This window comes from Salipaludibacillus keqinensis (genome assembly GCF_003226325.1).
In the GTDB taxonomy this organism is placed as follows: Bacteria; Bacillota; Bacilli; order Bacillales; family Salisediminibacteriaceae; genus Salipaludibacillus; species Salipaludibacillus keqinensis.
This window is the reverse complement of sequence record NZ_PDOD01000001.1, coordinates 634,387-692,057: the sequence shown is the minus strand read 5'-3', so window position 1 is coordinate 692,057 and position 57,671 is coordinate 634,387. Positions and strand designations below refer to the sequence as shown.

The following is a 57,671-nucleotide window of genomic DNA, read 5'->3' as shown; positions in this document are numbered from 1 at the left end:
CTTGCTGGACAGCCCAATCTTCAGCTTCGTCCATTAATTCAGTCCCAATCCCTCTACCTTTAAACCGTTTCAACACGCCTAAAACAAGGTAAGCTCTATGCCTCGTTTTGTTGGTTTTGTTTCCTAAAGCGATTAAATACCCGACCAATTGGTTATCTTCTTCCGCCACAAAAAAGGCAGAATGTCCTGATAAAGATTCGATCATCGTCTCTGCTTGATTTGTGGAAATCATTCTCTCACCTGCTTCATAAAGCATGAATTGAGATTCTTTATCAATCGTTTCTAAAAGAGACTTCAGTTGTTCAAGATCTGATTTGCTCACTTTTCTTATATTCATCTATGTAACTCCTTTTTTCGATCTTAAAAGATGGAGCCCATGATCAAGGCGATCAGCGGCCCTAAGATTACAAACCCTAAAAATAACGCCACGAATTTCATTGGTTCTGACAAACCACTCTTTTGTTCATTTAAAGCGTCTAGTTTATCATTCATCTTTTTTAGTTCCTCTAAAATTTGTTTATCGTCTCTTCAGACATAGAAACCTCCTTCATTCAATATGGATCCCCTTACTATTTTAGCATATTAAGGAAATGATACTTCACACAAACACGAGAAGTTCTTTGCCATTTCGCATAAATTGATCCTCTCTTCTCATATATTGAAAAGATAAATACTTTAGAGGAGCGATTTCATGGCCATCCAACGAGGAACTCATATCATTCATACTGTTATACCTGGAGAAACCATTTATAGTCTTGCCATTAGATATGAAAGCGATGTAGATACGATTGTTCGTGTAAACGGAATCTACCCTCCATTTACCGATCCATTTATCATTTTTCCAGGGCAAGTTCTTGTCATTCCAAGATTAACTGTTGATCCAACAGAAACGTTTTATGTCGTTCAACCGGGTGATAGTTTAGGCATGATTGGACAACGTTTTTCTTCCGCACTATCTGTCATTGCCGGAACGAACCCTACCGTCCAAAATCCTAACTTCATTTTCCCTCAGCAGCAATTACGCCTCCCTGTCTTCACTTATGACGTTGAATCAGGGGATTCCTTATTCGCTATTTCTCAAAAAACAGGGGTCCCTTTAGAAAATATCTTGTTAGCGAACAGCTTTAGACCAAGTATTTCGCCTGATCTTATTTACGAAGGGATCAAGCTGCTTATTCCTATCCCTGCATCTGAAAATATCGTCGTTTACCAACCACTTCCTGGCAGCACGATCCAAGATAATGCACAGTTAGAAGGTTATGCAAGAGCATTTGAAGCGAACGTCTTGTATCGTCTTGTGGACGCCAATGATACAGAGGTTGTTGCCGAGTCGTTTACAACGGCAGACTTCGCCGGCCCTAACTACGGTAGATTCCGAGACACTCTTTCATTCGAAAGAGAACCCACCGCCTCAACCGGTGAACTGCAAGTGTATACAAGAAGTGCCCAGGATGGATCCATCCAGGATTTAGTCCAACTTAACATAGTGTTTGGTTAATATACTCTTGAAAAGCATCTAGTGTAGACGCCAGATGCTTTTTTCATTCATTACTAAACTGAACTAACAGACATCAAAACTGCTAACATTTAGTCCCTGAGTTGAATTCGTATCATGATTCATTTAAGTTCATTCTATTTTAACATTTATTTGGATTAAATTTCCAAGTTCTTTCGATTAGTTTTGACTTGATTATCTGAAAATAGATGTATCTCGCTATAGAAGATTAGTTCAATCTAGCTACGACCAAATTTAACTCTTTATGTCCCGGTACTTTCTTTGACAAATCTACTAATTCGCAGTAATATATGATAGGTAATTCCGATATAAATGATAAGATTAGGAGGAGTAACACATGACTGTACAAACTCAATCAATCAATAGACAGGAAGATACCATTAAGTCTACTGCTCCAGAATTAAATAAACCTCAAATGAAATTAATTGTTGGTGGTTTAATCGTCTCTGGAGCGCTGATGGTTCATCTCATGATGACACAAGAAGCAATGCATTCATTATTATTAATCATCGGCTTATTGCTCGGGTACACATTGTTCCATTCAAGGTTCGGCTTTACTTCAGCCTTTCGTCGACTAATGTCAGTCGGTAACGGACAAGCTGTTCGCTCGCATATGTTTATGCTCGCTGTAGCGGTCACGTTGTTCGCACCAATTTTAGCTTTTGGTCTGTCTTTCTTCGGTACTGATGTCGCTGGATATGTGGCGCCTGTAGGAGTAAGTCTCGTTGTAGGGGCTTTTATTTTCGGGATTGGCATGCAACTCGGCGGAGGATGTGCATCGGGCACACTGTTTGCTGTCGGTGGAGGTCGCTCGGTTATGTTTATCACGTTAATTTTCTTTATTATAGGATCAACGATTGGTGCTTACCATCTCCCGTTTTGGACGGAAGATATGCCAGCTGCTGAACCGATTTCATTAGCCACATCAACAGGCTTTGGTTATGGTGGTGCTTGGGCTTTGTCTATTGCTTTATTTGGACTAATAGCTTGGATTACGCTTGTCGTAGAAAGAAAGAAAAATGCTCCAAAAATGGGGCCAGTCCCTAGTGAAAAAGGGTGGAAACGTATTTTCCGAGGATCATGGCCTTTACTAATAGCAGGAGTGGTTCTAGCAGTACTCAACGCTTTAACGTTGATGACTCGTGGCGAACCTTGGGGGGTTACGTCGGCATTTGCACTCTGGGGATCTAAAGTAGCTGAGGTTGTAGGATTTGACGTAGCAAGCTGGGGATATTGGCAAGGAGACGCAGCCACTGCACTCCAATCATCAATCTTTGCCGATACGACAACTGTCTTGAATTTAGGCGTCATCTTCGGTGCTTTCCTCGCCTCTGCAGCAGGTGGTTTGTTTAAGTTTTCGAAAATCACAGGAAAAAATGCCGCCGCATCAGTCATTGGCGGTCTCATGATGGGATACGGTGCGCGCCTTGCCTTCGGTTGTAATATCGGTGCTTACTTCGGAGGAATTGCATCCTTTAGTTTACATGGTTATATTTGGGGCATTCTGGCACTGGCCGGAACCTTCTTAGCCCTATTCTTACGACCGCTGTTCGGGCTTTCCGTACCAAAGCCTCGAGATACGTTTTGTTAATTTTATAGAATCAGAAAAAAACCACGACTATGGAGTCGTGGTTTTTATTACATTTAGCTAAGCTTAGAATATCATCCGAGCAGTCAAACCAGCTTTTTGCCTGAAATTGACCGTGCCACATGCACTCCTGAACTAGTTGCGCCAATGGAACCGGCACCAGGGAAGATATTGTCCCCACATAACCACAATCCGTCCACTTTTGTACGATGTTGAACAGCATTCCACAAAGCATTTTCTTTTGTTTGTGGGAATCCACCAACGCCACCACCTTGCCGTTTCACAAATCTTTCCCATGCTCGTGGTCCACCAGTAATTTCATACATAAAATGATCATCGTCTATTCCCGGCATTAATTGTTTAAGCTTCGACGTTACGCTGTTTAAGATGACCTTAGACTGCTGCTCATATTGTTCCTGTGTCTGCCACTCATTCAAATTAATATGTGTAGACACCGTCATCGTACGAAAGCCAGCGGATGCCCGTAAATGATCCCCTTTTTCTGATAAGGACATAAAAAAATGGTTCGCTCCAGATGGCTCGAGTTTAGGATTTACCATAACTTGATGAAACAAATTCATCTCCCTTGGAACGGCTTCATCTTTTATAGCTAAGTAGGTCGTAAATGTGCCCCACTGCTTCGTTGGATCCTCTTTTTTCTTGAGAGAAGGTTGAATTTCCCTATACGTTTTTTCATCCAAGAGTGTCTTTATATTCGATAAAGGCACGTTCATCACTACATGATCTGCTTTGTACTCGTTCCCGCGATGATCGCTAATCACCCAATGATCCTTCTTTTGAATAGACACGACTTCTCTAGGTTTCTTCGCTATTCCACCATTTTCTTTGATTGATGAAACAAGATCTTCTGCTACTCGAAATAAGCCACCTCTAACATAAAAGGCACCATGGTGATAAATATCAAGGGCGGTCGCTCCCATCATCAGTTCACACTTATCAGCTGTGGTCTGCATACTGTCCATGAGGACACCATTAATAAAATGAATAAACGAATGACATTCTTCCAGTCTGTGCTTCTTTACCAAAAATCCAAGCGTGCGCCCTAGATAAGGAATAAGCGTCACAGACATAGGCGAAAATCCTCTGAGTAAAGCTTGTAGTTCTTGTATGGACTTAGGTGGTAACACAGGATAATGGAGCATGTGCTTTCTTAACGATTGACCGATTCGCCACACTTCGTTGAAAAAATTCATTATTCTAAGAGCATCCACCGGCTCTTCTTTTTCCCACATTGATAAAAATCTCGATCGTTCCGTGAAATATGGAAACACTCTGTCTCCTATTCTTACATCCATAACAGTTTCTAAGGGAAGAACATCTGAATGGATCGACAAGGAATCGTTGATTTTTCTATGTAAGCCATTCTCCTCAAAGCCCATCCCAAGCGTGGCTCCAACGGGGAAAGTGAAGTTTTTCCGACGGAATTTCCCGGCACAGCCGCCCCATTCAGCCGCGGCTTCAAGTAAAGTGACTTCATATCCTTCTTTTTGCAACAATGCTCCTGCGGTTAAGCCTGCAAAACCTGAACCGACAACAACCACTTTCTCAGTCATCACGTCTCCTCCTCTATATACTTTTATTATGTAGAAACGCCGATGCTATTGCAATTATGTTGGGCTGATACTATTTTCGTTCATTCAATGACACCATCATTAAAAAGAAAAGGTACCCTTTATTTAAAAAGGGTACCTTGAAAAGATCATTTATTATCCTTCTAGTAACAATGATTCTGGATCTTCAATCAATTCTTTCACTTTCACAAGGAATCCGACAGCGTCTTTTCCGTCAATGATTCTGTGATCGTAAGATAGAGCAATGTACATCATTGGACGATTTTCAAAACGGTCTTTATCAATTGCAACAGGTCTATTTTGGATCGTATGCATACCAAGGATTCCAACCTGAGGAGCATTCAAGATCGGTGTTGACCATAATGAGCCGAACACACCACCGTTCGTAATTGTAAATGAACCACCTTGAAGATCACCAAGAGTCAATTTTTTAGCATGAGCTTTCTCTGCCAGTTGGCCTACTTCTTTTTCAATCCCTGCAAAATCAAGACGATCAGCGTCGCGAACTACAGGAACGACAAGTCCGTCTTCTGTAGATACGGCCATACCGATGTCATAGAATTGCTTTAGGACAACTTCATCGCCATCGATTTCAGCATTCACATATGGGTACTTCTTCAACGCGCCGATAACAGCTTTTGTAAAGAAAGACATGAATCCAAGTTTCACTCCATTTTCATCAAGGAATTTGTCTTTTCTTCGCTTACGTAGATCCATTAGGTTCGTCATATCTACTTCGTTAAATGTCGTTAACATCGCAGCTGTTTGCTGTGCTTCTACAAGTCTTTTAGCAATTGTCTTTCTACGACGGGACATTTTAATTCTTTCAACAGGTTTAGCAGGATTATCTTTCTTAGCTTCTTGTTTCCCGCTAGAAGCTGGTTTTTCCTGCTTAGGAGCTTGCTTCTTTGCATCGTGCTCGTCAATGTCTTCTTTACGAATTCTGCCGAGCGGATCACGAGGGCTCACATCACTTAAGCTGATTCCTTTTTCTCGGGCATATTTACGAGCAGATGGGGAAGCCAATGGACGATCGTTGTCATCGCTTGACTCCGATGCTGCTTGACTGTCTTGGTTTGGTACTTCTTTTTTCTCTGATGCAGGATCTTTCTTCTCAGGCTTGCTTTCTTTCTCCTCGGATCCATTGTCACTTTTCGCGCCTGCTTCACCGCTTGTATTCAGTTTGGCAATGACATCGCCAACCTTCACCGTATCCCCTGCTTCAAACAACGTTTCTTCCAGCGTGCCAGCCTCATCCGCTGAAATTTCTACGTTTACTTTATCTGTTTCCAGTTCAACAATGTCTTCCCCTTTTTCCACATAGTCGCCCGGTTGCTTTAACCATTCGGCTACAGTTCCTTCTGTTACTGATTCGGCTAATTCTGGTACTTTTACTTCTAACATTCGTTCTATCTCCCTTCTCAGTCTCGTGTTGTTGCTTCGGTTAGAATTCGGTTCTGCTCTTTTTTGTGTACTTTAGGGTCACCCTCTGCTGTACTGGAGCGACGTTTCCGTCCTATGAACTGAACTTGATTGTCATGGTTGCTTAATTCTTGTAAATACGGCAAGACATAGTGCCACGCACCCATGTTTTGCGGTTCTTCTTGCAACCAAATAAATTCATCAACATTTGGGTAACGGGCAATGACGTCTTTGATCTTTTTAGATGGGAATGGATAAAGTTCTTCCACTTTAACCATATGAAGCCAGTCTAGCTCATCTTTCTTTTCTTTAATGACTTCATCAAGCTCTACAGACACTTTACCTGAACAGAATACGATTCGAGTTACTTTATCTGTTTGCTTTCCTAGCTGTGGATTTTCGAGGATCGGTTCAAACTTTCCTTCGCTAAGTTCCACAGGAGACGAAGCCACATGTTCATTTCGTAACAGGCTTTTCGGCGCCATTAACACTAATGGACGAATTTCATTTTCTTTTAACAGCTTCGCTTGTCTACGAAGAAGGTGGAAATATTGGCTTGCTTTCGATAAGTTGGCTACGTGCCAGTTATTCTCAGCAGCCAATGTTAAGAAACGTTCCATTCTTCCACTAGAGTGCTCAGGGCCTTGTCCTTCATAGCCGTGAGGTAATAAAAGGACGAGTCCAGATTTTTGACCCCATTTTGCTCGACCACTTGAAATAAATTGGTCAAAAATCACTTGAGCGCCATTGGAAAAGTCCCCGTATTGCGCTTCCCAAATCGTTAACGTTTCAGGAGATTGAACATTGTAGCCGTATTCAAAACCTACACATGCCGCTTCAGATAATGGACTATTATGAATGGCAAAAGATGCTTTTGCGGACGGTAATGTGTGCAACGGTGAATAAATGTTATCAGATTCATAGTCATGTAATACAAGATGACGCTGTGAGAACGTCCCACGCTCGGAATCTTGTCCTGTCATGCGAATAGGCACGCCGTCAGATAATATCGAAGCAAAGGCCAACGTTTCTGCTAATCCCCAATCGATTCGACCATCATCCTCTAGAGAAGCTACACGACGCTTAAGGATCTTTTCTAATTTAGGAAATACATTAAACTTTTCAGGGAAGACCAACAAATCTTCATTTAATTTCCGTAAGGATTCAATTGAAATCTTCGTTTCAATTCCCTCTAAAGTACTTCTTACGTATGCAGGAGGAGCCATCGTTTCATCAATGTGCTCACGTTTATTATTTTTGATTTTTTCAAAATGTTCTTCAAGCTTGCCGTTGAATTCAGATCTCATCGATTGATAATGATCTTCCTCTACAAGCTTTTCCTCCACTAATTGCTTCCCATAAAGTTCGAAAACCGTAGGATGATCTTTGATTTTTTTGTACAAACTTGGTTGAGTAGCCAGAGGCTCGTCCATTTCATTGTGTCCGTAGCGACGATAACCAATGAGGTCTATAACTATATCTTTATGAAATTCGCAACGGTATAAATAAGCTAAATGCATCGCAGATAAACAGGCTTCTGGATCATCAGCGTTCACATGAATAATTGGAACTTCATACCCTTTCGCTAAATCACTGGCGTATTTCGTTGATCTTGAATCACCGCTTACGGTTGTAAAACCAATCATATTATTAGCAATAACATGAATTGTTCCACCAGTAGAGTAGCCTTTTAATTGACTTAAATTTAACGTCTCAGCCACAATGCCTTGCCCCGGAAAAGCTGCATCACCGTGGATAAGGATCGTTAACGCTTTATGTTTATCTTGAGTAGGAAGCCCTGGTTTAGATCGATTATCTTGAGCAGCCCTTGTAAGCCCTTCGACAACAGGATTCACAAATTCCAAGTGACTTGGATTATTAGCTAGAGTCATCGTTGCATCCGTTTGTTTCTGATGGATTTCACGATCAGCACCTAAGTGATACTTCACATCACCTGTCCAGCCATAGTTAATCCCTACGGAACCTTCTGAAGGGACTAGATCTTTATTTGGCGCGTCATGAAATTCCGAAAAGATAAGTTCATAAGGTTTACCTAAGACGTGAGCTAAAACATTTAAACGTCCTCGGTGCGCCATTCCTATAAGTATTTTTTCTGTTCCATCTTCAACGGATTCTTTGACAACTTCGTCAAGAAGAGGAACCATGGAATCCAAACCTTCAATGGAGAAACGCTTTTGGCCTTTGAAAGTTTTATGAATAAAGTGTTCAAAACCTTCAACTTGGTTTAATCGGTCTAATAAGTTTACTCTTTTATCTTTCGTTAACTCCGGCAAGTAATCACCAGATTCAACCTTTTGGAACAACCATCTTCGTTCATCAATGTCATGAACTTGATTGAATTCAAAAGCCAACCGTTTTGTATATGTCTTTTTCAAATGTTCTACTGCTTCGAAACCATTGCCAAGAGTTTCGTGATAATGAGGAGAAAGTAATTCTGATGGCACCTGCTTCAATTCATCTTCTGTTAATTGAAAGTCTTCTAAATTAAAGATGTTCTTTTTTTCTTCTAATTCAATTGGTGAAATTTCAGCCATCAGATGACCGTTTCGGCGAATAGACTCAGCAAGTTTCATGGCTTGGATCGCCGTAAAGTAACTCCCTGTCCCTGCCGACGTCTTCTGTTGAATATCGGGTGCTCCTTGATTAGTTTCTTCTTCGTAGGCTCCCCAGTGATCGAAAAACGTTTGAAGTTCTTCTTCAACTAGTGTAGGATCTACCTGAAAATCTTCATACTTTTCTAGCATGTACCCTAAATTTGGTCCGTAGAATTGCGACCAGCCTTCACTCAATCGAATCGATTGATTTGCCATGTCCTTAACCTCCATTGATTTGTAAATATGTACGACATCCTACTTTTCACTTCACATATAGGATAAAAGCGTTTCCATCGTTATTTTATCACTATATGACACTTTCCTCAAAGGTTAGTTTTCACAAATGCTCGATTATTGTCATTTGAAAGCGATATAATATCATGTTTCCCGGTTATCATAAAATGAATCGTGTTTTTTCACGGTTACGGGTTGCTTGCATTTCCAAAAAAATAAAGCTTAGCGATCAATCTCGATAAGCTTTATGATTGTTAAATTATTCTTTTCCAAAATTTCTCTAATCGGTTCAACGCCTCTTCTAATTCATCTAAATGATAGGCATATGATAACCGGACATACCCTTCTCCTAGGGAAGAAAAGGCATCTCCAGGAACAACGGCCAATTCTTCCTCTTCTAGCAATTTCAGAGCAAAATCAAAGGATGACAGTCCTGATTGTTCAATTGATGGGAAGGCATAAAAAGCTCCTGAAGGGCTCACTGTCGGCAAACCTATCTCTTCCAATCTTCTCACCATGAAATCTCGTCTTTCTTCGTACTGTATTTTCATGGAAACTGGATCCTCTTGCCCGTACTTCAAAGCTTCTAGTGCTGCATATTGGGAAACTGAACTTGCGCAGCTAACATTGTATTGGTGAACTTTAATTAAGTGTTGGCATATTCCTTCCGGTGCAAAGACAAAGCCAATTCTCCATCCAGTCATAGAATGGGATTTACTAAGACCATTAATTACTATGGTTTTGTCTCTCATCCCAGGGAACGTTGCGATAGATTGATGAACACTGTCATAATTCAATTCAGAGTAAATCTCATCGGCCAAGACAAACATTTGTTGATCTTTCAAATAAGCCGCTAATTCTGTTAATTGGCTTTCAGTTAACACCACACCGGTAGGATTAGATGGATACGGAAAAATAATCGCCTTAGTTTTGTCCGTTTGCAGGTGTTTAATTTTTTCTACGGTTACAACAAAGTCTGAATCTCTCGTATCAATAAAAACGGGAGTGGCCCCGCACAATCGAATAATCGGTTCGTAAGCAGGGTAAGCTGGTGCTGGAATGAGCACTTCATCACCTGGTTCTAAGATCGCTCTCATAGTCAAGTCAATTCCTTGAGACGCCCCAACGGTCACTAGGACTTCTTTTTCAGGATCATAGTCAAGCTTGTACTTTTCCGAAACAAACTTACTGGCGTATTGACGAAGTTCTATAAGACCAGCATTAGGCGTATAGCGAGTATGGTTATTGTCTATTGCTTTTTTGGCTGCTTCTTTAATATGAGCTGGCGTTTCAAAGTCCGGTTGACCTAAAGTTAACTGAACAGCGTTTGGATAGGCTTGTACACGATTAAAAAATTGCCGAATCCCAGATATTTGAATATCTCTCACTTTACTATTTATTCTTGTTTCCATGATTAAAAAGCCTCCGTAGTGTTATGAAATATGTGGGTGAATCAGAAGATAACTAAGTCAAAGGTTAAACTTATTTTAATAAAGATCTAATAAAAAAACTGGTTGGATCGGTAATTATTATGTCTTATGGATTAAGGGTGGAAATGGCCACGACCGTTATAATGAAATGACTAGTATAAAGCACCATAGCTAAAAGAAACACTCTCCAAAACCATTCCGAAAATGGTCGTTCAATGGACAAGAAACTTCGTAATGATTTTGATGAAAACCCTATGATGACGATGAAATACATGAATAGAAACGAGATTTCGATTAGTATATTGGAGCCTTGCAATGGCTCTGCCACAGAACCTGATAATAGCAAGAAAATGTTTGCGAGAATAGCAATCACTTTAGCAATAAATAATTGAAGAAATACGCTCATGGTTAACCACCATGACCACTTTTTTTTCAAAAATAAACCGATGGCAATTGGAACAAAAAGAAGAAACAAACTATCAGAAACTAATAGCATGAACATTCTCTCGCTAAATCCCCATAAGAGTCCGATATAGACGTAGTAACCATAGTAAATGATCACATATAGCAGCAAAAGACTCGCAAAAGTGTTGACGATTAATCCAGTTTTTCGATTCATGGTTTCGCTCCTTCTCACTTAACACCTGCGTCTAGTTGTCATTTAATAGATCAGCCCCAGACCGTCCAATTAAATATGCGGCTATGGCAAATGCTTCTGTTTGATCCCTTACTCGATCTAATCCTTGAGGTGGCTGCCGAACTTGTATTTCGTACTGGTCAGCAATTTGAAGTGTTCCTTGATTTGCTTGCCTTAAGAAACTTGATGTTTCCTGAAGACCATAACGGCCACTTTGCATCACTTCATAGAAAGAGACAAATCCATGCATCACTCCTCTATATCGCGTAGCTCTGACAGGAACACCGAATTCAGCTAATCTTTCAGCATATGCCTCCCCTTCATCCCTAAGTGGGTCAAATTCGGCTGTAATAATTAGAGTTGGTGGTAAATCGCTCAAATCTTCTGCTTGTAAAGGGGAAGAATAAGGATTTGACCACATTAATTCATCAGGAGTGTATAAATCTCTTGCGCGATACATCACTTGTCTTGATAACAAGTAATAACCGCTATCGTATATTTCTCTGGACTCTAGTGGAACATCTTGAAATGTCGTTAGTGGATAGAGAAGAACTTGTGACGTAATCTCTGGGCCGTTTCGATCTCTAGCCATCATCGCTGTAACTGTAGCAATATTGCCTCCTGCGCTATCTCCTACAACACTGATTCGTTCCACATCTCCGTGAAACGATTCTGCATGCTTGACGGCCCAATCCAACGCAGAGTAACTATCTTCAATTGCAGCTGGAAATATATACTCAGGTGCCACCCGATAACTTGGGGCAAGGACGATACTGTTTGTCCTCGATGCTAAAGAGCGAATAATATTGTCATGGGTATCAATGCTACCATATCCTTCTAAAAAGGCTCCGCCGTGATAATACATAATAATAGGAAAAGGACCTTCCCCTTGAGGTCGATACATTCGCATCGGAATTTGCACATCCCCTTGAACTGGAATAAACAAATCCTCTCTAAGGAGACTCGGTCCGCCTCCACTTCCCCCTGTGACAATTCGCGGCGGCCGAATATTTATGTCAAGATTGACTAAATTATTATTAATTGCATGTAACACGACTGCCGTTTTAGCGGGCAATCGACCTTCATCCGTTGATTGCCATAAATAAACTGAGACTGAGATGATAATTAACAAGGCAGCAATTCCTAAAGAGCTTATGAGAAACACATGTTTAAAAAACGGTTTAGCCCATCTCATGATGTCCTTGACCTCCCGGCAGCGAATAACTTCATTTCAAACGAAAATCGTTTACTACTATCGCAAATTTCTTCGTGCTAGGTCTGTTACTACGTCTCATCGTCCATGGTATTCGTTGATATACATTTATTATATTCGTATTTTAATAAACGGTGGTACTAATTTTTCATGCCTGTCTATGAAAAAATTGTAACATCTTTCTTTCATTACATAAAAGAAGACTTTTAAAGATTCCGAATATAAGTTTGTCATCGGTATCCTGCTTGAATAATAAAGGGAATAACTCTTCAAGATAATTGGAAGATTACGTTTATAAAGAACTTAGATTACATAGGAGGTTTAAGAAAAGATGGACATTCAACTTACGGCTAAGAATAGCGCCATACCTTGTGAAGTCACTATTGATGAAGAAAACGGAGTTTATACAATCCGCAAAGAAGATACGTCAGGGGAAGTGTTTGACAATTTCGCTGCGTTAAAACAATGGATTTTAGATCATTGGTCTGAGGACCAGTTTCTTGATTACAACGAGTATCAGCTCCTACTCATGAAATTGGAGCATTATGAAGAAGATAATTAATAAAGTCTTCAGTACTTAGAAGTATCCCCGTTCACTAAAAGAACCGGCTGATAATCACACATCAACCGGTTCATTCTATTTAAATTTATTTATCTTGTGCCAAAATTAGATCAAAAGCCGGATCACCTTTTAGTAACCCTACGGCAAACACTGTATAATTTTCACCTTTTTTCAATTCCACATTAGGAACATTGAAGATGGCTTTCTCTTGCCCTTCAGGTCGAATATCCAACGAATAGTTCCCCTCTGGCAAGTCTTGATAATCGGTTTGCATCTGGAACCCTACGCTTGTGAAGACGGGAGTATCTAAAGAGAAGACATCTACTTTTGGTGCATCAGGAGAAAGGTGAATCACTCTTAGTTTAGCTTCGTTATCCAACGTAGTAAGGTCGTCTTCAAATGCAGTTAAAGCTAAGTCTGCAAGCTTTCCTGTTGCAGCAAGAGTGTAGGCTTTGCCTCCCATCACTGTAACATTTTCTTCAATAACTGGATCATCTTTTTTAGGTTTGCTGCCTTCTGCAAAGATTTTAATGTCATAACTTCCTTCATCCAAGGTCATGTACTCACCTAAATCTTTGAATTTTACCCCACTCATGATTTTATCTTGATTTACATACACATCCACTGCCGGTGCATCAGGAGATGCATGTAATACACGGACTTGTGCTCCTTCCGCAGCCCCTACACTAAAAGGGAACGCAATTGCCATAACCACAAATGCAGCTAAACTTAGCAATAATACTAGTTGTCTTTTCAATTGTTTCACTCCTATCGTTGTATTTGACATGGTTATCCTGTCCATTTTTATGAGACATTATGTATGAATCCACTTGAAGAAGTTTAATTCATAAACGTTCAGGTAAACGGATAAATAGCTCGGTCAAAAAGTGAAGGGCTGCGAACAAGAAATGAGGAGAATAACATGAAAAAATTACAAGAAACATTAAAACAATTAGATGGTAAATCTTACAGAGCGTTGAAATCTATTCAAGGTACGTACGAAGGAGATACGTTTACACTCTTTATGGATTACGTTCAAGGGGACCCTTTTGCAGCCCCATCAAGGCTCCGCGTATTTATCCCTTGGAAAAACCTTGACACAGAACCAAGTCAATTCAAGTCAAACGTTCGTTCTATTGCATTCAAACATTTCTTTGCAAAAGAGTGTCAAAAACATATTTTCAAAACGAAAAATCCCGTCAAAGGCACAGGAAAAAGCGGAATGGTGTTTATTGACAGCCCAGGGCAGGAGGTATTGGATCGGACCGCTGTAAAAACGGACCATAAAGGCATGGAATTTCGTCTTTCAGTTGGGCTCCCTGCTCAAGGTAGACGGATTTCAGGTCATCAAGCGAATACATTGCTGACGCAAGTCCTTCCGGAAATCGTAAAAAAAACCGTCACCCAATATGATCGCACGCAATTAAAGGAAGCTTTGCTTCTAGCTGATGATCAGCAAAAAATACGGAATTACATCAAAGAAAACGACCTCGTAGCATTTGTTGCTAACGGAGCGATCCTTCCTCGAGAAAGTGGCGTGAGTAACAAGCCTCTAAAAGATACGAATGTAGTTCCATTCCAAACTCCAGTGAGATATGAGATTTCCATCACTCTCCCTTCTGGAAAAATTGTTAAAGGAATGGGTGTTAAAAAGGGGATTCATTTGATTATTGGCGGAGGTTATCATGGAAAGAGTACCCTCTTGCAAGCCATTGAACGGGGAGTTTATAACCATCAAAAAGGTGATGGCAGGGAGCTTGTCATCACTGATGATTCAGCTATGAAAATCCGATCGGAAGATGGACGTAGCGTCAGTCACGTTAATATTTCACCTTTTATCAATGATTTACCCTTCGGTAAAAAAACAACTGATTTTTCTTCCCAAGATGCCAGCGGAAGTACATCTCAAGCGGCAAATATCATTGAAGCACTTGAAATGCAATCGAACCTTATGCTAATTGATGAAGATACAAGTGCTACGAATTTTATGATTCGTGACGGGCGTATGCAGAAGCTTGTTAAAAAAAACAAGGAACCGATCACCCCTTTTATCGATCGCGTTCGTGATCTATATGACAAAAAAGGCGTTTCAACCATTCTTGTTTTAGGAGGTTCTGGGGATTATTTCGATGTAGCCGACCACATCATAATGATGGATGAATACGTTCCGTTAGATAAGACAGAAGAAGCAAAAGCATTGGCTTCAGAAATGAAAACGACCCGTTCCATTGAAGCAAATCTTGCAATTGATTTAGACCAATCAAGGTCAGTACATCGAAAAGATATTTATCGATTGTTTGACCGAAAAGAAAAAGTAGACGCAAAAGGGTTGCATAACATTCGTATTGGTAAAAGCAATCTTTCTTTAGCAAATGTTGAACAGTTAGTCGATACAAGCCAAACACAAGCTATTGCCCTTATGATCAAACATATCGCCAAAGATAAGCATGGTCCTCAAGAGATGAAAGAGGCTATTGATAAACTTTATGCTCAGATAGATAGAGACGGACTGGATCTTCTTTCACCTTTCCGCGGACAACACCCAGGGGACTTTGCCTTGCCTCGAAAATTTGAAGTAGCGGCTGCCTTAAACCGGATTCGATATTAATTTGAGTCTCAAAATAGCACCTTCCTTATAAGGAAAGAGGCTCCTAAGTGAGAGAACCACCTCACATAGGAGCCTATTTTTTAATCAAACAATTCTTTATATTCGCTGTATCCTTCTTTTTCTAGATCCTCTTTGGGAATGAATTTTAACGACGCAGAATTAATACAATACCGAAGTCCTGTAGGCTTAGGTCCGTCTGTAAACACATGACCTAAGTGACTATTACCTTGAGCACTTCGCACTTCTGTTCTGATCATGAAATGCGTTGTGTCTTTCTTCTCAACTACAGCCTCTTCTTTCACCGGTTTTGTAAAACTTGGCCAGCCACAGCTGGATTCAAACTTATCGTTCGATGTAAATAAAGGTTCTCCTGAAACCACATCTACATAGAGTCCGTCTTCGAAAAAATCCCAAAGAGGATTTTTAAAAGGTGGTTCCGTACCGTCTTCTTGAGTTACTTTGAACTGAATCGGTGTTAATTTCTTTTTTAATTCGTCTTTGTTCATCATTAAACACCCCACTTTTTCTTAATAAAATCTGCTCTTCCGCTTCCTTTATTATACATCTTATAGTGAAAAGGATTTTTCTTATGATAGTCTTGATGGTACTCTTCCGCAGGAAAAAATGTAGAAGCTTCTAGAAGCTTCGTAACGATTGGCGCCTGAAATTTGCCACTTTCCGCTAGTTCTTTTTTAGAGTCTTCCGCCAGCTGCTTTTGATTATCATCGTGGTAAAAAATGGCTGTTGTATAAGACTCTCCACGGTCATGAAACTGACCTCCCGGATCTGTCGGGTCTATTTGTTGCCAGAAAAGTTGCAGCAGTCTTTCGTAAGGAAACACTTCCGGATCGTAAGTAATTTGCACAGCTTCTAAATGACCCGTGGTTTCTGTACACACTTCTCTATATGTTGGATTCGCCGTATGGCCGCCCGTGTAACCTGAAACCACGCCGTGTATACCTGGCTGTTCATTAAATGGCTTCACCATACACCAGAAGCACCCTCCCGCGAATGTTGCCTTTTTCAGTCCTTGTTGTTCCATTTAGCGATACCTCCTTACTGAAATATCAAATTCATGACACCTTTTCATCTTTTAAACTCATTCATCTTAAAGATGTTTACTTTTAGACAGGAGTTTCAATTATTATAACACGGGAAATGTTGGTTTCCTTGCCAAATGCTTAGCCAAAAATGTTTAAACACTAGTCTTTTCAGTACCCGTCTTTTCGTGTATGATATGTCAGTATGTATTTATGCAGTTCGTAAATTCCTGCGTTAACAAAACTAAGGAGAGATTGTTATGCCCAATGAAATCATTTGGATCATCTTTTTGGTGGTCAATTTTAGTATGCTTCTCTTGTTTTACCGATTATTCGGGAAAACAGGATTGTTTGTTTGGATTGGTTTCTCAACTGTTGTGGCCAACTTACAAGTTATCAAGCTTGTAGAAATATTTGGCCTTGTTGCTACACTTGGAAACATTATGTATGGGACGGTCTTCCTTGCCACTGATATTCTAAACGAGAAACACGGTAAAAAAGAAGCACGAAAAGCTGTTTGGTTTGGGTTTTGTTCATTACTGGCTACGACCATCATTATGCAATTTGTCCTTGCTTTTCAGCCTCATCAAGACGATATGGCTCACGAACACCTGTCCTTTATATTTGAACTTTTACCACAAGTCGTCATCGGAAGCTTGCTAGCCTATTTAATTAGCCAATTGCTTGATGTGCAAATCTACGCTTTCTTCAAAAAAGTGTTCCACAAACCTTCTCAACTGTGGATGAGAAACAGCTTTAGTACAGCCATCAGTCAATTCGTAGATACAGTCATTTTTTGTAGCATCGCCTTTTACGGGTGGTATGAATTCGATGTGTGGCTGCAAATATTAATGACCACCTATGTCATTAAATTTATCGTAGCAGCGCTTGATACTCCATTCATTTATATCGCAAGGATGATTAAACCAAATACTGATTAACCTTTTTTCAGACTCCTCGTTACCGGTTCATTCCGAAATGGGGAGTTTTTTTATAAGGTATCTCATAACGCCACAGACACTTGCTCTTTAGAAGTCAAAATTGTTGGAAAATTCTCCAAATCCATTTATAATGAACATATAAAGTGACTGTGAGGTGGATATTCTAATAATGAAACGTGAAATAGAACAGCTATGGGCCATCAACAAGTACGAAGTGATGATGAAAGGATACTCTTTCTATAAGCAAATTCAATCTTTGTTGAAATCTGCTCATACACCAGCCCACTTCCGTCATATATATGAAACAATCCACGACTTAAAGATGCAACATTTCCATCACCAAGATGTCATAAATACACTAGAACATATCTGGGGTTATTTCAAAAGTGATGCAACTGACAAAGAAAAACAGCACTTTTTTCAGTACCTTTACAAATGCCAACAATTAACTGATCATACGTATAACGTTTTCCCTAAAGAAGTTCAACACGCTCTCGCTTTTCTTTCCACTCTATTGGATACCTATCCACATCGCTATTTACTTCAATCGAGCTTATTTTTGCCAAAAAACAAATGGAACCTGATCAATCATCCAGATTCCCCTCTCTCAGTGGATTCATTCTATTTTAAAAAGGAGGAATGTTATGGAGAACGAGAATAACTGTCCAAACTGCGGAGGCACTTTAATTGATGACATTTGGGAGACAATTAACACTAGCACCGACGGATCCTACACAGTCAACTCTTATCTAGCGAAAAAATGTCTTCTAAAATGCGGATACTTCGCTCCATTAGAAAAGGAAGAATAGGCATGACCTATTCTTCCTTTTCTGTCGTTCCCGCAGATTTTTCGAGCTCCTTATTACTTCGGCAAACAATTTAAAACATTTTTATAAGCAAATCCGCGAACCTCTTCCTCTTTGAATCGTTTCAGTAACTCTTCAATTAAAATTTGATATTTGCCACTGTGATCTAGATCTTTCACAAACGTACTCACCCCATCAAAATCTGAGCCTAAAGCAATATGCTCAACACCGCCAATTGAACATAGGTGGTCAATATGCTTAATTAAATCATCCGTTGTCGCTACTTCGGTGTTATTCACAAACGGAGGGCTGTAAACCATGCCCATTAGCCCGTTTTTCCGAAAAATCGCTTTAGCCTGTTCATCATCCAGATTACGCCTGTGAGAACAGATTGCCTTTGAATTAGAGTGACTGGCTATCGGATATTTAGCTGTCTCTAACACATCCCAAAAAGAACGAATAGAGAGGTGAGAGACATCGGTCCAAACTTTGTGTTCATTGTTCAAAGCCACCACTTCAAAACCTAGCTCAGTGAGTCCTCCTGCGCGTGGTTCTCCTAATCCGTCGGCACATAAATTCGCATTATTCCAAGTCAGACCGACAGATTTTACACCTAATTGGTATAACGTCCGTAGCTTTGTTAAGTCGTTGCCAAAAGCATCGGCCCCTTCAAGTGAGAGCATTGCGCCAATTTCATCTTCTTTCAGTTGATGAATGTCATTCCACTGACTGATCTTTTTTACTTTGTCATGTTTTCCGACTACTTCTCTGTGAAATAAATCAATTTGCTCTAGAGCGGTTTGAAATTTTTCGTCGCTGGGAATTTCTGGTTCAACGAAAATAGCAAACACTTGCAATGAAACATTGCCTTCTTTTAATCTTTCCAGATTCACATCCAAGGCTGGGTGATTCGTAAAACTCCGTTTACGATCATCATGAAGCTTTAATAGTGCGTCACAATGTAAATCAAAAACTTTCATACGGGTGTCCCTCCACTATTCAGTTGGTCGAACCATTTTTTCTAGATTAATATATTCATCAAATTGCTCTTCTGTTAAATAACCTAACTCCACAGCCGTTTCTTTTAATGTAGCATTATTTTGGAAAGCCGTTTTCGCAATGGTCGCTGCTTTTTCATAACCAATATGAGGATTTAAGGCGGTCACAAGCATTAATGAGTTTTTCACATGCTTCTCAATCACTTCTTCATTAACCTCAATTCCTACTACACACTTATCATTAAATGAATCCATGGCATCACTTAACAATCTAACTGACTGAAGAAAATTGTAAACAATTACGGGTTTAAACACATTTAGTTCAAAGTTACCCTGACTGGCTGCGAAACCAATCGTAGCATCATTTCCAAATACTTGAGATACAGCCATCGTCAACGCTTCCGATTGAGTTGGATTCACTTTCCCTGGCATGATAGAGCTTCCTGGTTCATTTGCTGGAATGGAAATTTCTCCAATACCTGAGCGCGGGCCACTGGCTAACCAGCGAACGTCATTGGCAATCTTCATTAAATCAGCCGCTAAACCTTTGATAGCACCGTGGACATAGATCATTTCATCATGACTTGTTAAAGCATGAAATTTGTTCTCAGAGGAATAGAAAGTTTCTCCTGTAATACGGCTAATCTCTTCAGCTGTTAGATCACCGAAAGATGGATGAGCATTAATTCCAGTTCCTACAGCTGTTCCACCAATGGCTAAGTGCCGAAGCTGTTCAGAAGACTGATTAATCATCTCTTCTGATTTTTTCAGCATATGAGCCCAGCCGCTTATTTCTTGTCCTAGAGTTAAAGGTGTGGCATCTTGTAAATGTGTCCGCCCAATTTTAATCACATTTTCAAATGATTTTGACTTCTGTTCCACTGTACTTCTAAGACGCTGAATAGCTGGCAATAAACGCTCTTTCACCTCTTTAAGTGCAGCAATATGCATAGCCGTAGGAAACGTATCGTTGGAGCTTTGGGAACGATTCACGTCATCATTAGGATGGATTCTTTCGTCATTGCCTACCTTTGCAAGACGTTCGTTCCCTCGAAATGCAACGACCTCGTTCATATTCATGTTTGACTGCGTGCCACTTCCTGTTTGCCATACGACTAAAGGAAAGTGTTCATATGTACCTTCCGCTCTTAATTCCTGACATACTTGTTGGATCGTTTCACTCTTAATTTGATCAAGGTTTCCCAGGCGGAGATTGGCTGCAGCCGTCGCTTCTTTTAGAACTGTGAATGCCTCTACTACTTCTTTAGGCATTTGTTCTTTCCCTATTTTAAAGTTTTCAAGACTTCTTTGTGTTTGCGCTCCCCACCATTTATCAGATGGGACCTTTACTTCACCTAATGTATCTCTCTCCACTCGATAGCTCATACTGATTCCTCCTAAGTAAGTTTTTATTTAATGGACTGTCCTAAAAATAAAACGATAACTCATAACTATAGATGAATCATATTTACTGTGACGACTTGCTGGATAATGTAGACGATCAATAAGATGACCCCTAGGGTGATAATGACTCTGAATATCGCCCCGACAATTCTTAATAGTATAATACCAACCACGATGAGAATTAAAACTGTTAATAAATCCATTCATTTCACTCCTTACGTTTTAAGGTACTTATGTTTAACGGAAAAATCAAGACAGAGCTATCCTTTCCCATTTTTTTGTATTATTAATGTGATTACCGTTTGAAATTTCAAAATATTAAGTATATGATATTCGTATAAAGAAAGATGCAATTTCTGGAGGTGGCATGAATGGAAATAATGAAACCAAAACAAGGAACCTATCAATTAACTGATTACGAAAATGCTAAAAAGTCGTTTAACTGGGATGACGTGAAAAGCGTGTTTAGCTGGTCTAAAACAGGTAATGTCAATGCAGCTTATGAATGTATTGACCGTCATGTGAACGACGGGAATGGAGATAAGACTGCACTCCTTTACTCAGATGCTGATAGAAATGAAACATACACGTTTAAACAATTACAAAAAGATACAAACCAAGCTGCACATATGTTCCGAAAGCTCGATGTTAAAAAGGGGGACCGTGTGTTTATTTTCATGCCTCGTTCACCTGAATTATATGTTGCTTTACTTGGCGCAATTAAAATGGGGGCTGTCGTTGGTCCTTTATTTGAAGCGTTCATGAAAGAAGCTGTCCGGAGCCGTCTGGAGGACAGTGAGGCGAAAGTGATTGTCACTACTCCTGAATTAGTCAATAGAATCCCTCATGAGGAGCTCCCTCATTTGGAAAAGATTATCCTGGTTGGTGAGAATGTAACGAAAGAAGGTCCATTCTTTTCATATTTTGACGAAATGAAAGCGTGTTCATCCGATGATTCAGCGACCGAATGGATGGACTTAGAAGATGGGATGATTCTTCATTATACGTCAGGCTCAACTGGAAAGCCTAAAGGGGTATACCATGTCCACAATGCTATGATTCAACATTATCAAACAGCCAAGTGGGTACTGGATCTTAAAGAAGATGATGTTTACTGGTGCACCGCAGATCCCGGTTGGGTCACAGGGACATCCTATGGTATTTTCGGGCCTTGGCTCAATGGAACAACGAACGTCATTCGTGGGGGACGTTTTTCTCCAGATGACTGGTATGAAACCATCGACAAAAACAACGTAACGATCTGGTATAGTGCCCCTACAGCCTTTCGTATGCTCATGGCAGCACCTAAAGACATTCGAGCAAAATACGACTTAAGTTCTTTACGACATATTTTAAGTGTGGGTGAACCGTTAAACCCTGAAGTTGTTCGCTGGGGATGGGACGTCTTTAACCATCGGATTCACGATACATGGTGGATGACGGAAACAGGAGCGATGCTGATTTGTAACTATTTAAGCGAACCGATTAAACCAGGGTCTATGGGGAAGCCTTTTCCTGGAATCCATGCTTCCATTATTGACAATGAGGGGAAAGAACTTCCACCTTATGAAATGGGCAACTTAGCGATAGAGGCTGGCTGGCCAGCTCAAATGCGAAAGATTTGGAAGAATGACGAAAAGTTCCAAGAATACTTTTCCATTCCAGGCTGGTATGTATCTGGTGACACAGCATACAAAGATGAAGAGGGTTACTTTTGGTTCCAAGGTAGAAATGATGATGTCATTATGACTGCAGGCGAACGAGTTGGTCCTTTTGAAATTGAAAGTAAACTCGTTGAGCACCCTGCAGTGGCCGAAGCAGGTGTCATTGGTAAGCCCGATGAAATGCGTGGGCATATTATCAAAGCCTTTATCGCATTGAAATCAGGATACGAATTCTCTGATGAATTGAAAAGCGAAATTAAACAGTTTATCAAATCTGAGTTATCAGCACATGCTGTGCCGAAGGAAATAGAGTTCAAAGATAAACTCCCTAAAACTAGAAGTGGAAAAATTATGCGTCGAGTATTAAAAGCTTGGGAATTAAACGAACCCGCGGGAGATTTATCTACCATGGACGATGCTTGATCTCCTTTAACATGCCTGACAAAGAAAAACCCCTGAGGCTGTTCCTTCAAAGCTTCAGGGGCTATTTTTATGTTTTTATCCTTTTATATTTAGTCCATGTTTTTGACTGATACTCTAAAAACTATCTCTATTTTTCACGGTATCTTGTGCACGAAGAGCAATTCTAGTAAAATTTAATAAACTGCCGGATTTTCAGCATCTATGACCATTTTCTGGCATTAAAAGAGGTGAATAAATGTTCGCAGCACATGCAGATACAAATGAGATGTTAAAAGCTATTCTAAGAAGTATTGATGAAGGCATCCATGTAATTGATAAAGATGGAAGAACAATTTATTATAACGAAATCGCGGCCGACCATGATGGCATGGAAGCAAGTGAGGTTTTGGGAAAACCATTATTAAACGTATTTCCTTCCTTATCCTCAGAAACCAGTACAATGTTAAAAGTAATCAAAACGGGTCAGCCTCTTTTTAACCACCACCAGACCTACCGAAATATCAAAGGAAAATTAATCGACACCGTCAATACGACAATACCCATCATCGCAAATGGAGACATCCACGGTGCTGTTGAAATTGCCAAAGACTACTCTAGAGTGAAAGACTTGTCAAACAAATTAATTGAATTGCAGACAAAAATGGACAAACGAGGAGAAAAACCGCAAAGTATCAGTAAATACAACACCATCTATCAGTTTAACGATATTATAACGGCTGATCCAACTATGAATAAAGTCATTCAGCAGGCGAAAAAAATCTCTAAAACAACCTCCCCTATTATGGTTTATGGCGAAACCGGCACAGGAAAAGAGCTTCTCGTTCAAGGAGTTCACCATCACTCCTCCCGTTCACACGGGCCATTTATATCACAGAACTGTGCGGCTATTCCTCCATCGTTATTGGAAAGCATGTTGTTTGGCTCTACGAAAGGTAGCTTCACCGGTGCTGAAAATAAAGAAGGATTGTTTGAATTGGCTCACGGCGGTACTTTGTTTTTGGATGAAATTCATACCCTTCCTTTTGACTTGCAAGCAAAACTCCTTAGAGTGCTAGAAGACGGAGTGGTCCGCCGGATAGGTTCTCACAAAGCCGTCCAAACCGACGTTCGAATCATAACGGCCACTAATGAACCACCTAAGCAACTGATTGAGAAAGAGTTATTGCGAAAAGACTTATATTATCGTTTGAATGTCGTTGCCTTATCGATCCCACCGCTTCGGGAGCGTCTCAGTGATCTTCCCCTCTTAACAGAGGCATTTATTCAATTATTTAATCATAGATTTCATTTAAATGTTCAAGAGATTGAACCTAAAGCAATGAAGTCTTTACATGAATATGACTGGCCAGGAAATATCCGTGAATTACGACACGCTATTGAATCAGCCATGAACATGACTGATTCTAATACCTTGCTTTTAGAGCATTTCCCTGTTTATTTAGCAGAGCATGAAACGCTCTCGAATTATCGTCACGCTTCAATCGCAACTGAGCAAGGCTTGAAAAAAGCCGTTGAAGACTTTGAAAAAAGTGTGGTCATCGATATGTTCAACAAAGAAAATCAAAATATATTACGTACTGCCAAAAAACTAAAAATACCAAGACAAACTCTGCAGTACAAGCTGCAAAAATATCAAATCCTCTAAGAGAGTGCCGAATAATCGGCACTCTCTTTTTCTATTTATTTAGAAAAGGCTGGAAACAACAGTTTTTGTCAGGTGTAAGTTTTTGGCATGCTTCTTGCATCTATTATTAGTGAGAATATTTTTCCCTAGGAGGCCTTTACTATGAAAATGGATTTATATAAACCGAAACGTCATTGGCAAGAGATTGAATTATGGAAAGACGTGACGGAAGAACAATGGAATGACTGGATTTGGCAGTTAACCAATACGATTCGAACGCTTGAAGACTTAAAGAAAGTTGTTCATTTAACTCCGGACGAAGTTGAGGGAGTGAAAATATCTACTAAGACGATTCCTTTGAATATCACCCCTTACTATGCATCTCTAATGAATCCTGATGATCCGATGTGTCCCATTAGAATGCAGTCGGTTCCAGTATCGGCAGAAATTCAAAAAACGAAATATGATTTAGAAGATCCACTTTTTGAAGACGAGGACTCCCCCGTTCCAGGCCTGACCCATCGTTATCCTGATCGGGTATTGTTCCTAGTAACTAATCAATGTTCTATGTATTGTCGCTACTGTACTAGACGGCGTTTTTCAGGCCAAATCGGCATGGGTGTTCCTAAAAAGCAGTTGGATGGAGCTATTAATTATATTCGAAATACACCAGAAGTTCGGGACGTGTTAATTTCAGGCGGAGATGGTCTGCTCATCAATGACCAAATTTTAGAGTATGTGTTGAAAAATTTGCGAGAGATCGATCACGTAGAAATTATACGGATTGGCACGAGAGCACCTGTCGTCTTTCCTCAAAGAATCACTGAAAATTTATGTAATATTTTGAAGAAGTATCATCCGGTTTGGGTCAACACGCATTTTAACACATCCCTTGAAATCACCGAAGAATCCAAAAAGGCCGTGGAAATGCTAGCGAATTCCGGTGTACCCGTTGGTAATCAAGCGGTTATTTTAGCGGGGATTAATGACAGTGTAGACATTATGAAGAAACTTTGTCACGATCTCGTTAAAATTCGCTGTCGCCCATATTACATTTATCAATGTGATCTTTCTGAAGGAATCGGCCATTTCCGTACCCCAGTTTCTAAAGGGTTGGAAATTATTGAAGGGCTTCGTGGCCATACATCAGGATATGCAGTCCCCTCTTTTGTCGTGGATGCTCCTGGAGGCGGTGGGAAAATCACGCTTCAGCCGAACTATATGATTTCTCAAAGCCCTGACAAAGTTGTTCTTAGGAACTTTGAAGGAGTCATTACCACTTATCCAGAGCCAAAGGATTACACACCTGGTACGGCCGATAACTACTTCTTTAATTATTACGAAAAGAAAGAACAAAAACGTGTAGGTGTATCTGCCCTTTTGAATGACGAGGAATTCAATCTTGTGCCTGAAGGCATCCAACGCTTGAATCGCCGCTCAACTTATGAAGGGGATGAAAGCCACGAGACGTTGAAAAACCGCCGATCTAAGCGTGATGAAATGATTGAAAAAAAATACGCGAAAGAACAGAAAAAATATGAAGAATCAGAAAAAGTATAGTTAAAGGAGGAGTTTAAGACATGCAATGCAAATGGTGCAATTCGGTCAATGCATTCGATTCTTTAGAACCGGCATATTGGGAGCTTCCTGATGGAACGAGAGCCGTAGAAATGAAAGACGTTCCCTCAATCAAATGTCCCGACTGCGACATGGTTTATATTGAAGAAGATATGATTGAAAAGATAGAGACTCACTTGATGCTTATAAATACTAAAAATTTAGGTGCAACATTCACATTCAAAGAGTTCATGGATCAACCCACCTTATTAAAGAAAAATTATTTTGCATTGAACGAAAACAGTTAATTTTGGGGGACTTGGGATTTATCGTTGCTAAGATACGAAGGACTAGAACCTTGGGGTCATGGGCCGTCCGTAAGTACCCATAAGTGCCACATCAAAATAATGATTTAATTAAATATGCTAAAACGCTAGATATCATTTTCTATCTAGCGTTTTTTCCATGCAATTGATAGGATCAATTATTTTTGCAAGCTTTTCGTCCAAATATTCATATCTTCGTAACCGGTAGAAATTATACAGTTATTAATCAATGTTCCTTCGAACGTATAGGACAAGCGTTTAATTGTCATATTCATCCCTACTGATATGGCACGAGTAATCGAAAAGACTTGGAAAATACCTTCATTAATTAGTTGCTTCTCCAGTTCAAGAATAATTCCATGAAGAATATTTTTTCCGCGAGCGTCCGGATCAACTGCGCAGTCTGTAATTTCAGCGCTCCCATATCCTGTTTTCATTGCGGAAGCGGCCCCGATAATCGATCCGTTCTCAAGAGCAAGTACAAAGATATAATCGGTATTTATTGCTTTCTTTATGTATTCAGGATTAAAAATATCAGTAGGATACACTTCAAATACTCTTTTATAAAGCTCGGCTAATTTCTTTACTTCAGATTGTTCAACAGATTTAAACGTGATATTGGACCATTGAGCCTTTGGGGCTGATTGATTATTTTCAACAATTTGCAGTACTTCACGGTTCTTTTTTTCTGTCCTTGACAGTTTACGGGTTTCTTTTGGAAAAAAAGAATAGATTTTAGCAGATTGACCTTGAAAGAATCCAGACATGTCAGCTTCATGAGTGAATCCCAGTTTCTTTAATTTAGATTCTTCTTCGCTTATTGTATAGATGATCATTTTACCGACATTTCCTTTGTTTATACATTTCTCTAAACGCTCAAGAGATTGTTTATTGATCACAGGTAAGTAAGCAACCAGTCTATCGTTTCGGGTGTCCTCATCCCACTGATTTTTCATTTCCATCACGCGTCTCCTCCTTTTAATATTCAATGAAAAGGGAGAGAAGAAAACGACTCTTCTCTCCCTTTTCAAAAGAATCAACTTAATTTAAATGATACGAGTTTCCTTTCAGTCATTTCTTCAATAGCATATTTGATTCCTTCACGCCCTGTTCCGCTATTTTTCAGTCCTCCATAAGGCATATGATCAACACGGAACGTAGGAATGTCGTTGATCATTACGCCACCAACTTCTAAATCTTCAGATGCCGTGAACGCATGGGAAAGCTTTTCAGTATAAACCCCCGCTTGCAGACCGTAATCGGAATCATTTACTCTATCAATAGCATCGCTCCAATCACTGAACGTTGAAACAGTCACAACCGGGCCAAACACTTCTTCACAGGAGACTTTCATTGTAGAGTCTACATTCTCAAGAATCGTTGGCGTGATCATCGGGCCTTTTAATTCTCCTCCTGTTACAATTTTAGCACCCTTAGTCACTGCTTCCTCAATCCATGACAGCAACCGGTCTCTTTCTTTAGGTGCAATTAACGCAGAAACGTCAGTCGCATCGTCCATAGGGTCACCGAGTATGAGCTGGTCTACTTTTTCTTTCATTTTCTTTACCAATTCCCGCTTCTTTGAGTCATGGACATAAATTCGTTGAACGGAAATACATACTTGCCCCTGATAGGTAAAAGCACCTTGAATTAAGCGGTCTACCATTTCGTCTATATGCACATCTTTATCGATAATGACCGCCGAGTTCGAACCAAGTTCTAATGTAACTTTTTTCAAGCCAGCTTTGTTCCGAATGTCCTTTCCTACTTCAGGGCTTCCCGTAAACGTAATCACGCTAACTCGGTCATCTGTCACAAGGCGTTCCCCCACGACACTGCCTGCTCCCGTCACGACATTAAGAGCCCCTTTCGGCAGCCCTGCTTTATCAAATAAATCGGCAATGTAATAAGCAGATAGCGGTGTTTGAGAAGCTGGTTTTAGGACTACCGGATTTCCACTAGCAATGGCCGGACCTAACTTGTGAGCTACAAGATTCATTGGAAAATTAAATGGCGTAATTGCAGCAACTATTCCTGATGGTTCTCGAAGGACATAAGCTGTGCGATTCTCTCCTCCTGGGGCCGCATCCATATTGACCATCTCGTTAGGCAATCTCCTTGCTTCTTCGCTTGCCAACTTATACGTCATGATCGTTCTTGCTACTTCCCCCCTGGCTGTTTGAATTGGTTTAGCTGCTTCAGTAGCAATCAGCCGAGCACATTCTTCACGGTTTTCCCCAATTAGCCGAGACACGTTATCTAATATATCAGCACGCTCGTGAGCAGGCATTTTCTTCATCAGCTTTTTCGTCTTTTCCGCTGCGGATATTGCACTGTCCACTTCTTGTATCGTTGCAAATGGAATTTCAGCAATTTTCTCTCCGTCATATGGCGAATATAAATCTTGAATATTCGTTGCTTCGATCCATTCTCCACCTATAAATAATTTTTTTCTCATTACCTTTCCCCTCACCTTCTTAACGTACATTGATTTTTCATCACCGACTCTAAGATGTCGAGACCTCGGATCAAGTCCTCATCACTAATAACCAGTGGAGAGAGAATTCGGATAACGTTCCCGTATAAACCAGAGCCCATAATGATTAATCCGTTCTGAATACTTTCTCGGATCACTTTTTGAGTCAACTCTTTAGCAGGCTCTTTCGATTGTCTATCTTCTACTAGTTCCATGGCCATCATTGCCCCTAATCCTCGGACATCACCCACTTCTTCATATTTCTCTTGAAAGGATAGAAACCTTTTTCTTACTAACTCTCCTATGTGATTGGCCCTAGCTGGTAAATCCTCCTCAATCATCATATTCATTACTTCATTAGCAGCGACACACCCTAGGGGACTACCGCCGTAAGTACCACCAATCTCTCCTACTCCTGGAGCATCCATAATCTCTGCCCTTCCTGTGACAGCACTGATCGGCAAGCCTGCAGCAATGGATTTGGACATCGTCATCAAATCTGGAATCAAGTCAAAATGCTCAGAGGCAAATAACTTTCCCGTTCGACCAAAGCCTGCTTGCACTTCGTCTGATATAAATAGAATTCCATGCTCAGTACAAATTTCCTTCACTTGTTTCACGAAATTTTTACTTGGAACGATAAATCCGCCCTCTCCTTGGACAGGTTCCATAATGACTGCAGCAGTTTCTTCAGCAGATACTTCAGAAAGAAAAAATGTGTTTAATCGTTGAATACATTCTTGATCAATCTCATCATCAGTCATCCCATCCGGTTTCCTGTAATAATAAGGGTAACTCATTTTATACGTATCAGCTACAAAAGGACCAAATTGATATTTATAAGGTTTCACTTTACTCGTAAGGGACATCGCCATATAGGTTCTTCCATGAAATCCTCTCTCAAATGAAAGGATCGCTTTTCTTCCTGTGTACTTGCGAGCAATCTTCACTGCATTTTCCACAGCTTCTGCTCCACTGTTAAGAAAGAATGTTTTTTTGTGGTGATTACCTGGTGTGTAATGATTCAGTTTCTCAGCTAATTCAATATAAGGTTCATACATCATCACATGAAAACAAGGATGAAGATAGTTTTCGATTTGTGCCTTTAATGCTTCGACCACTTTTGGAGGACAGTGCCCTGCATTCAAAGAACCGATGGCTCCTGCAAAATCTATAAACTCCTGTCCATCAACATCAGTAATTTTTGCCCCTTTTGCCTTTTCAGCGAATGTTTGCGCAGTGTTAAATGGTCCCCGTGGTACATTGTCATTTCTTCTTTTTAATAATTTCTCACTGTTTGGGCCAGGAATTTGATAAGCATTCGTTAGATTTTTATTTTTCATCCGTTCTCCTCCTCGTTACACCAATTTACCAATGTAGCTGCAATAACTTCCGCACAACGGCGAACATCAACTAATTTGATATATTCATTCGCTTGATGAGCCATTTTCGTTACTCCAGGACCAAAGACTACAGAAGGTGTTTTTCCGACGGCTGTTAATATTCCACCGTCTGTTCCCCATGGTGCCGCTTCGACAGGAGGCTGTTCTCCCATGACACGCTCATACTGTTTAGTTAATATCTTCATAAAGGGATGATCGACGTTGATTGCTCCAGGTAACCACCTAGCACCAAACCATTCCACCTCTACCGGGTGACTCTTGAACCAAGGATCTGTTTCTTCTAAAGAATGAATCGCCTCATGAAACTCAGCTTGAACTTCTTCTACTGTTTCTTCAGGTGAAATACCTACTCTTCCTTCTATTTTCACAAGATCAGGTACAGAAGAGGGCCAGCTTCCCCCTTCAATGACACCAACATTGATTGGTAAAGGGATCGGTGCTTGAGCAAAAAGGGGATCGGTCACACGAGCATTTCTAGTGTTTTCCAACTCCTCAAGTACTTCTAACACTTGCTTTGTCTTTGTAATCGCATTAACACCTTCATAACTTGTGCCACCATGAGCCGATTTACCTTTTACGTTTAGGCGAAACCACATTGAGCCTTGCTGCTTCGGGAAAATTTTCATGTTTGAAGGTTCTGGAATCAACGCTGCGTCTGCGGTGTACCCTTTTAAGATCGCCGCCAATGTTCCCGCTCCACCACTTTCTTCTTCAATCACACTATGAAAAATCACGTCCCCCTTTAATTGGATATCTAGTGCGTCTATTGCCTGGAGAGCAAATAGCATAGCCGCATTTCCGCCTTTCATATCCGTTGAACCGCGACCGTAAAGTTTCCCCTCCTTAATCATTCCAGCATAAGGGTCCTCCCGCCAATCTGTTAAATCTCCTTCTGGAACCACATCTACGTGGCCATTTAATACAATTGATTTTCCCCTTCCAGCGCCTTTTTTTACCCCAACGACATTGGGACTCCCTTTGAAATTTTCCCTTTTAGACATAAATGCTTTATGACTAAACAGCTCTGTGCCAGATGGCTCCCACATATCCACGGAAAAATCGAGATCTTCCAACCACTCAGCGATTTTCTGCTGGATCCCCCATTCATTAAGTTGAACGGATGGTTCTCGAACCATCTCTTGTAGCTGGTCAATCAATTTCTGTTCGTGTTCATCCATCCATTTCTGAATTTTCATAAAGTGCTTCTCTATTTGCTTGGTCACGATCCCTTCACCCCTTTCTGAACACAATCGATTCTGATAAACGGGGCACCAGTGTTTGCAATCACATCATTTAAAGAATAGGGTTCAAATACTTCTCGCAAAATTAACCCCTCCTGTTCTACAGCAATCACTGCCATATCAGTAATGATCAAATGGACACAACTTTCCGCCGTCAGGGGAAGCGAGCAATGGGTGACAATTTTCGGCTGTCCATCTTTGCCGATGTGGCTCATTAATATGATGACTTTTTTAGCTTTTTGAGCAAGTTCCAATGCGCCACCCATTCCAGGCACCCGTTTTCCAGGGACGATCCAGTTCGCTAAGTCACCCTTTTCACTCACTTCTAGAGCCCCCATGATCGTCATATCCAGTAGACCGCGTCTGACAATCGCAAAAGCTGTCGCACTGTCAAAATAAGATGCGCCAGGTAAAGCGGTTATTGGAAATCCTCCAGCATTGCAAAGATGAGGATTTTCCTCCCCCTCGGATGGACTAGGACCTGTACCGAGAATGCCGTTCTCCGCATGAAACATGACATGACGATCTCTCACGTAATTAGCCACCAAGGTCGGAATCCCGATTCCTAAATTTACAACCATCCCTGTCTCTATTTCTTCTGCTGCTCTTTTTGCAATCAACTGCCTCACTTCTTTTCCCATGCCCATGTCCAATCCACCCCCTCACTTCGTACAACATAATCCACAAAGACACCAGAGGTAACGACTTCTTCCGGATCAATCTCTCCATACGGAACGATTTCTTCCACTTCTGCTATTGTTATCCTTCCAGCCATGGCCACCAGTGGATTTGTATTTCGCGCACTTGTATCGTATATGAGATTTCCATATGGATCTGCCTTCTTTGCATAAACGATTGAAACATCTGCCGTTAATGCTGGTTCAATTAAGTATGTTTGCCCTGCAATGGTCGTTGTTTGTTGACCTTTCTCGACGAAAGGATTTCCTACACCGGCGTCCACTAGCACTCCCCCTAACCCCACGCCACCTGCACGTATCTTTTCAGCCAACGTGCCTTGAGGAAAAAAATGAACGATTAGCTCTTCATCTGTCATCTGTTTTCCTGCATTTGGATTCGAACCAATGTGACTGGCGTATAAAGTCGAGACTCGCTTATCTGTAATCAATTGACCTACACCAATCTCAGGAAAACCTGTATCGTTACAAATCAGAGTTAAATCCTCTATATTCATATTCAAGATCATTTTAATTAGAGATGGCGGGTTGCCTACCCCGCCAAATCCTCCTACCATTAAAGACATCCCTGAAGTAAAATATGATTTTAATTCTTCTAAAGAAATCCCCTTGTTCACTTCTTGTATATGTCGCTTCATGACACCCCACCTTTCACTGTGTGAAAATACCCTTGAACTTGTAATTCGATTTGTAATTCTTTCACCGCTTCTTCGAAAATTTTGATTAATTGCTCTAACTGCTCTTTTTCAATGACTAACGGTGGAGCTATCAGAACCGCATCTCCTCCATGCCCCTCTATTCCTGCTGAGGCAGGATACACTAGTAATCCTTTATCCATACACTTTTTTATGAGAATTTTTGACACACTCACCTCTGAAGCGAAGGGAATTTTATTGAAAATATTAGATACGAATTCCACTCCCGTAAGCAAACCTTTTCCTCTTACATCGCCAATGATAGGATATTTTTGTTTGAGATTATGAAGTTTCTCTAGGAGCAACGTTCCCATCTTTTCAGATCGTTTCACTAGTTGATGTTTTTCCATGTACTCTAAAACGGCTAAACCTACGGCTGTTGACTGAGGATTAGCGCTATACGTATGTCCGCTCATGATCAGCTTTGAGCCACTCTCGATCGGAGCCATAATCCGGTCACTGATCATGGTAGCTGCAAGGGGAGCATAGCCGCCTGTCAATCCTTTTCCAACCGCAATCATATCCGGTTGCACTTGCCAATGATTAATCGCAAAGGCCTTGCCAGTTCGACCGATTCCGGACATGACCTCATCTGCAATGAATAAAACTTCATATTTATCACAAATGTCTCTGATTCGCTGGTAATAACCTTCTGGAGGAACAATAGCCGCTCCCGATGCCCCAATAATCGGCTCAGCTATAAAAGCAGCAATATGGTCTGCTCCTATACGACGAATGGTTGTTTCCAGTTCTTCAGCACACATAAGCTGGCATTCCGGATACGTCTTATGAAATGGACACCTGTAACAGTAAGGTGGGTTTACCGACGGAAAATCTTCTAACAGCGGTGTGAATCTCGCCCTTCTCCCAACATGACCTGACATAGAAAGGGCTCCTAGCGTGATCCCATGATAACTCATCCACCGTGACAAGATTTTTATCTTAGATGGTTTTCCTTTTTCCTGCCAATATTGAATAGCCACTTTTAAAGCTGTTTCTGTAGCTTCAGAGCCACTATTGACGAAGAAACTCCAGTTCACATCTCCAGGCGCCCAATCTTTTAACTTTTCAGCCAGCTTTTCTGCCGGCTCACTAGTAAATTGTGAACGATAAACAAACGATACTTTCTTCGCCTGTTCTTTCATCACGTCTGCTATTTCCAACACTCCGTGGCCGATACTTGCCGTTACCGCTCCTGAAGAACCGTCTATATACTCCTTGCCTTCATTGTCGTATAAATATATTCCTTTTCCGTAGTCAGCTATAGGATATTCCTGATCAAGAAACGGTTTAATTAAATAACTAGCCATGTTCATCCCTCCTTATGAATGGCCCCCTTACCGAGTAGTACACTAACTTGTTACCATTCTTTGAAATCGCTTACTTTTAGTGTATTCTAAAGAAAGAAGTCTGACTATTCTCTTTTTAACCAAAAAAAAGGCCTGTTTTTTTATACACTATGTATAATCGACCTTCGTTAGGGGGCTTGAACTATGTTGACCATTCATGAAGCGATGGCATTGCCTGCTTTTGAACAAACCACTCTTATCGCCGGGGACAAAGGTGCTGATCAAACAATCAAATGGGTGACGACCATCGAAATTATCGAGGATATCTCTCGTTTTCAAGACGGAGAATTCATTATTACAACAGGCTTCGGCCTGGTGGACGATGTGATGTATCAGAAGCGTTTCATAGAGTTGATGCGCTCAAAAAAGTTAGCCGGACTTGCGGTTTACACCGGCTTTTATTTATCTGACATTCCACAAATATTTATAGACGAAGCGAACGCTCAGCAGTTACCTTTAATTGAAATCCCTTCTTCAATCAATTTTTCGACGATAACGAAAGCATTGCTTGAACAAATCGCCAACAAACAAATCCGTTTATTAGAGAACTCTTTAAGAGTCCATCAAGAAATGACGAAACTAGCGTTTAGTTTGGATGGCCTTGATCATACACTTAAGAAAATTAGTCCTCTGACTAAAGCAAGCATTTATGTATTTAATGATTCTAACCACTTTATTTCTTCAGTAAAAAAAACTGCTCATGAAATGGAGATCAATAATCAAGAGCTTGCAATCAAGGATGAAGTACTCGATTTGGATCAACTATTTTTTTCGCTAGAAGACAGTACTTGCTCTCCATTTATTATAGGAAATTATATTTGCTCTGCTTCTAAAATAGAAGCCAAAGCATTTACGTACGGTTATCTGTTAATGATTCATTTAAAAACCGATTGGTCTGAAATGGAGATGGTTATTTCAGATCACATTTCAACATTAATTGGGATCGAATTAGTGAAGCAATATGCTGTAGATGAAACGAAGGTGCGAATTCAAGGGGAATTTGTGGATGAAATCTTAAATAAAGAACATTTCCAAGTCCAAGATGCGCTTAAGCGTGGAAGACGGTTAGGCTATGATTTGTCCCTTCCCCACCAAGTTGTTTACATTAAACTCCCTGAACAAACTGAGGGGCAAACCGCTCAAGCAACTGCTGCAAGTCAGCTTCATTATTCCTTATCATTAATATTTCAAGAAGATCATCGACAAGTGATTCTATTGCCTAAAATAAACGAATGTTATGCTCTAATACAGGTTGATATGAATTCTCTCATTGACGAGAATCGTCATCTTCTCACCCAAATGGATCTAATTCAAAACAAATGGCTCCAACATCACAAAGAACCACTCCTGTTTGGGATTGGTCGTCCCTACTCAGATTTAAGGATGTTATCAGAAAGTGCTCGGCAAGCTGAAAACGCTGTTTATTATTCACATCTTTTGCTCCATCATACTCAAACGGTTTTTTTCGATGATCTAGGGTTTTACCAAGTGCTTATTCAGATGGAGAATGCCGGTGTTTCCCTACAGAATTATTATGAGCAGTATTTAGGCGAACTGGTTCATCCGAAGCATACGCGTAAAGATTACATTCTTACATTAGAAACGTACTTAGCTAATAATTGTAATCTCCAGCAAACTTCAGCCCAACTCTACATTCATCGCCATACGCTAAAATACCGCCTTAAACAAATTGAGAAAAAAACAGGGATTCAACTCAGTTCACCTGACGCCCGCTTAAATCTACATTTAGCCATTGTTGCTTATAAGTTTACAGAATGGAAAAAATAGCACCTGAGATCAGGTGCTATTTCTCTATATGTCTTTAATGGGTCACGGTTATTTGATCGTTTCCTTTTAAATAAATTTTATCACTGTGGATGACAATGTCAGAAGCGATATCTGTTTCATTCGTAATGGTTACTTCTTCTTGATCCACATGAATCATTAAGCGAGCACCGCGGAATAAAACTTTGAACGAGAATGATTTCCATTGCCCAGGAATAAACGGATTTAAAATCAGTTGATCATTGGAAATTTTCATTCCTCCGAACCCTTGAACAACAGACATCCAAGTTCCTGCCATACTCGTTGTGTGACAACCATCCTCTGTATCATTGTTGTAGTTATCCAAATCTAGACGAGCCGTACGTAAATACATCTCATACGCTTTTTCTTTATACCCTAGCTCACAAGCTAAAATGGAGTGAACGCAAGGAGATAAAGAGGATTCGTGCACAGTCATCGGCTCGTAAAAATCGAAATTCCGTTTTTTTGTCTCGATGTCAAACTCATGGTTCAAGAAGTAAAGACCTTGAAGAACATCGGCTTGTTTTATAAAACAAGAGCGCAAAATTCGATCCCAAGACCAGTTCTGATTCAATGGCAAATGCTTTGAGTCTAACTTGGATACGGGTAATAATTCTTTATCTAAGAATCCATCCTGCTGCAAAAAGACCCCTTGCTCTTTATCTTCTGGATAATACATCTTGTCAATAATATCTACCCATTTTTTCATTTCTTCTTCTTTAAGATCTAGCTTTTCAATCCACTGTGCGTATAAATCAGGATCAGTATCTTTTAAGAAATCGAGTACGTATAAAGTGTATTCTAACGTCCATGTAGCTATACGATTCGTGTACCAGTTATTATGAACATTGTTTTCATATTCATTTGGCCCTGTAACCCCCAACATCATATAAACATTTTTCTGAGGGACAAAATTCACTCGTTCTTCCCAGAACCGAGAAATTTCTGCAAGGACTTCGATTCCGTATTCGCCAAGGTACGATTTATCTCCTGTATAATTCACGTAATTATAAATACCGTAAGCAATTGCTCCATTACGGTGAATTTCTTCGAAAGTAATTTCCCACTCATTGTGGGACTCTTCTCCATTCATGGTGACCATAGGGTAAAGAGCCCCTTTTTCGAAACCTAGTTTTTTAGCGTTTTCTCGAGCTTTCTCTAGGTGGTTGTAACGATAAATCAATAAGTTTCTTGGAATTCTTTCTTCTGATGTGGCTAAATAGAAAGGCAAGCAGTATGCTTCCGTATCCCAATACGTGCTGCCACCATATTTCTCACCAGTAAATCCTTTAGGACCAATATTTAAACGGGCATCTTCTCCCGAATATGTTTGGTTTAATTGATAAATATTAAACCTGATGCCTTGCTGAGCAGAAATATCCCCTTCAATGACAATATCACTGTCGAGCCATTTTTGTTTCCAAGCTGAAGCCTGCTCTTCCTTCAGTTGTTCGAATCCTTTTTTTACCGCTCCGTCCAACGACTTACTAGAAACGGTTTCAAGCTGTTGTTCGTCGTGATCACGATTTGTAACATTTGCGGCATATTTATAAATGGTAGTTGCTTCGTTTTTGACTAAAGGGGCTTTGTATGTGATCCCGGCATATTTCACTTCTTCCGAACCCACACCATCTACGTCAAGTTTCTGATCATTTCTATACAACTGCGTTTCCATTGTAGAACAAAAGTGAAAGTTTAATTTTTTCGTTTTAACTGTAACAGAAGCTCGGTCTTTGCTAAGGGATGTTGCTACAGGATCCCAAAATTTCTCATCATAGTTGGCATCTTTATTTTTAATATCTCCATCTAAATAAGAGGTCACTTCGAGAGTGCCGTCAAAGTTTAAAGGTGTAATGTCATATTTTATCGCACCAATTTCTTTTTGGACAATGCTCACAAATCTAGTCGCTTTTACTTTGATCTCCTTTCCCTCTCTTAACTCAGCTTTGAACGTTCGTTGTAAGTAGCCTTCCCTCATATTTAACTCTCGGACAAACTCACTCACTTTCGCTTCGTTTAAATCAAGGTCTTCCCCATCGATCACAATGCGTAGCCCGATCCAGTTCGTTGAATTCAATACTTTGGCAAAATATTCAGGGTAGCCATTTTTCCACCAGCCTACCCTCGTTTTATCTGGGTAATAAACGCCGGCCATGTAACTCCCTTGTAAAGACGATCCTGTATAAGTTTCTTCAAAGTTCGCCCTTTGTCCCATGTGTCCATTGCCTATGCTAAAAATACTCTCAGATATTTCATGCTTATCCGGGTCGAATCCTTCCTCAATGATGGACCATTCATGTTCTTTTAAATAAGGTTTCATACAAATCCCTCCGTTTTCTTTAATAAAAACTACCTACAAGTGCAATCGGTTGCATTACTTAAGAAAAAAAATTACTTACTTAAACGATTCAGTGACATTTCTTCCATTGATTGAATGTAATCATTTGCACCCTTTAAAATAGCTGAATCTCCAACACCTACTACGTACATTCCTGCAGCTTTACCTGCTTCAATTCCTGATTGAGCATCTTCAAATACTACACAATCCTTTGAATTCACAGACAGAGCTTCTGCTCCTTTTAAAAAAACTTCAGGGTCTGGTTTCGCATTAGCTATTGAATTGCCATCGATAATCGCATGAAATTGATCGTATAAACCAATCTTCTTCAAAATTCTTGGGGCATTCTTACTAGCTGAACCTAACGCAAATGGAATGTGATTTTCATTTAATTCCTCTAAAAAAGATATCACTCCAGGAAGTATTTCACTTTCATCCATGGTTGAAATAGACTGGACATATCGTTCGTTTTTTCTAGCTGCCAGTTCTTCTTTCTCTGATTGACTCTTCGTCACTTGACCGATCTCAAGTAAGATATTAAGTGAATCCATTCGACTGACACCTTTTAAACGTTCGTTATCTTGTTCGGTAAAAGAAAATCCTAATTCATTAGCTAATTGTTTCCATGCTTGAAAATGATGTTTGGCAGTATCTACAATAACTCCGTCCAAGTCAAAAAGCACGGCTTTAGGTTTCGACATCTATGCTTCCTCCTCCACACTCTTTATCCAACTCTATTCTAGCTTAGCGTGCAAAAAAAGGAAAGCGTTTTTATAAAATACTTGTATATTCATAAGATTGTCAAACTTAGGTTTATTTCTTCAAATACATTTGCTTCATACAAGGCTATATTCACAAATAAACGGATCGCATATTGTGTCGAATTTTAAAATATAATTTCTATATTTGACAACAAAACGAGAATGACTACCTTTTCGTCGGATTTTGATTAATAATAGGAATATAATCTTAGTAGCATTGGAGTGTTTAGATGGTTAAAAGTATATGCATTGAATTAAAAAGACAAGAATTAATTGATTCTGTATTAAAATACGGTTTGTCCGCTGATAAGACTTTAAAAAGGTCTGAAGAGCTTGATGAGTTAATTTTCAAATATCAAACTCTTCACCAACATGATCAACATTGAATTATTGTTTTAATGCTTCTGAAGCATTTACAGTCCCATATCCGTAGTACTGGTCAAATCCTTTTTTACCGAGATCAAAGGCTGTAGAGCGAATGATATCATACACCTCACTATTCGTTAATGTTTCATCTCGAGAGAGAATTAACGCAGCTAAACCCGCAACATGCGGTGAGGCCATGGAGGTGCCACTCATCATCACAAACTGTCCTCCAACAAATGTACTTGGTATATGTTCTCCTGGTGCCGTGACGTCTGTATGTTTTCCATAATTCGAGAAAAAGCTTCTCTCCTCAAGATCATTGATCGATCCTACAGCCAAAACCTCTTCAAAAGCAGCAGGATACATCGGTGTTTCAACATTATCATTTCCAGTAGCTGCAATTAACACCACATCTCGTTCATAAGCGTATTTAATTGCTTGGTGCATGACCTCTGATCGATGCTCATCACCCAAACTTAAATTTATCACTCTTGCTCCGTTATCTGTTGCCCAGCGAATACCTTTAGCAATGGAAAACGAATTTCCGATCGCTTCATGATCTAACACCTTTACTGCTAGGATCGGATTTGACCAAGTGACACCTGCAATCCCTTCGCCATTATTCGTTACCGCACCGAAAATCCCTGCTACATGTGTTCCGTGACCATTGTCATCTACAAAGGCTTCATTATCTTCAAAGGCATTATAGCCTTTTACAATCCGTTTTTCTAAATCTGGGTGTGATGGGTCTACGCCACTATCAACTATGGCTACAGGTATATCACTTCCTATTGTTTCAGACCAAGCTCCCTCCACATGTAATTGTTTTAAATTCCATTGGTATAGGTTATAAAACTCGTCATCGGGTAATAAGTTTGTTTCTTTGGCTATCGTTTGTTTTTCAAATGTATAGTTAGGCTCCATATACACGACGGTAGGGTCCCCGTACCACTCTTCCATCATTTCTTCTGCATCCCTTGTTAAGTCCCTTACGACCGCTGAATTTCCACTATAATCTAATAAGAAGACCTCATGCTCCTTCGACCACTTTTCAGGATCGATATCATCATCTAAAACAACGACCACTTCCCCTTTTTTCAGATGGTCTTTTGACGAAAATTCCTGTTCAGAGGACAAGTAAAGCCCCCAGTCTAATTCTGGAATTTTTTTTACGACACTCAGTTCATCAACTTCCGCTTCTTCGTCAGAAAAGGATACATCCAGTTGAGAATCTCCGATAAAAAAATTACCGTTATTATCAGACAAGGACGCTAATTCTTTCACATACTTCTCAACAAAACTGATATCTACCTCTGAGACAAAGCAATGATTGTCCTTAGTTAATCCTAAAACCATTTTTTTAGACCCTTGTGAAATATAAGGTTGTGAGTATGTCCATCCGTTTATCTCTGGTTCTCCTTGAAATAGTTTATCAATAGCGTCTTCAGGTAACGATCCTTTTTCGTACAATTTTTCTTTAGACGGCATGCTAAACGCAGTAAATCCGTCAATATGAGGATGATCATTAATTTGTTCATTTAACCAATTTTCACGAAGCGCCGGATCCTCTTCCATATCCTCTTGCCATTTCGCTAAATCGAGTTTCACTTGCTGTAAAAAAAGTTCAATCGTCATAACTAAATCTTCCGCTTGTAGCTCATTAAATGCTTTCTGTTGGACGATAGAGTCATTATCTGGATGTGCAGAATGGTCCAAATGTTCACTTCGAAACCATAGAGCTAATAAAAAAATTAAAATAATACTAAAAGACAAAGCTAGCCGGTAAATTCCCTTCATAAGACGCCTCCCTTTCTAGAACATTCTAAAACTTAGGATGTGTCAAATTGATAAAAAGTATGAAGAAAAGAGTCGACGCCTTACGAAAGGAAGTGTTGATTTTTCGGAAACAGCAAATGATAACAAATCATGACAATAAAAAAGCTCTCTTAAAATAAGAGAGCTTTAATTAAATGTGTAATATGGAGAAATCATGACATAAACTAAGACGCCTGTCGCACTCACGTAGAGCCATAACGGCATCGTCCATCGTACCCACTTTCGGTGAGTACTTCGCATATCCTTGTAACCAGTAAAAAAGCTCATTAATGCTAAAGGCACGATAATCGCCGCCAAAATGATGTGCGTGATTAGGATGAAATAATAAAATCCTACCATTACTCCAGTTCCACCATATGGAGTAGACTCCGCCATAAAATGAAATGTTACGTAGGATATTAAAAACAAACTGGTCGTCGTAAAAGCCCCGTAAATAAATCTTTGGTGCAACTTGATGTTCCCTTTGATAATAGCCAGTAACGCCAATAACAAAAAAGCAAACGTAAAAGAATTTAAAGTAGCATTCAATAAAGGCAATGTACTAATCCAATTTGGCAATTTCCCCACATATCCGGGTATAAATGATAATAAAACGACTAAAAAATTTACGATGATTGTGACAATAATGACCGTTCGCACGTGATGATTTACTATTTTATTCCAGAGATCCTTGATTCGTCTCAACTCCTTTAACATTTAACCTAATCTTTATGATTTTCTTTAGGAATTAATCTAAAATGTTTCTCGCTCACCCGCTAAATAATTAATCATAATATTACACATTATACAACGAAATCAATCAAGTTAAAAGAAAGAAAGCACTCCGCATGATAACTTGCGGAGTGCTTCAAGTTCATTATATATTGAAAATAATTGATATTAGGCTAATTTTGTTTCTATGACCCGAAGCTCTTTTTCTTTTTTTACTTCTTTGATATTTTTTGTCATATATATAGAAGTTACGAAAGCACACACCAACAATCCAGCGAATATATAAAAAGTTAAATTGTAACTGTTGGTCGCTTCTCTAACAAAAGAGACAACCATTGGTCCAACTACCCCAGCCATTGACCAAGAAGTTAGTAACAAGCCATGGATCGCACCCAATTCTTTCGTCCCAAACAAATCACCAATAAAGGCAGGTAAAGATGCAAAACCTCCACCATAAATAGATATAACAATGAAAATTAACGCTTGAAATAAAAGCACATTTGAAATAGTTGGAAGAATCAAGAAGGCTACCAATTGAATACTGAAGAAGATGGTATATACTCTAGCCCGACCAATATAATCAGAGGCTGACGCCCACAATATTCTTCCTCCTCCGTTAAACAGACCCATAATACCAACCATGCTTGCTGCAGCAATCGCGGTCATGCCTACTTTTTCCTGGGCCATGGGAGATGCTACTGAGATGAGCATGATCCCCACAGATATATTAATAAACATCATTACCCACAGCATCCAAAATCGCTTGGTTTTAACTGCCTCTTTAGCTGTCAATTGAGCTAAATCTTCTTTCACAGGTTGCGTTTGCTTTTCTTCTTTTTCAAGCATTGTTTTTGGCTTCCAATCTACAGGAGGCTTAGCAATATATAGAGCGCCTGAAACCATTAAAATAAAAAATGTCGCACCAAGAATGAAAAAGGTCGAAGCGATCCCAACTGATTCGATCAATTGTGCAGCCACAGGACTTGCAATTAATGCCCCAGCTCCAAACCCAAAAACAGCCATTCCTGTTGCCAGACCCCGACGGTCAGGAAACCATTTTACCAAAGTAGACACCGGAGATATATAACCTAAACCGAGGCCCATTCCGCCCACTGCTCCATAAAATAATAAAAACAGTGCCAAAGATTCCATAGAAACAGCTACTCCTGCACCAACTAACCCAGTTGAGAAGAGAACCGCTGCAAGCAGCGCCGCCTTTCGAGGTCCCTTCTTTTCTACAAATGGACCAAAAAACGCTGCAGAGACACCTAAGAAAAAGATTGCTATGGTAAAAGCTAAAGCTACTTGTGTCGTCTCCCACCCTAATTGGCTTGCTAACGGATTTTGAAAAACGCTGTAAGCATAAGCCGATCCGATCGATAAATGGATCGCCACTGCAGATAATGCTATGAGCCATCGATTTTTCAGTTTCATCATCATTACCACCTTTTCAGATTCAATTCACTCAGTCCTTCTACTTTGACTTTAAAGCATGAATCTTCTTTAGAAAAGGAGTTTGTTATACTTTTCACAAATTCACCGAAACTTTTTAACAACTTTGTGACAAAAAGAAATCCCTGCTTCATTTCCTAGCAGGGACTCACTTTCTTTATAATTTAGAAGGCTTTACCTCGTTCACCTTTTCATTTCTGAAACTTTGTTCTAATTTATCTAATAGTTGATCAACATCTCTTTTGTTTTCTTTAAGACCAAACATTCGACGTTTCTCTTTTTTTAAAATACGGATCAGCATCTTTTTTTCTTTGCTAGTTAGCACCATCTTTGTTCCCCCCTATACATGTGTATTTATCATTAATTGCTTATTTTTTTATGCCCGTCCTGAAGAATTTACTAAACTTCTTTTTGCAATGGTTCTTTTCTTTTTCCCTTTTAAGACAAGTAAGAGAAGCAAAGCAGCGATGAAAAATAAAAAGGAAGAAAGATAAAACACCGACGTGATGCCCCAAATACCAGCGACAACCCCTCCAGTAACAGGACCTAATACATTTCCTAAAAATCGATAACTCTGGTTGTATCCTAATACTTCTCCTTGCATAGAGATGGGAACAGCAAGTCGAATATAAGCTGTAACACATGGAATGATCCCACCGATGGCTACTCCAAACATAAACCTCAATCCAACCAGTTGCCAAATGTTCGTTACAAATGCTTGAGGAAGAAAGAAAACACCTGCTACGACTAGGCAAATAAGCAAAATTTTGTCGTGGCCAATGCGGTCTCCTTGAATACCCCAAAACCTAGTGGCAACAAGGTTTCCTAACCCCGTGACAGAAAAAGTTAATCCTGCCATGAAAGCTATATTTTCCGCTGAAAGAAGTTGTCCTACATATAAAGCGAGTTGCGGCTGAATACTGAAATTAGCTGTTTGTACGATTAACGAGATGAGCATGATCATGATTAATAACCGATCTGCTAAAATATACTGAATCACTTCTTTCATTGTTCGTTTCTTCTCTACAGTTTCTTTTTCGTCCTTGACCACCACTTCTTTAATAGCGATCATTACAAAAGTTGTAGCAATAGTTATCACAATAGCTGTGATAAAAAACGTATAAGTAAAACCAACTGCATCAGCTAGTAATCCACCTATAAGCGGACCGAATAATCCACCCGATACTGTGCCCATTTGCAAAGTCCCTAGAACTTTTCCTGCTATTTCTTTATTTGTTTGGGCCGAAATTAACGCCATGGATGTGGGAATAAACCCGGTCACAACTCCCATAAACATTCTTAAAAAAAACAAACCTGCTACTGAATCAACATAGCTCATGAAAAAAATTGAGACAGCTATTCCATATCCTGTGATTAATAATATTTTCTTGCGACCAAATTTATCACCAAATCTGCCCCATAGTGGTGACACAAAAAAAGCAACAAGAAAGGTGATTCCAAAAATAAATCCTGACCACCGTTGTACATAAGCATCGGAAAATGATCCGAACGTCTCTATGTAAATAGATAAAAAAGGAAGAACCATCGTTGCACTGGCAGCCACGAAGAAGTTTGCTATCCACATGATTAGAAGATTACGATTCGCCATATAGAATCACTTACACTTTCTGTTATATATTTCGGTACTCTAAATATAATTATAGCTTACGAGTCAAACAATTGAAAAGGGATAGCTAAAGCTACCCCTCCTCTGCAACTAACTCAACCACCTTTTCAGTAGTATGGAAAGTCCATATAATATTAACAACATTCCCACAACAATAAATACTATAATGACAAACGACTCTTCTGTCATCCACCCTAGTTGATGGAAAATCCCTTCGATCTCAAAAAAACCCGTTAATCCATAACTTCCCATCAATACCCCTAATACTAGAAATATTCCAGCAAGACTATAATCTGCTATCTTTGTCGTCCTTTCGACCGCAAACTGGTCTTTACTTGTCTCAGTGTTTGGTATAGTGTTTTTCACTTCACGATTGTTTCGTTCTCTTTGTTTAACATCTCGGCTTAGGAGAACGATGATTAATACGGCAATTGTTAGAGAGATGACTAAATAAACAAGAGACCTAGACAATAAACTAACAAATGCAAAAAATAAAACGATAATTAATATTCTATAGCTCTTCCCACGATTCATACAAACGCTCCTATCGAGACTCTCGTGTATAGCACTTAAAATTCGCATCATCACTCACGAGCCACTCTAAATGAACCCTCATCACCTCTTATATGAACAGGAAAACCCTCTTCGAAAGACCATTCAAAGAGGATTGCAGGATCACTTCTCTACCGATACGATGTGTCACGAGATCTTTCCTCTTACTATCAGAATAAATCCCCCTGAACATTGTGATATTGAATCTTCATTATGCGAACAGATTCCTGTAGCTGTCCTGAAAATATAGAAGGTGGTTATTTATTTAAAAAATCCATTAACTCATCAAACCGCGCTTTTGCCTGATCGTAACCGTGATCATAAAGGGCCTGAAGGCGGTCTTTCTTTCGTTCCAGCCGAGTGACGTTCTGTAAGTTTGCAGGTCTGAACACAAAGGCCTTTCCTTGCTTTTCCAGTTCATCCACTTGATCTAAAGCTTTATTGTAAACAACTGATCGATTTTTCACCACTTCTTGGAGACCAGGATAATTACGATATTTTCTAGTAAAGTACCACATCCCCCTTTTAGCTGGGGTTTTCAAATAACCCTTACGTTGAGTCAAGATAATAATATGTTTTTCATTGTTTTGTTTGATAGACTGTTCAATTGGAATAGGATCACTAATTCCCCCATCCAAAAGCGTTCTTTCACCGTGTTGAACCACTGGTGCTATCATTGGTAGTGAAGAGGAAGCACGTAAGATTTTATTGAAATCATCACCTAACTCTTGTTTTTCATAGTAAATTGTCTCTCCAGTATGACAATCAGTCGCGCCAACATGGAATCGTTGCGTTGATTGAAAAAACTGGTGATAATCAAATGGATTCTCTATATTTGGGATTTGATTGAAGATTAAATCCATATTAAACAATTCTCCCGATCGAATTAACCTTCTGACAGATATGTAATCTGGGTGATCCGCATAACCGATCGTAACGGCTTTATTTCTACCTGCTTGTCTGGAAATATATGATGAAGCGTTACACGCTCCGGCAGAAACACCAACAATATAAGGGAAATGAATATTTTGTTCCAAAAAATATTCCAACACGCCTCCTGTATAGACTCCCCTCATACCTCCTCCTTCTAAAACTAACCCTGTTTTTTCCAACACTTTCATCCTCCTTGTATCCTCTTTCTCTATTGTAGCGAAAGGGAAAAAATACCTCAAATGTTTAGAGTGAATTTCTTAGAAAAGTTCATAGAATCTCCACTTTGGAATAGTAAGCGCTATCATTCATTTTGATAAAATGAAAGTAAGCTATCTGAAAGGACTGATCGTTATGTCAGAACGCACACAAGTAGAGACTACTTGCGCTTATTGCGGAACCGGCTGTGGATTGATTATCGATGTAGAAGAGGACCGCATCGTTCGTGTCAGAGGAAATAAAGCCGCTCCTGTCAATCAAGGTCAAACATGTATTAAAGGAGCTTTTGGCTACCACTATATTCACTCGGAAGACCGACTCCGGACACCGCTGATCAAGAAGAACGGCAAATTTACTGAAGCTACATGGCAAGAGGCTCTAAACTATATCTCCACGAAATTGACTGCAATAAAGCAACAGTTTGGCGGAGACGCTTTCTCTATGTTTGCTTGCGCAAGGGCAACAAATGAAGTGAACTATGTTACACAAAAATTCACCCGTGCAGTAATGAATACGAATAATATTGACGGATGTAATCGAACGTGACACGCCCCATCCGTCGCCGGTCTGGCGACTGTATTTGGCAATGGTGCTCCAACAAGTTCTATTATGGATATTGATCGAGCTGATGTGCTTCTCTTAATTGGCTCAAACACGACCGATGCTCATCCTATTATTGCAAACAGAATGAAAAAAGCTGCAAAAAAAGGGTTAAAAATTGTTGTCATCGACCCTAGAAAAATCAGTATGACTAAATCATCCGTGAAGCATTTGCCATTGAGAGTTGGCTCTGATATCGCATTAATGAATGGCATAATGAATGTTATCATCGAAAACGAATGGCATAATCAACCTTTCGTGGAACAAAATTCTGCGAAATTTGAACAGCTAAAAAAACATGTAGCCTCTTATCCTTTAGACAAGGTCGAACAAATCACTGGTGTGGATAAAAAGGATATTTTTGAAGCAGCAAAACTTTATGCCCTGGCAGATCGAGCCATGATTTGCTATACACTTGGAATAACTGAACATCATTGCGGCGTAAATAATGTATTTGATATAGCTAACATGGCTCTCTTAACCGGACATATCGGACGAGTTGGAACAGGCATTATGCCCTTAAGAGGTCAAAACAACGTTCAAGGTGCAGGAGATATGGGTTGTTTACCTAATCAACTACCCGGAGGTATTTCTTTAGCGGACTCGAAATATCGGAACACATTAGAGCAAGCATGGAATGTCTCACTTAATCCCACAATCGGAAAAACCCAGACAGGTATGTTGGAAAAGATGGAAGATGGCTTAATGAAAGCTTTATATATTATTGGAGAAAATCCAATTGTTGCAGATGTGCATAAAAATCACACGACAGAACTTTTCAAAAAATTAGATTTCCTCGTTGTGCAGGATTTATTTATGACTGAGACCGCCGAACTTGCAGACGTGGTTCTTCCTGCGAAAGGGTGGGCTGAGGTTGAAGGAACTTATACGAACACTGATCGAAGAGTTCAACGGGTAAGAAAAGCTGTATCAGCACAAGGAATAGCCCTTGACGATTGGAAAATATTATCTGATTTAGCTACATTGATGGGCTACCCGATGAACTATCAGTCTTCAGAACAAATTTGGAATGAAGTCCGTCAAACTGCTCCTCACTTATATGGTGGAATGTCTTACGAGCGGTTAGAAAAAGAAATGAGCCTTCAATATCCTTGTCCTGACGAAACTCATCCAGGAACCGCCATAATTCATCAAGAACTTCATCTAAAAGGGAAAAAAGATAGATTGGCACCTTTTACCCCAGTTGATTACACTGAACCTGTGGAATTACCAGATCAAAATTATCCATTCACATTAACGACAGGACGAAGATATGAACCTTATAATACGCATACACAAACAAAGTATTATCCAGATACTTTAAAAAGAAAACAGTTTGAAGAAACCGTTGATATTCATCCAGACGATGCTGAACGATTGACCATTAAAAATGGCGAATATGTCCTTGTAAGTTCCAGACGGGGGGAAGTGAAAGTAAAGGCTAGGATTACGGAAGAAGTCCAACCAAACCTTGTATTTATGAGTTTCCATTGGCCAGAAGTGCCAACAAATGTACTCACAATTAATGAATTCGACCCCATTTCAGGCACAGCCGAATACAAAGCTTGCGCAGTAAACGTTAAAAAAATCAGTTCTTAACATCTACTACCGAAAACAGGTCACGACGGATGTCACGACCTGTTTTTATTATTCTTCAAAGTAGTACATTAAAGCCAGGGCACCTGGTCCCGTATGAGTACTTACGATCGGCGTCGTTTCGATAATGGAGATATCATCAAATCCAGAGACTTCACTCAATGTATCTTTCAATTGATTGGCTAATTCTGTTGCTTCGATTTGGGCAATGCCAATGCCTTTAACCGTTTTTCCTTTTGCCTCTTCTAAAAACGTGTTTTTCATAAATTTAATCATCTGAACGTGAGTCCTAACCTTCGTAGCTGGTGTATAGACTCCATCATCCAAGGAAGCGATCGGTTTGATCTTTAACAAGGACCCTAGAAATGCTTTTCCTCTTCCAATTCTTCCTCCTTTTACGAGATAATCAAGTGTGTCAACCATAATATACAAAGAGCTGTTTTTTCGTGTTTTGTCGAGGCGTTCGAGAATTTCTTCGATTCCTTTGCCCTCGTTTGCCAAAATGGCAGCTTCTCTAACTTGAAAGCCAAGTGCGACTGAAATAAACTTCGAATCGACGACTGTTACATGACTATCTGTCATGTCTGACGCTGTTTTTGCTGACATGTAAGTTCCACTCATGCCGCTTGACATATGTATGGATAGAATGGAACTGCCATCTTTCCCTAATTCATCATAAACTTCCAAAAAGGACCCCGTTGATGGCTGAGAACTTTGAGGGACTTCGTCGGATTTGACTAGTAGTTTGGAAAATTCAGAGGAAGTAATATCTATTCCATCCAAGTAAGATTTCCCGTCTACTGTTACAGACAACGGGACGATAGTTACCCCTAGCTCTTCCACTTCTTCCTTCGTTAAATCTAATGTTGAATCCGTGACAATCTTTACCTTCTTACTCATTTAATCACCCCTTTGAATACTATGAAATATCTTTTTATTTTACTATAGTTATAGACCCTTGTTAAGTTAAGACATCTGTTAATCCATGAACATTTGGGATCTTCTTAAGTAATGGAACAATTACTTCTCTACATGCTAATTAAAAAATTCATTTTAAACTGTTAAATGAACGAATCTTTGTGTTAAAATATACGTTGCTGTTATCAATTCGACAATTTCTTTGAAAGGAGGAATCATTAAGGTGAGCAACCAATTTGATGCTCCGTTTATTGCCATTGAAGGTCCTATAGGAGTAGGAAAAACTTCTTTAGCTACGAAACTATCTGATCATTTCCAATATCATATCTTAAAAGAAATTGTGGATGAGAACCCTTTTTTATCTAAATTTTACGAAGATATTGATGAGTGGAGCTTTCAAACAGAGATGTTTTTTTTATGTAATCGATTTAAACAACTTGAAGATACATATGAACGATATTTAAAGAAAGGCCATCCTGTGGTCAGCGATTACCATATTTTTAAAAATCATTTATTTGCTAAACAAACGTTGAAAAACCATCACTTCGATAAATACGATCGCATTTATAATATCTTAACAGATGATTTGCCTAAACCTAATATCATTATTTATCTCAATGCAAGTCTGCCTACATTATTAGAGCGCATTAAACTGCGTGGAAGAAGTATAGAGCAATCTATTGAGCCTAATTACTTAAAACAGCTTTCTGCAGACTACCAACAATTTATGAAAGATCATCATAGGGTTTATCCAGATATCCCGATTTTAAGTTTTGACGGGGATGAAATGGACTTTGTCCAGAATGAAGAGGATTTCAATCGTATTCTTGATCAAATCTACTATGCACTAAAAAACAAACGATCGCTATTTTAACTTACTGGAGTGGCTTAAATGGAGAGAATAAATCATAACTTGAATCCTCAATCGCTTATTACCTTAGCAGGTACTGTGGGCGTGGGGAAATCTACGTTAACAAATGTCCTTGCTGATTCTTTGGGCTTTAAATCGGCTTTTGAAAAAGTAGACGGTAACCCTTACTTAGAAGACTATTACAGAGATTTTAAAACATGGTCTTTTCACTTACAAATGTATTTTCTAGCTGAAAGATTTAAACAGCAAAAACGAATGCACGAAGATGGTTTAGGTTATGTTCAAGATCGTAGTATTTACGAAGATGTTGGAATCTTTGCCAAACTACAGTATGATCAAGGAAATATGACAAACCGGGATTATGAGACGTATCACTCATTATTCGAGGCGATGGTGATGTCTCCATATTTTCCAAAACCCGATGTGTTAATTTATATTGACGGATCATTTGAAAGCATTATGCAGCGAATAGAAAATCGTGGTCGCGAGATGGAAACGAATACGCCAGTTTCATTTTGGGAAGATCTATACAAACGCTATAAATTATGGATTTCTGAATTCACCGAATGTCCTTTGCTTCACTTGGATATCGATCATTATGACTGTCACGATCAAGACTCTGTAAAAGAAATTATTCAAGCATTAGAGAAAATGCAAAGAAATAACGACATTTCCTATTTGAAATTAGCTTGATGTACGGAGGGCCTGAAACTACTAAGCCATATGGATAAATTGAATTACTACTTTTTTCTAAGAGGAGGCCCAAAGTATTCACTTTTGGTCCTCCTTATAGTTTGCATGATCGCATTTTACTGTGTCTAACTTTTTTTACAGTTTCAAAGAATTGAGGACCAGAAAAAAATACTCTTCCTCTTGGTACTCACTAGGTAAATAAAACATTTGAACAAGAATAATTGTTTGAATATATATAACTAGAGTCGTTTGTATGAAAATAGGAAACCTGAACCCAAGAGGCCAATGAAAAAACAGAAGGAATGGCTGCAATGCAACCAATACAAATAAGGGGAATCCAAACCAAAATAACAACGAAGACTTAGAACCTTTCCACAATGCAAACAGCGGGATAAATGCAACGATCATCATCAATGAATAAGTTGCCATAGCCGCTCGCTCAATAGCTTGATAATTACCCTCTTGAACCAGAAAAGGTGTGCCAGAACTTAAGTAATAAGGTTCAATAAATGGAAATATCATACTATTAAGCAAATAGTAAGTTATAAATAAAAAGAACATTCCGCATGTCATTCTTATGATCCAATTCATAAGAGGTCTTCTTTTGTAATACCTACGTAATTGGTCTATATAAGATTGCCTTTTCTTTAATGAGGCTGGAAATACGACGATCATCATAGTCGAAATAATCAAAGAGGTAAAACCGGACAACCCTAGCAAAACCAGCACATTTACTTCTGTATGCATAATAATATGAATCAGCCCTTGTGCTCCTCCCGTTAAAAAGAATAAATAAAAGAACAAACTGAAGAACTTTGCCTTGATCCCTAATGAGAATTGATCAAAAAGTAAGCTAACAAAAAATATCATTAGTAAACAGCTTAAATACACGAACATAAGACCAGTGATAGAAAAAGTGTAATAAGAGTGATGAATCATATCTAAAAGACCTTTTGCCAAGAGATAGATAATCAAACAAACCACACTTATTACGCTACTTCGCAACAGTCGACCTTTATAATAAAATGAATGCCTAAAGTTCATTTGAATACCACCCCTCCTGTAAAATGATCGAAGCCTTTCTTTCATTGTCTTATAAAAACCGATCTAGCGATAAATATTAATTGACGATTTGTTGAAATTCCTATGTACTTTCTGTTCACATAAAAGTATCAAGTTTTTCAACTTTTTAACCGAAGAACCTAAAAAGCAGCACCCTCACTAAGTTCGTTCAGTGAGGGTGCTGCTTTAATAAGAGATGATTATTCATCACCTAATATTTCTTTTTGTTTCTTTAACTTCCTTCTAAACACAATCTTAGCCAAACTAATGCTAATTTCATATAAAAGTAGAAGAGGAATAATGACTAAGACATCAGAAATAAAATCAGGTGGTGAGATTAATACACTCACAACAATTAAAGCGAAGTAAGCATACTTCCGATTTTTTCTCATCCCTTCAGGAGTAATGATGCCAATACTCGTTAAGAACATGACGACTAGAGGCATTTCAAATAAAATACTGAAAGGAATGGTCATCCTCAATACAAACTGAAAATATTTATCAGCTGTAAACATCGTCTCAAACGTGCCACTTCCTAACTCAAGTAAAAAGCTTAACACGATAGGTAGAACCACGAAATAACCAAAGGCCAGTCCCCCGGCAAAGAGCAAGAACGAAGCCGGAATATATATGATCGTTGCTTTTTGTTCCTTTAAAGTTAAAGCTGGTTTTACAAACAACCAAATTTGAAAGATCAACACGGGAACTGTTAGAGCTAGTGCTAGGACAGCGGCCAAAGTGAAATAGATCATGATAATGTCTAATGGCCCCAATACAGCCAAGGTCATGTCTAAATCTTTTGTAAACCATTCATAGATCTCTCTAACAAAAACAAAAACCAATATAAAAAAGACTATAAAAGCCGCGAGAACAATCATGATTCTTTTGCGTAATTCATCTAAATGGTCTAGTACATTCATGCTTTGATCTGACATGACAGTCTCTCCTTTAACATGAAAAAAGTGTGAAATTGAAAGCACCCCACACCCTTCACCTTGCATTTATATCTCTTTATCGATCGTCCTTTTTTTGATTAGAATCTTCGTCATCATCTTTTGTTAATTCTTTAGTAGAATTCTTGAATTCTTTTAGCGTCTGCCCCATCGCTCGACCAATCTCTGGCAGTTTTTTAGGACCGAAAATAACTAATGCAATAACTAAAATCAAAATGAGCCCTGGAATCCCTATATTGGAAATCATGCTACATTACCTCCCTAAAACAAAATCTAACCTAACAAGATGCTTTCTTACATATCTCATTATAAGGGCTACAGCAAGATTTTACTATATGCATAGAAAATTCTCAAAGAAAGTTCATATTTAAGGAAGCTGATCTAATAAAACATCGATGGATACACCTTGACCATAGCCGATGGCGTCACCATTCTTCACTTCAGGAATTGTGTCAGGAACGTCCTGAAGATTCACATCCAAATCACTCTGCTCAGTTTTTTCATCTAATTGATTAACTGAAACAAAATCACCTTGCTCATTTTCACCATCATCGTCATATCTGTTCTCATTGGTGCCGTTGACAAGATCAATCCTTTCTTGACTCGGATCTATTTCTGAACTAGACAGGTTGTCTATGTCTATTACAACCATAATGAATAATCCCCATACGACCAACGTTATAACCAGTGTCCCACCTAAAGCAATCCATTTTTTCATCTTTCATCATCCTTCTTAAAAGTTGTCTACTTACTATCTCATCAACATGCTATAATAATGAAAAAATCGAATGGTTCACAATGAATGTGCTTCACTCGTGTTGTTCCATCTTTTCATTACTAAACAAGGAGTCACTCCATGTATATTATTATCGTCAATTCCAATTCCGGACGGGCAAGATACCGTCAACTAGCCAAATATCTAACTTCTTATGATCGTGTATCTTTTGTACCATACTTTACAGATGAATATCAAGAAAAAGAACTTTGGAACCAGGTCTCTACTCACATAAAGTCAACCAAAAGAACTATTGAAGGGGTGATAATTGTGGGTGGTGATGGAACCCTTCATCAAGCTATAAATCATTTACACCGTTTCCAACTGCCTTTTGGACTTATTCCCGCAGGGTCAGGAAACGATTTAGCAAAAGCTTTGAAGATTCCTACGAACGAAAAAAAAGCCTTTGCTAGGATCAAGCAAGGCCTTCCTAATACTTACGATTTAATTATGATAAACAATCAATATATACATTCAGTAGCAGGAATGGGGGTTGATGCGGAAACCGCTGTTAAATCGAACCATTCTCCCTTGAAACCTTTACTTAACAGAGCCTTTCTTGGGAAACTCACATATTTACTTACATTTTTCACTGTCATAAGAACCTTCCAACCATTTGAAGCTGAATTCACATTTGATAACGACGAAAAGGTTACATTAGACCGGGTATGGCTATTAGCTGCGGGAAACACCCCTTATTATGGAGGCGGTATACCTATTTGCCCGAAAGCGAATCCTCAAGATGGACTACTTGAAGTCATCGTAGTCAACCGCTTGTCCTTATTTGCATTGCTTCTCGTTTTACCCACAGTGTATTTCAAGCTTCATTGTAAACTTCCTTACGTTCATCGCTTTGAAACGAACAGTTTTTCTGTGAAAACAAACAGTCCTGTGTTAATTCAAGGAGACGGTGAAAAAATAGGGTACACACCACAAGAAATTTCTATTCAGCGTAAATCTATTGAGATTTTCTGAACAAATAACGCTATCAACGATAAGAATTGTATTTTTAAATATACACTGGTTTGCCTTTTACAAAGCATCAGGGAAAACCACACTGCGGAAAGTTGCTTTTCCTCTAAGCGCTTCGAGAATATTTCAAATCATCACCTTTTTTCAGGGCTTATTAAAAAGGAATACTCAATATCTTTTTTATCTGATTCATAAGTTCTTTCAATGAAAGTCACTTTTCCATTTGTGTCAACGAGAATCAACGTGCTGCTTTTTGTACCATATTTTTCTGTTAGTATGTGAATCGGTGAAAGCTGTCTTTCTAATGTCAATCCAACCCCTGTGTCTGGAAGATGAACATCAGGAAAAGGTTCTTTCAAAGATAGGAGGTGAAATAAATAGTCGGTCAGTTCATCTTTAGATAGATCTTGTATTTCCCTTAACCCTTGCTCTAATTTCATTGCTTTTGGCCAGGGTGAATTTAATGTTGCGTTACTTAATATATGAATCCCACTCGTGATCACTTGATCTTTATACGACTGATTGGTTGTATAAACTAGTTTGTGAATCGTTCCGTACAATAAATTAAAACCCGAGTAATGACTCTTCTTCTCTAAAATATGTTGGAAATATTTCCGATCATTGAAATAAGATGAGACTATTTCTCCTCTAGAAGTAGTAGAAGAAACTTCTTGTTTATCATAACTTCTTACATTCGTTAAGGCTGCAACCTCCCCATCCTCAGACAACCCAAGCCATGTTCCACCTTTCTCTAGATCTTTTCCTGCTAGTAACGAAGGGTTCTCATCCCAAAAGTGAGCCTCTTTCGTGTCTCTAGCGTAAAATTCATCTCTATTCGCACAAAGAATAAATGGAAACTGTTCATGAACTTTCATCGCTACACCTATTAAACACATGTTTATCTCTTCCTTTTCTCTACAAATTGATGTACAAACAAATATAAAATAAACGAAATTATAAACACAATAAATCCTGGTGATGATTCAGTAGGAAGTGCAAAATATAGCACCATGCCGATGAGTACTGTTATAAATGCCACATGGTTAATCCGTTTTCCTCCAGTGGCTAATAAGTCCAATGACTCTCTCGTTATCATTAACTTCTTAATAATAGAAAAATCGGCGACTATAACAGCTGATAGCGGGATAATAAATGCACCTAATAGAGAAATAAAAACTTCTGCTTCATTTACAACTCCTGGATATGCACTTAAGCCTATTCCAGCTAGGCCAAAAATGACTGCACTTCGGATTCTGCCAAGCCTTGGCAAACTATTTAACAGACTATAGCCTCCTGTATACGCATTATTCATGTTAATCGTTAACATACTGAAGATGGCTGCAATCATGATGACCATAAATAAAATGGGAGAATTTGTCCACTGACTTGTGATCAAAAATGGGTTCCAGTGATTAGCTGCCGCTGCCGTATAGGCTCCTAACAATGCCGTACATAAAAATCCGATACTATTCCCTAAATAGATTCCCCAAAAAGCATGAGTTGTTGTCTTGCTGTAGCGGGACAAATCGGCAGATGAACTAACTCCAGACACATACTGAACGAATGCTAAACTTGCATAGAAGAACATGGTCTTCCCATTCCATCCGTCTTGATTCATGGAAATGATTTGTACAAAAGAACTCCCCTCGGGATTAGAAGTAAAAAACACATAAAACATGCAGCCACCAGCAATTAATAGAAATGGCGTGAAAACTGCAGTGATTTTTTTCATTGCTTGAAAACCTACGATCGCTAAATAGACCATGCATAATGCTAATATCATTGAAAGAATCACAAAGGGTATGTGAATATTTAATGCACGCCTAAACATTTCTTGCAAGATCAATGTTCCACCAATGGTTTGAACACTAAACCAATAGAGGGAAGTCATCGTCCTGACGGGTGAAGACACCCACATAGACCCTTTATCCCCCACCATCGTACGAATCACATACTGAGAAGGCAAGCCGTATTTTGCCCCAGGAAAGGAGAGCAATGAAACAAATAAAAAAGCAATCCATGCTCCTACGACAGTGGACAGGACCGCTTGAAAAAATGATAACCCTCCCTCAATGACAGCCAAAGCCGGGACAAGCATATTCCCTGCATTGATAGAAATAGCCACTTGAATTCGAATATAGTCCCAGGCTGTCGTTGTTTTCAGGGCAGATGGAACAGGCTCTAGTCCAAGTGTTTCAAGTTTCGTTGTCGACCGTTTTTTTTGAAGGCTTTCTTCCAAGATGAGTCACTCCTAAATCCAGTCTACGGGGTCATCTAATAATAAGATTCTATCATCTCTTCGTATTTGTCTATATACTTCTTCTATAAAAGATTTTCTCGTTCTTGGATGAATTAAGACATAGGATCTCATATCTTCATATTCTTTTTCGTTTAATTTATATTGGTGGTGTAACTTCTCTAAAAAAGGAATACGAAATGAATCCAGTGCCATGAAAGCGATATTTATGTTCTCTTTATGATGGTTAACTGAAACCATCAGACCTTCATTCACAGGAAAAATGAAAGATCGATAAACTGGTTTAGCATGAAATTTATCTATATTGACATTGCATA

At 39.3% G+C, this 57,671-nt stretch carries 55 protein-coding genes (2 of these 55 only partly in view); 17 read left to right on the top strand and 38 right to left on the bottom strand.

Translation table 11 applies throughout. From position 1 onward, the window contains the following. Positions 1–337, bottom strand: the 5' portion of a protein-coding gene (locus tag CR194_RS03555) for a GNAT family N-acetyltransferase (protein ID WP_110608251.1). 176 nt of this gene lie to the left of the window's left edge; the window shows 337 of its 513 coding nt (coding positions 1–337); its start codon is at positions 335–337; the stop codon falls past the left edge of the window. Positions 338–360: 23 nt separating this feature from the next. Then, positions 361–492, bottom strand: a complete 132-nt coding sequence (locus CR194_RS20640; RefSeq protein ID WP_269845691.1) for a hypothetical protein — start codon at positions 490–492, stop codon at positions 361–363. A 199-nt stretch (positions 493–691) separates the two neighbouring features. On the opposite strand from CR194_RS20640, the gene CR194_RS03550 reads away from it, so the two are divergent. Continuing rightward, on the top strand, positions 692–1,498 hold the full coding sequence (locus CR194_RS03550) for a LysM peptidoglycan-binding domain-containing protein (protein WP_110608250.1): 807 nt from the start codon (positions 692–694) through the stop codon (positions 1,496–1,498). Positions 1,499–1,853: 355 nt separating this feature from the next. Further along, on the top strand, positions 1,854–3,107 hold the full coding sequence (locus tag CR194_RS03545) for a YeeE/YedE family protein (protein WP_110608249.1): 1,254 nt from the start codon (positions 1,854–1,856) through the stop codon (positions 3,105–3,107). Between the two features lie 83 nt (positions 3,108–3,190). Here CR194_RS03545 and CR194_RS03540 read toward each other — a convergent pair whose 3' ends face one another. The 6 genes from CR194_RS03540 to CR194_RS03515 form a co-directional block, all read right to left on the bottom strand. Then, entirely contained in the window at positions 3,191–4,678 is a 1,488-nt protein-coding gene (locus CR194_RS03540; RefSeq protein WP_110608248.1) for an FAD-dependent oxidoreductase, read from the bottom strand. A gap of 153 nt (positions 4,679–4,831) precedes the next feature. Then, positions 4,832–6,100: a 2-oxoglutarate dehydrogenase complex dihydrolipoyllysine-residue succinyltransferase gene (gene odhB / locus CR194_RS03535; RefSeq protein ID WP_110608247.1), complete on the bottom strand. Its 1,269-nt coding sequence runs from the start codon at positions 6,098–6,100 to the stop codon at positions 4,832–4,834. 17 nt (positions 6,101–6,117) lie between these two features. Continuing rightward, positions 6,118–8,949, bottom strand: a complete 2,832-nt coding sequence (locus tag CR194_RS03530) for a 2-oxoglutarate dehydrogenase E1 component (RefSeq protein WP_110608246.1) — start codon at positions 8,947–8,949, stop codon at positions 6,118–6,120. A gap of 272 nt (positions 8,950–9,221) precedes the next feature. Continuing rightward, complete coding sequence (locus CR194_RS03525) at positions 9,222–10,379, bottom strand: aminotransferase A (RefSeq protein ID WP_110608245.1); 1,158 nt, start codon at positions 10,377–10,379, stop codon at positions 9,222–9,224. A 124-nt stretch (positions 10,380–10,503) separates the two neighbouring features. Continuing rightward, positions 10,504–11,016, bottom strand: coding sequence for a hypothetical protein (locus tag CR194_RS03520; protein ID WP_110608244.1), 513 nt, complete (start codon positions 11,014–11,016; stop codon positions 10,504–10,506). Between the two features lie 31 nt (positions 11,017–11,047). Further along, the gene (locus CR194_RS03515) at positions 11,048–12,229 is read right to left on the bottom strand and encodes an alpha/beta hydrolase (protein ID WP_110608243.1); all 1,182 of its coding nucleotides are present in this window, start codon (positions 12,227–12,229) and stop codon (positions 11,048–11,050) included. Between the two features lie 349 nt (positions 12,230–12,578). On the opposite strand from CR194_RS03515, the gene CR194_RS03510 reads away from it, so the two are divergent. Beyond that, entirely contained in the window at positions 12,579–12,809 is a 231-nt protein-coding gene (locus CR194_RS03510) for a hypothetical protein (protein ID WP_110608242.1), read from the top strand. An 85-nt stretch (positions 12,810–12,894) separates the two neighbouring features. Here CR194_RS03510 and CR194_RS03505 read toward each other — a convergent pair whose 3' ends face one another. Next, positions 12,895–13,566, bottom strand: a complete 672-nt coding sequence (locus tag CR194_RS03505) for a DUF4397 domain-containing protein (RefSeq protein ID WP_158282159.1) — start codon at positions 13,564–13,566, stop codon at positions 12,895–12,897. 165 nt (positions 13,567–13,731) lie between these two features. Between CR194_RS03505 and CR194_RS03500 the strand changes: the two genes are divergently transcribed. Beyond that, positions 13,732–15,417 (top strand): ABC-ATPase domain-containing protein, encoded by a 1,686-nt coding sequence (locus CR194_RS03500; RefSeq protein WP_110608240.1) that lies wholly within the window; start codon positions 13,732–13,734, stop codon positions 15,415–15,417. An 80-nt stretch (positions 15,418–15,497) separates the two neighbouring features. Here CR194_RS03500 and msrB read toward each other — a convergent pair whose 3' ends face one another. Beyond that, positions 15,498–15,923 (bottom strand): peptide-methionine (R)-S-oxide reductase MsrB, encoded by a 426-nt coding sequence (msrB, locus tag CR194_RS03495; protein ID WP_110608964.1) that lies wholly within the window; start codon positions 15,921–15,923, stop codon positions 15,498–15,500. Positions 15,924–15,925: 2 nt separating this feature from the next. Beyond that, positions 15,926–16,459, bottom strand: a complete 534-nt coding sequence (gene msrA, locus CR194_RS03490) for a peptide-methionine (S)-S-oxide reductase MsrA (RefSeq protein WP_110608239.1) — start codon at positions 16,457–16,459, stop codon at positions 15,926–15,928. Between the two features lie 258 nt (positions 16,460–16,717). On the opposite strand from msrA, the gene CR194_RS03485 reads away from it, so the two are divergent. The 3 genes from CR194_RS03485 (at position 16,718) to CR194_RS20165 (ending at position 18,207) form a co-directional block, all read left to right on the top strand. Further along, the gene (locus CR194_RS03485; protein ID WP_110608238.1) at positions 16,718–17,398 is read left to right on the top strand and encodes a queuosine precursor transporter; all 681 of its coding nucleotides are present in this window, start codon (positions 16,718–16,720) and stop codon (positions 17,396–17,398) included. A 169-nt stretch (positions 17,399–17,567) separates the two neighbouring features. Further along, entirely contained in the window at positions 17,568–18,059 is a 492-nt protein-coding gene (locus CR194_RS03480) for a DUF1722 domain-containing protein (protein ID WP_110608237.1), read from the top strand. After that, complete coding sequence (locus CR194_RS20165) at positions 18,043–18,207, top strand: hypothetical protein (RefSeq protein WP_158282158.1); 165 nt, start codon at positions 18,043–18,045, stop codon at positions 18,205–18,207. Before CR194_RS03480 ends, CR194_RS20165 begins: the two co-directional genes overlap by 17 nt. A 53-nt stretch (positions 18,208–18,260) precedes the next feature. On the opposite strand, the gene CR194_RS03475 is transcribed toward CR194_RS20165, so the two are convergent. The 3 genes from CR194_RS03475 to CR194_RS20160 form a co-directional block, all read right to left on the bottom strand. Further along, a complete protein-coding gene (locus tag CR194_RS03475; RefSeq protein ID WP_110608236.1) occupies positions 18,261–19,184 on the bottom strand; it encodes a dipeptidase in 924 nt (307 codons plus the stop codon). 15 nt (positions 19,185–19,199) lie between these two features. Beyond that, the gene (gene fumC, locus CR194_RS03470) at positions 19,200–20,588 is read right to left on the bottom strand and encodes a class II fumarate hydratase (RefSeq protein ID WP_110608235.1); all 1,389 of its coding nucleotides are present in this window, start codon (positions 20,586–20,588) and stop codon (positions 19,200–19,202) included. 65 nt (positions 20,589–20,653) lie between these two features. Further along, positions 20,654–20,809, bottom strand: a complete 156-nt coding sequence (locus tag CR194_RS20160) for a hypothetical protein (RefSeq protein WP_158282157.1) — start codon at positions 20,807–20,809, stop codon at positions 20,654–20,656. Between the two features lie 168 nt (positions 20,810–20,977). Here CR194_RS20160 and acsA point away from each other — a divergent pair, with 168 nt between their 5' ends. From acsA to CR194_RS03450, 4 genes are all read left to right on the top strand, one after another. Next, positions 20,978–22,693: an acetate--CoA ligase gene (acsA, locus tag CR194_RS03465; RefSeq protein WP_110608234.1), complete on the top strand. Its 1,716-nt coding sequence runs from the start codon at positions 20,978–20,980 to the stop codon at positions 22,691–22,693. Between the two features lie 235 nt (positions 22,694–22,928). Beyond that, the gene (locus tag CR194_RS03460; protein WP_110608233.1) at positions 22,929–24,338 is read left to right on the top strand and encodes a sigma-54 interaction domain-containing protein; all 1,410 of its coding nucleotides are present in this window, start codon (positions 22,929–22,931) and stop codon (positions 24,336–24,338) included. 141 nt (positions 24,339–24,479) lie between these two features. Beyond that, positions 24,480–25,877, top strand: a complete 1,398-nt coding sequence (gene kamA, locus CR194_RS03455; RefSeq protein ID WP_110608232.1) for a lysine 2,3-aminomutase — start codon at positions 24,480–24,482, stop codon at positions 25,875–25,877. A 20-nt stretch (positions 25,878–25,897) separates the two neighbouring features. Beyond that, positions 25,898–26,182 carry a YokU family protein gene (locus tag CR194_RS03450; RefSeq protein ID WP_110608231.1) on the top strand — a complete coding sequence of 95 codons (285 nt, stop codon included), beginning with the start codon at positions 25,898–25,900 and terminating at the stop codon, positions 26,180–26,182. Between the two features lie 176 nt (positions 26,183–26,358). On the opposite strand, the gene ablB is transcribed toward CR194_RS03450, so the two are convergent. The 7 genes from ablB to CR194_RS03415 form a co-directional block, all read right to left on the bottom strand. Beyond that, positions 26,359–27,162 (bottom strand): putative beta-lysine N-acetyltransferase, encoded by an 804-nt coding sequence (gene ablB, locus CR194_RS03445; protein ID WP_110608230.1) that lies wholly within the window; start codon positions 27,160–27,162, stop codon positions 26,359–26,361. Between the two features lie 74 nt (positions 27,163–27,236). After that, positions 27,237–28,658, bottom strand: coding sequence for an aldehyde dehydrogenase family protein (locus tag CR194_RS03440; protein ID WP_233254212.1), 1,422 nt, complete (start codon positions 28,656–28,658; stop codon positions 27,237–27,239). Between the two features lie 11 nt (positions 28,659–28,669). Continuing rightward, positions 28,670–30,019 carry a 4-aminobutyrate--2-oxoglutarate transaminase gene (gene gabT, locus CR194_RS03435; RefSeq protein ID WP_110608228.1) on the bottom strand — a complete coding sequence of 450 codons (1,350 nt, stop codon included), beginning with the start codon at positions 30,017–30,019 and terminating at the stop codon, positions 28,670–28,672. Continuing rightward, on the bottom strand, positions 30,016–31,275 hold the full coding sequence (locus CR194_RS03430; protein WP_110608963.1) for a peptidase: 1,260 nt from the start codon (positions 31,273–31,275) through the stop codon (positions 30,016–30,018). Before CR194_RS03430 ends, gabT begins: the two co-directional genes overlap by 4 nt. A gap of 23 nt (positions 31,276–31,298) precedes the next feature. Next, positions 31,299–31,967 (bottom strand): 3-oxoacid CoA-transferase subunit B, encoded by a 669-nt coding sequence (locus CR194_RS03425; RefSeq protein WP_110608227.1) that lies wholly within the window; start codon positions 31,965–31,967, stop codon positions 31,299–31,301. After that, positions 31,946–32,653 carry a CoA transferase subunit A gene (locus CR194_RS03420; RefSeq protein WP_110608226.1) on the bottom strand — a complete coding sequence of 236 codons (708 nt, stop codon included), beginning with the start codon at positions 32,651–32,653 and terminating at the stop codon, positions 31,946–31,948. The genes CR194_RS03425 and CR194_RS03420 overlap by 22 nt, the downstream gene beginning before the upstream one ends. Next, positions 32,650–34,020 (bottom strand): aspartate aminotransferase family protein, encoded by a 1,371-nt coding sequence (locus CR194_RS03415; protein ID WP_408640720.1) that lies wholly within the window; start codon positions 34,018–34,020, stop codon positions 32,650–32,652. The genes CR194_RS03420 and CR194_RS03415 overlap by 4 nt, the downstream gene beginning before the upstream one ends. Before the next feature lie 183 nt (positions 34,021–34,203). Here CR194_RS03415 and CR194_RS03410 point away from each other — a divergent pair, with 183 nt between their 5' ends. Then, on the top strand, positions 34,204–35,847 hold the full coding sequence (locus CR194_RS03410) for a PucR family transcriptional regulator (RefSeq protein WP_110608224.1): 1,644 nt from the start codon (positions 34,204–34,206) through the stop codon (positions 35,845–35,847). 34 nt (positions 35,848–35,881) lie between these two features. Here the strand turns inward: CR194_RS03410 and CR194_RS03405 are convergent, their stop codons facing one another. Then, positions 35,882–38,185: a glycoside hydrolase family 65 protein gene (locus tag CR194_RS03405; RefSeq protein WP_110608223.1), complete on the bottom strand. Its 2,304-nt coding sequence runs from the start codon at positions 38,183–38,185 to the stop codon at positions 35,882–35,884. 71 nt (positions 38,186–38,256) lie between these two features. Then, on the bottom strand, positions 38,257–38,904 hold the full coding sequence (gene pgmB, locus CR194_RS03400) for a beta-phosphoglucomutase (protein WP_110608222.1): 648 nt from the start codon (positions 38,902–38,904) through the stop codon (positions 38,257–38,259). Positions 38,905–39,194: 290 nt separating this feature from the next. Between pgmB and CR194_RS20635 the strand changes: the two genes are divergently transcribed. Then, positions 39,195–39,350: an aspartyl-phosphate phosphatase Spo0E family protein gene (locus CR194_RS20635; RefSeq protein WP_110608221.1), complete on the top strand. Its 156-nt coding sequence runs from the start codon at positions 39,195–39,197 to the stop codon at positions 39,348–39,350. A 1-nt stretch (position 39,351) separates the two neighbouring features. On the opposite strand, the gene CR194_RS03390 is transcribed toward CR194_RS20635, so the two are convergent. The 7 genes from CR194_RS03390 to CR194_RS03365 all read right to left on the bottom strand — a co-directional run bounded on the left by CR194_RS03390 (position 39,352) and on the right by CR194_RS03365 (position 46,623). Then, a complete protein-coding gene (locus tag CR194_RS03390; protein WP_110608220.1) occupies positions 39,352–41,127 on the bottom strand; it encodes a S8 family peptidase in 1,776 nt (591 codons plus the stop codon). A 165-nt stretch (positions 41,128–41,292) separates the two neighbouring features. After that, on the bottom strand, positions 41,293–41,841 hold the full coding sequence (locus CR194_RS03385; RefSeq protein WP_233254261.1) for a DUF420 domain-containing protein: 549 nt from the start codon (positions 41,839–41,841) through the stop codon (positions 41,293–41,295). Between the two features lie 204 nt (positions 41,842–42,045). After that, positions 42,046–43,314, bottom strand: a complete 1,269-nt coding sequence (locus tag CR194_RS03380) for an L-lactate MFS transporter (protein ID WP_233254211.1) — start codon at positions 43,312–43,314, stop codon at positions 42,046–42,048. Positions 43,315–43,486: 172 nt separating this feature from the next. After that, entirely contained in the window at positions 43,487–43,657 is a 171-nt protein-coding gene (locus tag CR194_RS20375; protein ID WP_199228114.1) for a hypothetical protein, read from the bottom strand. 48 nt (positions 43,658–43,705) lie between these two features. Next, a complete protein-coding gene (locus CR194_RS03375; RefSeq protein WP_233254210.1) occupies positions 43,706–44,938 on the bottom strand; it encodes an MFS transporter in 1,233 nt (410 codons plus the stop codon). 108 nt (positions 44,939–45,046) lie between these two features. Further along, entirely contained in the window at positions 45,047–45,490 is a 444-nt protein-coding gene (locus CR194_RS03370; RefSeq protein ID WP_110608217.1) for a hypothetical protein, read from the bottom strand. A gap of 275 nt (positions 45,491–45,765) precedes the next feature. Continuing rightward, complete coding sequence (locus CR194_RS03365; RefSeq protein WP_146035905.1) at positions 45,766–46,623, bottom strand: patatin-like phospholipase family protein; 858 nt, start codon at positions 46,621–46,623, stop codon at positions 45,766–45,768. 136 nt (positions 46,624–46,759) lie between these two features. Between CR194_RS03365 and fdhF the strand changes: the two genes are divergently transcribed. Continuing rightward, positions 46,760–48,856, top strand: a complete 2,097-nt coding sequence (fdhF, locus tag CR194_RS03355; RefSeq protein WP_332888655.1) for a formate dehydrogenase subunit alpha — start codon at positions 46,760–46,762, stop codon at positions 48,854–48,856. A 48-nt stretch (positions 48,857–48,904) separates the two neighbouring features. Here fdhF and CR194_RS03350 read toward each other — a convergent pair whose 3' ends face one another. Continuing rightward, positions 48,905–49,753 (bottom strand): DegV family protein, encoded by an 849-nt coding sequence (locus tag CR194_RS03350; protein ID WP_110608214.1) that lies wholly within the window; start codon positions 49,751–49,753, stop codon positions 48,905–48,907. Positions 49,754–49,994: 241 nt separating this feature from the next. Between CR194_RS03350 and CR194_RS03345 the strand changes: the two genes are divergently transcribed. Continuing rightward, positions 49,995–50,645 carry a deoxynucleoside kinase gene (locus CR194_RS03345; protein WP_110608213.1) on the top strand — a complete coding sequence of 217 codons (651 nt, stop codon included), beginning with the start codon at positions 49,995–49,997 and terminating at the stop codon, positions 50,643–50,645. A gap of 18 nt (positions 50,646–50,663) precedes the next feature. After that, complete coding sequence (locus CR194_RS03340; protein WP_110608212.1) at positions 50,664–51,335, top strand: deoxynucleoside kinase; 672 nt, start codon at positions 50,664–50,666, stop codon at positions 51,333–51,335. A 135-nt stretch (positions 51,336–51,470) separates the two neighbouring features. On the opposite strand, the gene CR194_RS03335 is transcribed toward CR194_RS03340, so the two are convergent. From CR194_RS03335 to CR194_RS03320, 4 genes are all read right to left on the bottom strand, one after another. Continuing rightward, positions 51,471–52,379, bottom strand: coding sequence for a hypothetical protein (locus tag CR194_RS03335; RefSeq protein ID WP_110608211.1), 909 nt, complete (start codon positions 52,377–52,379; stop codon positions 51,471–51,473). A gap of 218 nt (positions 52,380–52,597) precedes the next feature. Then, the gene (tatC, locus tag CR194_RS03330; protein ID WP_110608960.1) at positions 52,598–53,332 is read right to left on the bottom strand and encodes a twin-arginine translocase subunit TatC; all 735 of its coding nucleotides are present in this window, start codon (positions 53,330–53,332) and stop codon (positions 52,598–52,600) included. 76 nt (positions 53,333–53,408) lie between these two features. Next, positions 53,409–53,597, bottom strand: a complete 189-nt coding sequence (locus CR194_RS03325; RefSeq protein WP_158282155.1) for a twin-arginine translocase TatA/TatE family subunit — start codon at positions 53,595–53,597, stop codon at positions 53,409–53,411. A gap of 120 nt (positions 53,598–53,717) precedes the next feature. Further along, entirely contained in the window at positions 53,718–54,068 is a 351-nt protein-coding gene (locus CR194_RS03320; RefSeq protein WP_110608210.1) for a hypothetical protein, read from the bottom strand. A 138-nt stretch (positions 54,069–54,206) separates the two neighbouring features. On the opposite strand from CR194_RS03320, the gene CR194_RS03315 reads away from it, so the two are divergent. Then, positions 54,207–55,100 (top strand): diacylglycerol/lipid kinase family protein, encoded by an 894-nt coding sequence (locus tag CR194_RS03315; RefSeq protein WP_110608209.1) that lies wholly within the window; start codon positions 54,207–54,209, stop codon positions 55,098–55,100. Positions 55,101–55,231: 131 nt separating this feature from the next. Here CR194_RS03315 and CR194_RS03310 read toward each other — a convergent pair whose 3' ends face one another. The 3 genes in view from CR194_RS03310 to CR194_RS03300 are tightly spaced (at most 12 nt apart) and all read right to left on the bottom strand, a layout consistent with a single transcriptional unit that may run on beyond the window. Continuing rightward, on the bottom strand, positions 55,232–55,993 hold the full coding sequence (locus CR194_RS03310) for an NRDE family protein (protein ID WP_110608208.1): 762 nt from the start codon (positions 55,991–55,993) through the stop codon (positions 55,232–55,234). A 2-nt stretch (positions 55,994–55,995) separates the two neighbouring features. After that, the gene (locus tag CR194_RS03305; protein WP_110608207.1) at positions 55,996–57,336 is read right to left on the bottom strand and encodes a purine-cytosine permease family protein; all 1,341 of its coding nucleotides are present in this window, start codon (positions 57,334–57,336) and stop codon (positions 55,996–55,998) included. A 12-nt stretch (positions 57,337–57,348) separates the two neighbouring features. Continuing rightward, a protein-coding gene (locus tag CR194_RS03300) for a hypothetical protein (protein ID WP_146035904.1) crosses the window boundary here: on the bottom strand, positions 57,349–57,671 show its 3' portion. Its footprint extends 196 nt past the window's final position; 323 of the gene's 519 nt are visible here — the last part of the coding sequence; its start codon lies off the right edge, out of view; its stop codon occupies positions 57,349–57,351.

Excerpts from the sequence above, each read along its gene's own strand:
- CR194_RS03475 (WP_110608236.1), bottom strand. The coding sequence starts at position 19,184 with ATGAAAGTTTTTGATTTACATTGTGACGCACTATTAAAGCTTCATGAT.
- CR194_RS03390 (WP_110608220.1), bottom strand. The coding sequence starts at position 41,127 with ATGAAGGGAATTTACCGGCTAGCTTTGTCTTTTAGTATTATTTTAATT.
- CR194_RS03405 (WP_110608223.1), bottom strand. The coding sequence starts at position 38,185 with ATGAAACCTTATTTAAAAGAACATGAATGGTCCATCATTGAGGAAGGA.
- CR194_RS03425 (WP_110608227.1), bottom strand. The coding sequence starts at position 31,967 with ATGGGCATGGGAAAAGAAGTGAGGCAGTTGATTGCAAAAAGAGCAGCA.
- ablB (WP_110608230.1), bottom strand. The coding sequence starts at position 27,162 with ATGGAAATGAAAAATCAGTGGGATGAGGACACCCGAAACGATAGACTG.
- CR194_RS20165 (WP_158282158.1), top strand. The coding sequence starts at position 18,043 with ATGGAGAACGAGAATAACTGTCCAAACTGCGGAGGCACTTTAATTGAT.
- CR194_RS03315 (WP_110608209.1), top strand. The coding sequence starts at position 54,207 with ATGTATATTATTATCGTCAATTCCAATTCCGGACGGGCAAGATACCGT.
- gabT (WP_110608228.1), bottom strand. The coding sequence starts at position 30,019 with ATGAAAAATAAAAATCTAACGAATGCTTATCAAATTCCTGGCCCAAAC.
- CR194_RS03415 (WP_408640720.1), bottom strand. The coding sequence starts at position 34,020 with ATGGCTAGTTATTTAATTAAACCGTTTCTTGATCAGGAATATCCTATA.
- CR194_RS03340 (WP_110608212.1), top strand. The coding sequence starts at position 50,664 with ATGGAGAGAATAAATCATAACTTGAATCCTCAATCGCTTATTACCTTA.
- tatC (WP_110608960.1), bottom strand. The coding sequence starts at position 53,332 with ATGTCAGATCAAAGCATGAATGTACTAGACCATTTAGATGAATTACGC.
- CR194_RS03545 (WP_110608249.1), top strand. The coding sequence starts at position 1,854 with ATGACTGTACAAACTCAATCAATCAATAGACAGGAAGATACCATTAAG.
- CR194_RS20635 (WP_110608221.1), top strand. The coding sequence starts at position 39,195 with ATGGTTAAAAGTATATGCATTGAATTAAAAAGACAAGAATTAATTGAT.
- CR194_RS03520 (WP_110608244.1), bottom strand. The coding sequence starts at position 11,016 with ATGAATCGAAAAACTGGATTAATCGTCAACACTTTTGCGAGTCTTTTG.
- acsA (WP_110608234.1), top strand. The coding sequence starts at position 20,978 with ATGGAAATAATGAAACCAAAACAAGGAACCTATCAATTAACTGATTAC.
- CR194_RS03325 (WP_158282155.1), bottom strand. The coding sequence starts at position 53,597 with ATGATTTCCAATATAGGGATTCCAGGGCTCATTTTGATTTTAGTTATT.
- CR194_RS03430 (WP_110608963.1), bottom strand. The coding sequence starts at position 31,275 with ATGAAAATTCAGAAATGGATGGATGAACACGAACAGAAATTGATTGAC.
- CR194_RS03440 (WP_233254212.1), bottom strand. The coding sequence starts at position 28,658 with ATGAGAAAAAAATTATTTATAGGTGGAGAATGGATCGAAGCAACGAAT.
- CR194_RS20640 (WP_269845691.1), bottom strand. The coding sequence starts at position 492 with ATGAATGATAAACTAGACGCTTTAAATGAACAAAAGAGTGGTTTGTCA.
- CR194_RS03460 (WP_110608233.1), top strand. The coding sequence starts at position 22,929 with ATGTTCGCAGCACATGCAGATACAAATGAGATGTTAAAAGCTATTCTA.
- fumC (WP_110608235.1), bottom strand. The coding sequence starts at position 20,588 with ATGAGCTATCGAGTGGAGAGAGATACATTAGGTGAAGTAAAGGTCCCA.
- CR194_RS03550 (WP_110608250.1), top strand. The coding sequence starts at position 692 with ATGGCCATCCAACGAGGAACTCATATCATTCATACTGTTATACCTGGA.
- CR194_RS03350 (WP_110608214.1), bottom strand. The coding sequence starts at position 49,753 with ATGAGTAAGAAGGTAAAGATTGTCACGGATTCAACATTAGATTTAACG.
- CR194_RS20160 (WP_158282157.1), bottom strand. The coding sequence starts at position 20,809 with ATGGATTTATTAACAGTTTTAATTCTCATCGTGGTTGGTATTATACTA.
- CR194_RS03375 (WP_233254210.1), bottom strand. The coding sequence starts at position 44,938 with ATGGCGAATCGTAATCTTCTAATCATGTGGATAGCAAACTTCTTCGTG.
- CR194_RS20375 (WP_199228114.1), bottom strand. The coding sequence starts at position 43,657 with ATGGTGCTAACTAGCAAAGAAAAAAAGATGCTGATCCGTATTTTAAAA.
- CR194_RS03450 (WP_110608231.1), top strand. The coding sequence starts at position 25,898 with ATGCAATGCAAATGGTGCAATTCGGTCAATGCATTCGATTCTTTAGAA.
- CR194_RS03320 (WP_110608210.1), bottom strand. The coding sequence starts at position 54,068 with ATGAAAAAATGGATTGCTTTAGGTGGGACACTGGTTATAACGTTGGTC.
- CR194_RS03410 (WP_110608224.1), top strand. The coding sequence starts at position 34,204 with ATGTTGACCATTCATGAAGCGATGGCATTGCCTGCTTTTGAACAAACC.
- CR194_RS03420 (WP_110608226.1), bottom strand. The coding sequence starts at position 32,653 with ATGAAGCGACATATACAAGAAGTGAACAAGGGGATTTCTTTAGAAGAA.
- msrB (WP_110608964.1), bottom strand. The coding sequence starts at position 15,923 with ATGAACAAAGACGAATTAAAAAAGAAATTAACACCGATTCAGTTCAAA.
- CR194_RS03380 (WP_233254211.1), bottom strand. The coding sequence starts at position 43,314 with ATGATGAAACTGAAAAATCGATGGCTCATAGCATTATCTGCAGTGGCG.
- CR194_RS03485 (WP_110608238.1), top strand. The coding sequence starts at position 16,718 with ATGCCCAATGAAATCATTTGGATCATCTTTTTGGTGGTCAATTTTAGT.
- pgmB (WP_110608222.1), bottom strand. The coding sequence starts at position 38,904 with ATGTCGAAACCTAAAGCCGTGCTTTTTGACTTGGACGGAGTTATTGTA.
- CR194_RS03525 (WP_110608245.1), bottom strand. The coding sequence starts at position 10,379 with ATGGAAACAAGAATAAATAGTAAAGTGAGAGATATTCAAATATCTGGG.
- kamA (WP_110608232.1), top strand. The coding sequence starts at position 24,480 with ATGAAAATGGATTTATATAAACCGAAACGTCATTGGCAAGAGATTGAA.
- CR194_RS03335 (WP_110608211.1), bottom strand. The coding sequence starts at position 52,379 with ATGAACTTTAGGCATTCATTTTATTATAAAGGTCGACTGTTGCGAAGT.
- CR194_RS03310 (WP_110608208.1), bottom strand. The coding sequence starts at position 55,993 with ATGTGTTTAATAGGTGTAGCGATGAAAGTTCATGAACAGTTTCCATTT.
- msrA (WP_110608239.1), bottom strand. The coding sequence starts at position 16,459 with ATGGAACAACAAGGACTGAAAAAGGCAACATTCGCGGGAGGGTGCTTC.
- CR194_RS03510 (WP_110608242.1), top strand. The coding sequence starts at position 12,579 with ATGGACATTCAACTTACGGCTAAGAATAGCGCCATACCTTGTGAAGTC.
- CR194_RS03370 (WP_110608217.1), bottom strand. The coding sequence starts at position 45,490 with ATGAATCGTGGGAAGAGCTATAGAATATTAATTATCGTTTTATTTTTT.
- CR194_RS03515 (WP_110608243.1), bottom strand. The coding sequence starts at position 12,229 with ATGAGATGGGCTAAACCGTTTTTTAAACATGTGTTTCTCATAAGCTCT.
- odhB (WP_110608247.1), bottom strand. The coding sequence starts at position 6,100 with ATGTTAGAAGTAAAAGTACCAGAATTAGCCGAATCAGTAACAGAAGGA.
- CR194_RS03530 (WP_110608246.1), bottom strand. The coding sequence starts at position 8,949 with ATGGCAAATCAATCGATTCGATTGAGTGAAGGCTGGTCGCAATTCTAC.
- CR194_RS03500 (WP_110608240.1), top strand. The coding sequence starts at position 13,732 with ATGAAAAAATTACAAGAAACATTAAAACAATTAGATGGTAAATCTTAC.
- CR194_RS03540 (WP_110608248.1), bottom strand. The coding sequence starts at position 4,678 with ATGACTGAGAAAGTGGTTGTTGTCGGTTCAGGTTTTGCAGGCTTAACC.
- CR194_RS03480 (WP_110608237.1), top strand. The coding sequence starts at position 17,568 with ATGAAACGTGAAATAGAACAGCTATGGGCCATCAACAAGTACGAAGTG.